We start from the raw sequence: 54945 nt of genomic DNA on the forward strand, positions 1-54945 counted from the left end.
CGGCGCATCCTCGATGGTGCGCAACAGGGCCGGGTATTCCGGCTCGCCCAGCGCAATGAAGCGCCCGCCCATCCGGGCCAGCGCCGCCATCTCGGCCTCGGCCTCGGCAATGGACGGCACGCGCGGGGCCAGCAGCCCGCCGCCGCGCCGCGCCAGAGCGGGCAGGGCGTCGAGAGCGGCGGCGGCGCCGCCGAAACGGTTGATGAGGCTGCGGAAGGCGCGGGGGCCGACATGCTCGGCGCGGATGAGGCGGAGCCAGTCGCGGCGCTGTTCGGGATCGAGATGAACGCCGCGCCCGCTCACGCGCTACCCCTTCTTGCCGATCCGCCCTTCGGTGCCGTCGATGAGGCGGCTTATATTGGCCCGGTGCATGAACCACAGCAGCGCGGCGAGAAGGCTCAGCAGCACGCCGACGGGGGTCGAGGCGAGAAAATACGCCGACAGCGCGGTGGCGACGCTCGCCACCAGCGCAGCGAGCGAGGAATAGCGGGTGAGAAACGCCACGGCGAGCCAGACGGCGGCGAAGACCAGCGCCGCCGGCCAGGCCAGCGCCAGCGTGACGCCGAGAAAGGTGGCGACGCCCTTGCCGCCCTTGAACCCCAGCCAGACCGGGAAGAGATGGCCGAGAAAGGCGCCCAGCGCCGCCGCCAGCGCGGCCTCCGGGCCGAGCCACGCCAGTGCCAGCAGCACGGCCACGGTGCCTTTCAGCGCGTCGCCCAGCAGGGTCGCCGCCGCGAGCCCCTTGCGGCCGGTGCGCAGCACATTGGTGGCGCCGATATTGCCGGAGCCGATGCTGCGAATGTCCTGCGTGCCGGCCATCCGGGTGAGCAGGAGGCCGAACGGGATCGAGCCGAGGGCGTAACCCAGCAGCAATGCGGCGAGGCTCGACAGAGCGGGCAGGGACGGGTTCATGCCTGCGACCTTACAGACTTCCGGGCGGTTGCACAGAGGGGCGCGGGCGCGCGGTGGCGCCCGTCACACATATTCATAGACGGTGCGGCCGGCGACCAGCGTGCGGACCACGCGGCCCTCGAAACGCGCCTCGTCGAAGGGCGTGTTGCGGCAGCGCGATTTGAGGGTCAGCGGGTCGAGAATCCAGGCGTCGTCCAGTGCGATGAGCGCGATATCCGCCCGCGCGCCGGGGCGCAGCGTGCCGGCGGGCAGGCCGAGGCGTTCCGCCGGCTTGGTCGACATGGCGCGGATCAGCGTCATCAGATCGAGCGCGCCCGAGGTGACGAGGCGCAGGCCGGCGGCGAGCATGGTTTCCAGCCCCACCGCGCCGAAGGCGGCCTCCGAGAAGGGCAGGCGCTTCACCTCCACATCCTGCGGGTTGTGGTCGGAGACGATGATGTCGATCAGCCCCTCGGCGACGCCCTGCACCAGCGCGAGGCGGTCGTCCTCGGCGCGCAGCGGCGGGGTGAGCTTGAAGAAGGTGCGGTAGCCGACCACGTCGCGCTCATTGAGCGTGAGGTGGTTGATGGAGGCCGAGGCGGTCACGTCGATGCCGGCGTCCTTGGCCCGGCGCAGCACCTCCAGCGAATCCGCGCAGGTGAGCGAGGCGGCGTGGTAGCGCCCGCCGGTGATGGCGGCGAGGCGCACATCGCGCTCGAACACGATGGTCTCCGCCGCCTTGGAGAGGCCGGCGAGGCCGAGGCGCGAGGCGAGTTCGCCTTCATTCATAACGCCTTCGCCGGCGAGGCTCGCATCCTGGGTGTGGTGGACGATCAGCGCGCCGAAGTCACGGCCATAGGTCAGCGCGCGGCGCAGCACCTGCGCCGAGCCGATGGAGCGGGTGCCGTCGGTGAAGGCCACCGCGCCGGCGGCGCCGAGCAGGCCGATCTCCGTCATCTCCCGCCCTTCCAGCCCCTTGGTGAGGGCGGCCATAGGGTGGACATGGACGATGGCGGTGTCGCGCGCCCGGCGCAGGATGAAGTCGACGATGGCGGGATCGTCGATGACAGGATCGGTGTCGGGCTGGCAGATGATGGTGGTGACGCCGCCCGCCGCCGCCGCCTGGCTGGCGGAGGCGAGCGTCTCGCGGTGCTCGGCGCCGGGCTCGCCGATGAAGGCGCGCATGTCGACAAGGCCCGGCACGGCGACGAGCCGGCGGCAGTCGACGATTTCCGTTTCCGGCGGCAGGCCGTCGGCAAGGTTCGGGGCGATGTCCTTGATGACGCCATCGGCGATGAGGATGTCGCCGCGCGTGTCGAGGTCGCGCGAGGGGTCGATCAGGCGCGCCTTGGCGAGCAGAATGGGGCGGGGCTCATGCATTGGGGAGATTCCGCGACAGCGCGTCCAGCACGGCCATGCGGACGGCGACGCCCATCTCGACCTGCTCGCGGATGAGGGACTGGGCGCCGTCGGCCACCGCCGAATCGATCTCGACGCCGCGATTCATCGGGCCGGGATGCATCACCAAAGCGTCGGGCTTCGCAAAGCGCAGCTTGGCCTCGTCCAGCCCCCAGAAGTGGAAATACTCTTTGACCGAAGGCACATAGGAGCCGTTCATGCGTTCGCGCTGCAGCCGCAGCATCATCACGATGTCCACATCCGCCAGCCCCTCGCGCATGTCGCCATAGACGGTGACGCCGAAGCGCTCGATGCCCTTGGGCAGCAGGGTCGGCGGGGCGATGACCCGCACCTGCGCGCCGAGCGCCTGCAGCAGCAGCATGTTGGAGCGGGCGACGCGCGAATGGGTGATGTCGCCGCAGATGGCGACGGTCAGTCCTTCGATCCGGCCCTTGTTGCGGCGGATGGTGAGCGCGTCGAGCAGCGCCTGGGTGGGGTGCTCATGGGCGCCATCGCCGGCATTGACCACGGCGCAGTCGACCTTGCGGGCGAGCAGCTCCACCGCGCCGGAGGCGCTGTGGCGGACGATCAGCACGTCCGGGTGCATGGCGTTGAGCGTCGCGGCAGTGTCGATGAGCGTCTCGCCCTTCTTCACCGAGGAGGTGGAGACCGACATGTTCATCACATCGGCGCCGAGGCGCTTGCCGGCGATCTCGAACGAGGCCTGCGTGCGGGTCGAGGCCTCGAAGAACAGGTTGATCTGGGTACGCCCGCGCAGGGTGGCCCGTTTCTTCTCCACCTGGCGGTTGAGAAGCACGAACTCTTCGGCAAGGTCGAGCAGGCCGACGATCTCCTGAGGAGACAGGCCCTCGATGCCGAGCAGGTGGCGGCGCGGAAGGGTGAAGCTGGCAGTCGGGTTCGATGTCATATCGAAGTCGGCTGGATAGAGGCGGCGGGGGGCGACGGCAAGCGCTTTAGCGCCGCATGGCGCATTTCTCCGCGCCTTTCCCTTAGAGATAAGCGACGGCGGCGATCACCAGCGGCATGGTGATAGCGGCGAGCAGCGTCTGCACGGTGAGGATTTCCGCCAGCAGCGGCGCGTCGCCGCCCATCTGCCGGGCCAGCACATAGCCGTTCGGCGCCGAGGGAACGGCGGTGCTCACCGCGACAACGAGCAGATCGATTTCGCGCAGGCCGAGCATGAGGCCGATGGCCACGCCGAGGGCGGGCAGCACGGCCAGCTTGACGAGACAGGTGAAGCCGGTGGCAAGGCGCGGGCGGCGCAGATTCTCCAGCCGCAGCCCGGCGCCCACGACCAAAAGGCCGAGCGCCAGCGAGGAACGGCCGAGAATGTCGCCGAAGGTCATCAGCACCGCCGGAACCGGCAGGTGCAGCGCGTTGATCAGCGCGCCGATGCCGCAGGACCAGATGAACGGGTTGCGCAGGATTTGCAGAATCAGCGCGCGGTTGCTGGCGGCGCCGTTCTCGCCATGGCGCGCCAGCACGATGACGCTGAGCGTGTTGAGCACGGGAATCATCACCGCCAGCCCGACGGCGGCCACCGCCAGCCCGCGCGGGCCGGCAATCGAGCCGGAAATGGCGAGGACGATATAGGTGTTCCAGCGCAGCGCGCCCTGGAACACCGAGGTGTAGCTGGGCCCGGCGAGGCCGAGCGCCCGGCACAGGGTGGGGCGGGCCAGCGACAGCACCACCCCGACGATGGCGATGGCGCCGAGCAGGGCGGTGGACACTTCCAGCACCGCCACCTCGCCAAGGTCGGCCCGGGCGATGCTGACCACGAGCAGGGCGGGGAACAGGATGAAATAGGTCAGCCGTTCCAGCGCGATCCAGTGCGAATCCTCGGGTAGCAGCCCGCGCTTCAGCACGGCGCCCAGCGCGATGATGAGGAACACCGGCACCAGCGCGCCGAGCACAGCGGACATGTCGGCCCGGCTCCCCTAACCAGCTCAGCCCGGACCGGCGAGGAAGCGCAGCCGGTCCAGCGCGCCCTGCAGGATGAAGGCGGCGGCCTGCTGGTCCACCACCTCGGCGCGGCGGGCGCGGCTCATATCCATGGCGATCATGTCGCGCTCGACGGCGGCGGTGGACAGCCGCTCGTCCCACAGGATGATCGGCAATTCGGTCAGCCGGGCGAGATTGCGGGCGAAGGCGCGGGAGGATTGCGCGCGCGGGCCCTCGCTGCCGTCCATGTTCACCGGCAGGCCGAGCACGATGCCCACCGCGCCCCGTGCGGCGCCGAGGGAAAGAATGCGCGCGGCATCGGGGGTGAACTGCTTGCGGGCGATGGTTTCCACCGGGGCGGCGAGGCGCCGGTCGGGATCGGACGAGGCGACGCCGATGGTCTTGGTGCCGAGGTCGAGCCCGATCAGCCCGCCGCGAGGCGGCAGGAGCGGGGCGGCATCGGTGATGGTGAGGATCGGGGCGGCCATGGCGGCATCGCCTAGCATGGCCGCGCGCGCCGCGCCATCGCGGCGGGCGGCCCGGGCTTGTGCCGGCGGGAGCACACCCTATCTTCCCCGCGCTCCCTGCAATGAAAGAGGCACGGCGATGAAGATCACCTGGTTCGGCCACGCGGCGTTTCGGCTCGATTTCGCCGGCACCTCGGTTCTGATCGACCCCTTCCTTACCGGCAACCCCGCCTTTTCAGGCGATTTCGGCGCCGCCATTGCCGGTGTGTCGCATGTGCTGCTGACCCACGGCCATGGCGACCATGTCGGCGACACGGTGGCGATCGCCCGCACCAATGAGGCGACCGTGGTGGCCAATGCCGATCTCGCCAGCTGGCTCGGCCATCAGGGCGTCGCCAAGCTGGAGCCGATGAACACCGGGGGCACGATCCATCAGGACGGCTTCACCGTCTCCATGGTGCGCGCCGACCATTCCTCGGGAATGATGGAAGAGGGGCGCACGGTCTATCTCGGCAATGCCAATGGTCTCATCGTCAAGGCGCCGGGCGAACCCACCGTCTGGCATATGGGCGATACCGACATCTTCTCGGACATGGGCCTCATCGCCGAATTGCACAAGCCGGATGTGGTGATCGTGCCGATCGGCGACCGCTTCACCATGGGGCCGGAACTCGCCGCCGTCGCGGTCTCGCGCTATCTCGGCGGCCTCACCATCATTCCTGCGCATTACGCGACGTTCGGCCTGCTGGAACCGGGCGCCGAGCGCTTCGTGTCGCTGGTCGGCGAGGAGGCGACGGTGGTGGTGCCGGACAAGGGCGTGCCGGTGGCCCTCTCGCGCGGCTGAGCCGGCGTCAGGCGGCTTCGCGGCCGTCGAGGGCGGCGATGCCGGCGCGCACCGCCACCATCTGCCGCACCAGCGCGACAGCGATGAAATGCTCGAGCGCGTCCATCAATTTGGGTTCGGGCAGCACGCCCGGACCGCGCGCGCCCTGATCCTCCACCCGCCGCACCAGACCCAGCGCGGTGGCCTCCTGCACGATGCCGACGACATGCGAGCGGGAGATGCGGAAGGAGCGCGCCAGCTGCGAGATGGACAGCGGCGGGCCGTTGAGCCCGGTGCCGAACAACGCCAGCGCGATCAGCAGCCCGCCATCGCGCTCGGCGAAATGGCCGATGGCGGGAATGTCGAGCGCCGGGCGCCAGCCCGCGCGCAGCGGCTGCAACAGGGTGCGCACGAACGGCACGAGGAAGACCGGGTCGTCGATATGGCGCAGCCCGCGCTCGCCTTCCTCGGGCATCACGAGGGCGAGCGTCTTGAGCATGGTGCGCCAGCGCTCGCGGTGAATGGCCATCAGCTTCTCGGTGACGACGAGCCGGCGCCGGCGTCCGTCCGCATCCGGGGCGGGGGCGATCATGCCGAACACCCGGAAGGCGGCCAGGATGGCGCTGACCCGGCCGGGGCTGCACAGTTCGAGCGCCACCGCCTCGTTCTTCAGCCGGCCGGTAGTGAGGCCGGGTGCGCCGGGTTCCTCGAAATGCATGTCGAGAATCAGCAGCGCCAGAACGAATCGGCCGCGGTCATTCAGCAGCCGGGTCAGCAGCACATTGCCGCGATAGGCATCGCTGAGCGAGACCGCCGCCTGGCGCGCGATCCAGGGAAAATCCGGGCGGGCCCTCAGCCGGGCGCGTTCCTGAACCTCGCCGGGCATCAGCGTCGCCCAACGGCAAACGGGGTGATCGACGGAGCGGGTCGTGGCCGAAGTGCGCGCAACCATTCTTCTCCTCGTGGGCATTCGGTTCGACCAATAATCGACATTGCGGCAGGGCTCAAATGGACCAATGTACGGTTCGGGTCTCCCGGCGAGATCCTGAACAGGATGTGATCATATGAGCCTCCCCTCTCGCTTCGTTCCGCTCGCGCGGCGCCTTGTGCCGGCTGCCTTCTGCGGCGGGTTTCTGGTCGCTCTCGCCGTGGGCGGTGCCGCCCCGGCCGAGGCTGCCGTCGTCTATTGCACGGGACCGGGCATTCCGGTCGGGTGCGTGGTTCGTCCGACTCCCTATGCCGCGCCCGCGGCCCGCGCCGCCGTCGCCTGCACGCGCCCGGGCTATCCCGTCGGCTGCACCGCCGGGCCGAATGTCAATGCGCGCGCTGTCGCCCGGCCGGGTCCGGGCGTCAACGTGAACGGCGGTGTCAACCGCGCGGGCGTGCGCTGATCATTAGTGTACCATGGAGACTGTCATGAAGCTTGCGACCTTTGCCCGCGTGAGCGGGCTTTCCACGGCTGCCTGCACCGCCCTCGTGCTGCTGGCCGGCGGCGTGGCCCAGGCCGACCAGGCCGCCGGCAATGCCTGCGCCGCCTCGCTGACCGCCGATGGCAAGGCGATCTATTCCGCCGTGATGGCGGCCGGCGACAGCGGTGACCTGCGCACCATCGTCACCGACACCACCAAGTCGCTCGCCATGTCCGGCCAGATCGACCGCGGCAATGCCCGCTCCAACGCGCAGGCGGCGGCGCAGTGCCTGGAGCAGGCGCGCTCCTGACGCCCGGCGTCACAGGCGAGGGCCGGTCGCCGCGCGCGGCCGGCCCTTTGCTTATGGTGGCGGGCTCGCCCGGCATCCGAATCCCCGGCCGCTTGAGCGCGAGCGTAGTGCCGCGCGTTGCGGGGCGCGGTGCGTGCCTGCTATAGGGCGCGCATCGGTTTCAGCGGATTGGGAATTCGGATGTCGGTCGATCAGGCGACGGTCCGGCGGGTGGCGCATCTGGCGCGCATCGCCGTGACAGAGGACGAGGTGGCCCACCTCCAGGGCGAGCTCAACGCCATCCTCGCCTTCGTGGAACAGCTCGGCGAAGTCGACACGGACGGCGTCGAGCCGATGACCAGCGTCATTCCCATGACCCTGCCGCTGCGGGCCGACGTGGTGAGCGACGGATTCTACCCCGAACGCGTGCTCGCCAACGCCCCGGCGGCCGAAGACGGCTTCTTCGCCGTCCCGAAAGTGGTGGAGTGAGCCTCATGACCGATCTCACCCGCCTCTCCCTCACCGCCGCCCGCGAAGGGCTGGCCGAGGGCCATTTCACCGCCACCGAGCTGACGCAGGCCTATCTCGGCGCGATCGAGACCGCCGGCGCGCTCAACGCCTATGTGCTGGCGACGCCGGAAAAGGCGCTCGCCATGGCCAAGGCCAGCGATGCCCGCTACGCCAAGGGCGAGGCCGGGCCGCTCGACGGCCTGCCGCTCGGGGTGAAGGACAATTACGCGGTGGAGGGCGTGCGCACCACGGCCGGCTCCAACATCCTCAAGAACTTCGTGCCGCCCTACGAATCGACCGTCACCTCGCGCCTGTGGGGCGATGGCGCGGTGCTGCTGGGCAAGCTGAACCAGGACGAGTTCGCCATGGGCTCTTCCACCGAATCGAGCGCCTTCGGCCCGACGGTGAACCCGTGGCGGCGCGCCGGCTCGACCCAGCCCCTGGTGCCCGGTGGCTCTTCCGGCGGCTCGGCGGCGGCGGTGGCGGCGCATCTTTGCGCCGGCGCGGCGGGCACCGATACCGGCGGCTCGATCCGCCAGCCGGCGGCGTTCACCGGCACGGTGGGCATCAAGCCGACCTATGGCCGCTGCTCGCGCTGGGGCATCGTCGCCTATGCCTCCTCGCTCGACCAGGCCGGGCCGATCGCCCGCTCGGTCAACGACGCGGCGCTGCTGCTGCGCTCCATGGCCGGCCACGACCCGAAGGATTCGACCAGCGTCGACCGGGCGGTGCCGGATTATGAGGCGGCGGTCGGCGCCTCGGTAAAGGGCAAGCGCATCGGCATTCCGCGCGAATACCGCGTCGACGGCATGTCGCCGGAAATCGTCGCGCTGTGGGACAAGGGCGCCGACATGCTGCGCTCCGCCGGGGCCGAGATCGTCGACATCAGCCTGCCGCACACCAAATACGCGCTGCCGTCCTATTACATCGTGGCGCTGGCGGAGGCCTCCTCCAACCTCGCGCGCTATGACGGCGTGCGCTATGGCGAGCGCGTGCCCGGCCGCGACATCGTCGAGATGTATGAGAAGACCCGCGCCAGCGGCTTCGGCGCGGAAGTGCGCCGGCGCATCATGATCGGCACCTATGTGCTCTCGGCCGGCTATTACGACGCCTATTACCTCAAGGCGCAGAAGGTCCGCACGCTGATCAAGCGCGACTTCGAGACTGTCTTCGCGGATGGCATCGACGCCGTTCTGGCGCCCGCCACCCCGTCGCCGGCCTTCGGCATTGGCGAGAAATCCGGCGCCGACCCGGTGGCGATGTATCTGGAAGACGTGTTCACGGTGACGCTGAACATGGCCGGCCTGCCCGGCATCGCCGTGCCGGCGGGACGCTCGGCCGAGGGGTTGCCGCTCGGCCTGCAGCTGATCGGCCGGCCGTTCGGCGAGGAGGCGCTGTTCTCGCTCGGCCAGGTGATCGAGGAGGCCGCCGGCCGCTTCGAGGTCTCCGACCGCTGGTGGGAGTGAGCCATGCCGCGCCTGCCCGCCAATGAGCGTTCGCTGGCGCCGTTCCGCGCCGAGATCGACGCCATCGATGCCGAGATCGTCGAGCTGCTGGCCCGGCGTCTGGAGGTGGTCAAGCACGTCATCGCGGTGAAGAAGGTGGAAGGCCTCGCGGCCTTCCTGCCCGAGCGGGTGGAAGACGTGATCGACAAGGTCAGCGCCCATGCCGAGACCAAGGGCGTGCCGCCCGAACTGGTGGAAAAGCTCTGGCGCCAGCTGATCGACTGGGTGATCGCCTATGAGAATGAGCGGCTGGGCTGAGGGCGCGCGTTGCTAAGAGATCCGCCGGTCGTGCGCCTTGGTTGACGTCACATTCGACCAAAGTTATGGGTCGGTATATTGTTACGGCAAATGGACGTTGCGGTGAGTACGGGATCTACCGGCAAAACTGGGCTACGGATCGCTTTGTGCGGCATCGTCAAGAACGAGGCGCCTTATCTTATTGACTGGATTTCATGGCATCGTGCGCTGGGGTTCACAGATTTTATTATTGCCGATAATGACAGCACAGATGGTACCGAAGAAATATTAGCGCAATTGCAGCAAAGGCATATTTTGCGCACCTTCAGGGTGCCGACGCGCTTTCATTGGAATCCGCAACGAGATGCCTATGTGCATGCTGCTGGGCTGGCGTCGCGGCTGGGACTCGATTGGATTGCCTTCTTTGATGCCGATGAGTTTCTTATGCCCTCTGGGCAAAACGAAAGTCTTCCGGCTTTCCTGGGCGATCTTCCAAATGACTGTGGGTCTATTTCGGTTAACTGGGCTGTTTATGGCTCGTCTGGCCATATCAACGCTTCAAGCGAGCCTGTTCCGTACCGCTTTACGCGACGCTCGCCAATGTCCAGTGATCCCACCTCAGATGCTGGCATCAATCTTCAATATAAATCAATCATTCGGCCTACGGCCTTTGCAGGCAAGATGCCGAACTCCCATCACATGCATCTAAAGAGCGGCTTCAGCCATTGGGCAGTCGATCGAGAGCCGCTTATAATAAAGAATAAAGTTGGAGGTGTATCAGATCGTATTGTATGGGCGCCATTTCGTTTGAATCATTATGTTGTACGCTCTTGGAGTGAATTTTATAAGAAAAAAATGACACGTGGCCTCGCGGATGATCAGAGTTTAACACGAAGCGTTCGTTTCTTTCAGTACCATGATTTGAATGATATAGAGGAGGTTGTTCCTCTCTGGCTAAAGGCTGAATTTGACAGAAAACGTAAGTCGTTGATTAAAATTCTTGATAATGAAAAATTAATCGATGGCGCAAATCGAGAGATCGTTGAGTTTATCCCGCCACCAATATCTGATTTGAAATACGGTCTAAATGAACTTAATTTATTGAATGCGAACATTCCAAAACGATACCCAAAACTGATTAGATCGATACATAATATGAAGTCGACTTTCAGGAGATTTTTCCCCGAAAAGATAGAGTATTTGAATTGGTGATGGGAAGGCGCAGGTGCGATCTTTTTCAGTTTATTGTGTGAGTCTTTTTCTATAATTTTGGGCAGAATCTAATCGCGCTCTGCGGAAAGTTCATGTTGATTGTTATCTGTCCAGTCGGCAAATTGCGCGGCGTTGCGGCAGAAGCCGGGAACCGGCGCGGGCGCGTCGTCCGATGCCGCCGCCTGCGTCTCGAACCAGCGGTGGCACTCCTCCGCATCGCGGCAGCCGAGGCAGCGCTGGGCGGCGGCCCGCACCTCCTGCGGCACCTCGGCGGACAGGACCGCGAGGTCCACGCCGGCATGGCCGGCCATGGCGCGGAACAGCGCCAGGCGCTCGTCAATCGTATCGACATCCATGGCGTCTCTCCCTGTTGGCGCAGAGAGGGTGCCGGCGCGCGGGCGCGCCGGCCTTGATTTCGCGCAAAGCGCGGCGCCGGAGCCGTGGAGCGGCCCCGGCCCGGGCCATCAGCGCCCGACCAGCGGATCGGTGAGCCCGACGACATAGAAGCCGAGCAGCAGCAGCGTGCCGGCGACGGCGAGATAATACAGCGTCGGCAGGATGGTGATGCGCAGCGTCGCCCCTTCGCGGCCGAGCAGGCCGACCGTGGCCGAGGCGGCGACGACATTGTGGATGGCGATCATGTTGCCGGCGGCGGCGCCGACCGACTGGCCCGCTACCATCAGCACCGAAGAGATGCCGAGGCCCTGCGCCACCGAGAACTGGAACTGGCTCAGCATCAGGTTGCTGACCGTGTTCGAGCCGGCGAGAAAGGCGCCGAGCGCGCCGATGGTGGGTGCGAAGAACGGGTAGACCCCGCCGACCTGTTCCGACACCCATTCGGCCACCAGCACCGGCATGCTGTCGAGATCATTGGCGTTGACGCCGGAATTGATCATCACCCGCACCATCGGCACGGTGAAGATCAGCACGAAACCGGCGCCGATCAGCGTGCCGCTGCTCTCGCGCACGGCCGCGCCGAAGCCGGACAGCGACATGCGGTGCAGCACGACGGTGATCAGGCAGATGATGACCAGCAGCCCGCCGGGAGAGAACAGCAGCGGGAAATCGCCATTGATGCCCTGTTCGCCGAGAATGCCGGAGAACGCCACCGTCGCGGATTTCAGCGCGTTGCCGACCGCCGGCACCATGCGGCTCACCACCAGCACCAGCGCCAGCAGCACATAGGGCGCCCAGGCGAGCGCGAGCGGGATGGTGCGCTTGGCGAGGCTGTCGAGGGTGATGTCGAGCTGGCCGAACCATTCCTTCGGCCATTCCGACGCCGGGGCAAAGTCCCAGGAGGTCTTCGGCACCAGGAAGCCGGCGCGCGCCGCCAGCGTCATGATGGCGAGGCCGATGAGCCCGCCGAGCAGCGAGGGGAATTCCGCGCCGAGGAAGGTCGCCGCCAGCACATAGGGCACCGTCATGGCGAAGGCGCCGAGCAGGGCGAAGGGCAGGGCGGAGAGGCCCTCCGTCCAGGATTTGTTGCGGCCGAAGAAGCGCGTCATCACCATGATGAGGAACAGCGGCATCAGCGTGCCGCAGATGGCGTGAATGACCGCGACTTCCGTGGTGATGAGGTGGAAGAAGGTCGCCCAGGTCGAGCCGGCCTGCGTCAGCTGGGCGGTGATCGCCGCCTGGTCGAGCCCGGTTTGCACGCCGACGATGAGCGGCGTGCCGACGGCGCCGAAGGACACCGGCGTCGACTGGATCATCATCCCGAACACCACCGCCGCCATGGCGGGGAAGCCGACCGCGACCATCAGCGGCGCCGCGACCGCCGCCGGGGTTCCGAAGCCCGAGGCGCCCTCGATGAAGGAACCGAACAGCCAGGCGATGAGGATGACCTGCACCCGCCGGTCCGGGCTGATCGAGGTGAAACCGGCGCGGATGGTGGAGATGGCGCCGGAGTGCTTCAGCGTATTGAGCAGCAGAATGGCGCCGAAGATGATCCAGAGCAGCCCGGCGGTCTGCAGCAATCCCTGCAGCGTGGACGCCATGACGCGGTTGGCGCTGACGCCCCAGAACAGCAGCGCGATGACCACGGCCATGGCATAGGTGATCGGCATGACGATGCGGGCGGCGATGCGGAACCCGATGAGCAGGACGCCTGCCGAGAGAATCGGCAGAAAGGCTAGGAAGGCGAGCAGACCTGTCGACATCCCGGTGTTTCCTCCTGTGTCTCCCGTCTTTGCCGCCGGGAGTACGGGCGGAACGGGGACGTTGTTTGCTGGCGTTGCTCCTCCCGAGAGCCTGGAACTGGTAAAATATTCTTACCAGTGTCGCATTGCGGCCATGAATATGCGAGACACATCGACGTGTCCTCTTGGTCATTGGTCTAGGAAGGGCGCGCGAACGCTCCGTCAGCTTCAGGCCGGCCGACGTGTTCCAGCCCCGGAGGGAGGCCGAGGGCACGCTGCCAAGGGCGTCAGCGGCGCCGCTGGGTCGCGTCATTGGCCGGGCTCGGCGGGGCGCTGTGCGCGAAACGGTTGTCAGGACCGGCAGGGGCGGGGTAGGGAACGCACACTCCCGCGCTTTCGTGCTTGCGCACGCCAGAACAGGTCCGTCCGATGAACATGCATTCCCGCCCCGCCGACCCGAAGAAGCTGATCAAGGGTGCCACCGGCGACTGGGAGGTGGTGATCGGCATGGAGATCCATGCGCAGGTCACCTCCAATTCCAAGCTGTTCTCCGGTTCCTCCACCGAGTTCGGCGGCGAGCCTAACAGCCATGTGTCGCTGGTCGACGCGGCGATGCCGGGCATGCTGCCGGTCATCAACGCCGAATGCGTGAAGCAGGCGGTGCGCACCGGGCTCGGCCTGAAGGCGCAGATCAACAACCGCTCGGTGTTCGACCGCAAGAACTACTTCTACCCGGACCTGCCGCAGGGCTACCAGATCAGCCAGTACAAGAGCCCCATCGTCGGTGAGGGCGTGGTGCTGGTCGACACCGCCGACGGGCAGATCGAGGTCGGGATCGAGCGCCTGCATCTCGAACAGGACGCGGGCAAGTCGATCCATGACCAGCACCCGACGCTGTCGCTGGTCGACCTCAACCGTTCGGGCGTCGCTTTGATGGAGATCGTCTCCAAGCCGGACCTGCGCTCCTCGGAAGAGGCGAAGGCCTATGTGACCAAGCTGCGCACCATCCTGCGCTATCTCGGCACCTGCGACGGCGACATGGAAAAGGGCTCGCTGCGCGCCGACGTGAACGTGTCCGTGCGCAAGCCGGGCGATGATTTCGGCACGCGCTGCGAGATCAAGAACGTCAACTCCATCCGTTTCATCGGCCAGGCCATCGAGACCGAGGCGCGCCGGCAGATCGGCATTCTGGAGGATGGCGGCCGCATCGACCAGGAAACCCGGCTGTTTGACCCAAACCGGGGCGAGACGCGCTCCATGCGCTCCAAGGAGGAGGCGCATGACTACCGCTACTTCCCCGATCCGGACCTGCTGCCGCTGGAATTCGACGACGCCTTCGTCGCCGAGCTGAAGGCGCATCTGCCGGAACTCCCCGACGAGAAGAAGGCGCGCTTCGTCGCCGACTATGGCCTCTCCGCCTATGATGCCGACGTGCTCGTCGCCGAGAAGGAGACGGCGGCCTATTACGAGGAGGTCGCCAAGGGGCGCGACGCCAAGGCGGCGGCGAATTTCGTCATCAACGAGCTGTTCGGCCGGCTGAACAAGGAAGGCAAGGACATCGGCTCCTCGCCGGTTTCCGCCGCGCAGATCGGCGCCATTGTCGACCTGATCGCCGACGGCACCATCTCCGGCAAGATCGCCAAGGACCTGTTCGAGATCGTCTTCACCGAAGGTGGCGACCCGCGCGTCCTCGTCGAAGAGCGCGGCATGCGCCAAGTGACCGACACCGGCGCCATCGAGGCGGCGGTGGACGCCATCATCGCCGCCAACCCCGACAAGGTGGCGCAGGTGCAGGCCAAGCCCACCATGCTCGGCTGGTTCGTCGGCCAGGTGATGAAGCAGACCGGCGGCAAGGCCAACCCGCAGGCGGTGAACGACCTCCTGAAGGGCAAGCTCGGGATATGAGCGGCGCGGCGCCCGAGGCTCCCGAAGCGGGCGCCGTCCGCATCGACGAGGCGACGCGCGCCGACCTGCCGGCCATCGTCGGCATTCTCGCCCGCGAGACGATGTTCGGCGTGCGCGACAGCGCCGACCCGGCGGACCTGCCGGATTATGAGCGCGCCTTCGACGCCATTGCCGCCGATCCGCGTGCCACGCTCTATGTGGCGCGGCTCGACGGGCGGGTGGTCGGCACCTTCCAGCTGGTATTCTTCCGCGCGCTGCTGCGCCACGGCACGCTGCTCGCCCATGCCGAGGCGGTGCAGGTGGACCCGGAGATGCGTGGCCGGGGCGTCGGGCGGGCGATGATGGACTTCGCCATCGCCGAGGCCCGGCGCCGGGGCGCCGGTTCGCTTCAGCTCGCCTCCAACAAGCAGCGCCTCGACGCGCACCGCTTCTATGAGCGCGCCGGCTTCGAGAAGCGGCTCGACGGCTTCAAGATCGACCTTTCCGGCCACTGAGCCCGCCGCGCCTCACGGCAGGCAGCGGGCCATGAAGACGTGCCAGGCCTTGGCGCCGGTGAGGTTGTGCCGGGCCTTGTAGGCCTGCCATTCGCCATTGCAGCGGTTCACCGCCTCGCGGTCGCTCTCCTGCGGCGGCCGGGTGAGGGCGGGGGCGGGATCGGGCGCCGGTGTCGCCGCCGGGCGCGGAACGGAAGGCACCGAGGTTTTCGGCGGCGCAGTCTGCGGCGCGGGCGGCGCGCCAGGCGCGGCTTCCTTCGGCGCGGGCGGCGGTTCCGCCGGCTTGCCGTCCAGCACGCCGGTGCCAGCGAGGCATTCCTGCGCGAAGTCGCGATAGGTCTGCTTGCCGGTCTGGTTCTTCGCCTTCATCTCGTTCCACAGATCCGCGCACTGCTTGATCGAGGGCTGGGCGGCGGCGGCCGAGGCGCCGGTGGGCGTTGTATTGCGCCGGGGCGCCGGCGCGGGAGAGGGCTCGCCCGCCGGCTTGACCTCGGGCGCGGCCGGAGCCGGGCCGGCGGCGTCCTTCAGGCATTGGGCGGAGAAATCGCGAAAACTCTGCGCGCCGGTCTGGCCGGCTTCCTTCAGTGCGTTCCAGCGGTCGGCGCAGATTTTTGCCGGCGAAGGCGTTTCCGGTGCCTGCGCGCGTGCCGCGCCGGCGAGCGAGGCGGTCAGAACAAGAGCGCCGAGCAGGCGGAGCAGGACGGCTGGTTTCACGCGCACGGTCTCGCTGGCTGAGGGCGCTCGGCGCCGGGCGCGGCAAATCTAGCCGCATCCGCCTGATGAGGCGAGCACCCGCCGCCGCGCAAGACCGTGCGTTGAGGAAAGGGGCGCCCCGCCGCGCTTGCCAGCGGTTCGGGGCGGCACTAGTTCTGGTGTCCTGCGCCCCATGGAGGGCGAAGGGGGAGCGCCTCATGTCCCAGCTGCAGACCCGCCCGATCCAGCTCTATTACTGGCCGACGCCGAATGGCTGGAAAATCTCCATCATGCTGGAGGAATGCGGGCTTCCCTATGAGGTGATCCCGGTCAATATCGGCCGTGGCGACCAGTTCAAAGCCGATTTCCTCGCTCTGTCGCCCAACAACAAGATACCGGCGATTCTCGACCCCGAAGGGCCGGGCGGCGCGCCGCTCTCGGTGTTCGAATCGGGGGCGATTCTGCAATATCTCGGCCGCAAGACCGGGATGTTCTACCCCGCTGACGAGCGCGGCCGGGTGGAGGTGGACCAGTGGCTGTTCTGGCAGATGGCCGGGCTGGGGCCGATGGCGGGTCAGGCGCATCATTTCCGCATCTACGCGCCGGAGAAGATTCCCTACGCCATCGAGCGCTACACCAGGGAAGTGCACCGGCTCTATGGGGTGATGAATGCGCGCCTGGCCGACCGCCCCTTCCTCGCCGGCGACTTTTCCATCGCCGACATCGCCTGCATCGGCTGGGCCAAGCTGTGGGAACGGCAGGGGCAGGACATCAAGGAATTTCCGCATTTCGCCGGCTGGCTGGAGCGCGTGCTGGCGCGGCCGGCGGTGAAGCGGGGCCTTGCGCTGAACGCCGAGGACCGCACCAAGACCGACTTCGCCACCGACAAGCAGGCGCAGAGCGTGCTGTTCGGCCAGCGCCCGCCCGGCTGAGCGGCGCGGCCGCGTGCCCGCGCGCGCCGTCGCCGCGCGCCGTCGCCGCGCGCCAAGTCAGTGGACCGGATGCGTATTCGGCCTCGGGGGGTGCGCGAGCCCCCGCCTGGCATCGCCGCGCGCCAAGTCGGTGGATCGGATGCGTATTCGGCCTTGACCGGGGGGCGGTGGAAACCTAGACAGGTCGCCGCTGGAACCCGCGCCGCCGCAAGGCGCCCCGCGAGGCCGGCTGGAGACGTGGCCGAGAGGCTGAAGGCACTCGTTTGCTAAATGAGCAGGCCCCCAAAAGGGCCTCGAGGGTTCGAATCCCTCCGTCTCCGCCATTTGCCGCCGCTGGATCCCCGAAATCCAAGGCAACTGCGGCCGTTGGCCGGGCCACACGGGTTCACCGAACGCTGATCGCCGCTCAATCCCCGGCTTCCTGCGCCGGCGTGGCGGTCGTCTCGCTGTCTGGCTCAAAGCGGAGGATATCGCCCGGCTGACAGTCCAGAGCGCGGCAGATCGCTTCCAGCGTGTCGAAGCGTATGCCTTTGACCTTGCCCTGCCGCAACAGGCTGAGATTGGCTTCGGTGATGCCGATGGAGGCGGCCAGTTCCTTGGACTTCACATTGCGCCGGGCTAGCACCGCTGCGAGGCTCACTTTGATCGGCATGGCGGCTCAGACGAACTGGCTGTTTTCGTCGGCGATCACAGCGGCTTTCTCCATCGCCCAGGCCAGCGAGGCGATGACGCCGGCGAACAGCGCCAGGATCATGGCATCGGAGCTGATGTCGATCGCGATCTGCTTGCGGCCACCGTGCCACCCCAGCGCAAGTGTGAACAGCATGCCCGCCACCGGCTTGGCCAGCGCGCTCGCCCCAGCGCCCAGTGCGAAATCGCGCAGCCCGGCAATGCCCCCGGGCGCGAAGGGGTGGCCGGCGGCGAATTGCGCGAGACAGGCGCGCAGCCGGATCAGGCCCCAGCTCAAGGGCAGGAGATGCAGCAGCGCGGTCGCGATCCCCACCAGCCGCATGGTCGCACCGGAAGCCGCTTGAGGGGAGCCGGCCAGCCAGTAGAAGACCGCCAGCGCCGGGAGGAGCGCCGCCAGCCCCAACGCCAGAATATTCAAGGCGCGGAAGGCGAGACGCGCGGCGGGCGACAGGCCGATGACGCCGGCCAAACTCACCTCACCCGCGCCGACCAGGCTGCTCCGGCTTTTCATGCTTTCCCCCTGAGTTGAAAGCCACTATGCGCTTAAAATTATTGTTTGACAATAATTTTCGAGAGTGGATAGGCTCAGATTATCGTTTAACGATAACGGAGCTTGCACATGAACGCCATACCCATCGCGCTGCTGACGCTCGCTGTCGGCGCCGCTTTTCCGGCTCATGCCACCCCTTCCACGCCCAGCGGAGCGATCTCGGTCGCTCAGGTCGTCGAGCTTCTTCAGCGCGCGCCGAAGGACAATGCCGCGCGCAACGCGGCGATGGCCTATCTCGCGGGGGTCGGGGAAACCACCGGCCTGCTGGTGGCCGAGGCCGGGAGGCGGGCCGGCGTCACTCTCACCTGTGCGCGGCCGCTCGGCATTTCCAGCGCGGCGGCGCTCGCCGCGCTTTCCAGCGTTGACCAGGGAAGGCGTGACAAAACCGCCGCGACGCCAATCCTCGTCGACGATATGCTGAGCCGCGCGGGCTGCCGCTAGCGGGCACAGGCGGGCGGCCGCCGCGCTCTCACCCCTCGCGCAGCCGGTAGCCCACGCCCGGCTCGGTGAGGATGAAGCGCGGATTGGCGGCGTCGTCGCCCAGCTTGTCGCGGATATGGCCGATGGCGATGCGTAGATAATGCGTGTCGTCGGCATGGGCCGGGCCCCACACCGTGGTGAGGAACTGGCTGTGGGCGATCAGCCGCCCGGGATGGCGGGCGAGCAGGGCGAGCACGTCGAATTCCTTGCGGGTCAGCTTCACCTCGCGCCCGTCGACCCGCACGGTGCGGCTGGCGAGGTTGACGGCGAGGGAACCCAGCACCTGTTCGGCCGGTTCCGCGCCCCGGTCCCGGCGGGCGCGCAGCAGCGCCCGCAACCGCGCCAGCACTTCGCCGACGGAGAAGGGCTTGGTGACATAGTCGTCCGCCCCCGCATCGAGCGCGGCGATCTTCTCGGTTTCCTGATCGCGCACCGACAGCACCAGAATCGGCACGCGCGACCATTCGCGGATGGCGGCGATCACCGCCTTGCCGTCCATATCCGGCAGGCCGAGATCGAGCACCACGCAATCGGGCGCCGAGGTGGCGGCAAGTTCGATGCCCTGCCGCCCGCGCTCCGCCTCGGTGATGTCATAGCCGCCGCTGCCGAGCGCGATGCGCAGGAAACGGCGGATCGGCGCGTCGTCTTCCACCACGAGAATGCGGGCGGGGGGCGTGTCAGGCTCGGTCATGTGCCGTCGTCGGTGGGCGCCGTGGCGAGGGGCAGGCGCAGAACGATGGTCGTGCCGCGTCCGTTCGGCCCGGGCAGCGCGCGGGCCGTGCCGCCGTGAGCCTCCACCAGACCGCGTACGATGGCAAGTCCGAGCCCGGTGCCGGCGGGGCGCCCGTCGCCCTCCGTGACGCGGTGGAACAGGTCGAACACTTTTTCCCGCTCGCTGTCGGGAATGCCGGGGCCTTCATCGCTGATCGCGACCAGCGCCTCCGGCCCTTCGGCATGGGCCGACACGGTGATGGCGGTGCCGGGCGGGGCGTATTTGGCGGCGTTCTCGATCACATTGGTCAGCGCCTGGCCGATCAGCACGGGGTCGACATCCAGCATGGGCAGATCGCGCGGCAGGGCGATGTCGAGATGATGGCCGGCAAGCGAGCGGGCGAGGTCGGTGCGCACCCGGCCGACGATTTCCGCCAGTTCCACCGGCGCGCGGCGGGGCGTGAGCGCGCCATGGCCGAGGCGGGTCATGTCGAGCAGGTTCTGCACATAGCGGTCGAGCCGGCGCGCCTCGTCGAGCGCGGTGCCGGCGAGTTCCCGCCGGTCGGCGCGGGAAAGCCCGTCCGGGTCCTCGGCCAGCGCCGAGACCGTGCCGATGACGGTGGCGAGCGGGGTGCGCAGATCATGGCTCACCGAGTTGAGCAGCGCCCCGCGCAGCCTTTCGCTCTCGCCGGAGACGCGGGCATCCGCCAGCTCCTCGGCGAGCCGCACCCGCTCCACCGCGACCGCGACCTGGTCTTCCACCGCCAGCAGCAGACGGCGGGTCTCGGGATCGAGGCTGCGGCTGCGGTCCCTGAAGCGCACGCCGATGACGCCGAGCGTCTTCTCGCCCGCCGCCAGCGGCACGAACAGCCATTCGCTCATCGGCAGGGTGGCGGTGCCGGAACCGGCGGGCTCGTTGCGCTCGAACGCCCAGCGCGCCGCGCCTTCCGCGCGCGGGTCCAGTTCCTCGATGGAGGGATGGCCCTGCACCTGTTCCAGCGCACCGGAGGGGCCGGGCATGAGGATGAGCGAGCGGCAGTCCAGCGTCGCCGCGATGTGATAGGCGCCGGCCCACAGCACATCGTCGGCATTGCCGGCAGAGGCAATCTTGCGGGCGAAGTCGTACAGCGTCTCGGTGCGCCGCTGTGCCACCCGCAGCCCCTCCACCTGCGCCTTCAGCCGTCCCGCCAGCGAGCCGGTGAACACGGCGCCGACGAGGAAGACGAGAATGGAGACGATATCCTCGGGGTTGTTCACCGCCAGCGTGTAATAGGGCTCGGTGTAGAGCAGATTATAGGCGAGCGAGCCGAGCAGCGTCGCCACCATGGAGGGGCCAAGGCCGTAATTGGCCCCCACCACGAGCACGGCGGTGAGATAGATCGCGGAAATGGCGCCGCCGGGGATCGCGTCCCAGGCGCCGACCGGCCAGGCGACCGCGCTGGCCACGGCAGTCGCCGCCACTGCGGCCGCATAGCCGCGCCAGTCGGGATCGAGCCTCGGCCAGGCGAAGCCGCCGCGCCGTGCCGGCGGCTTCGGGTCGCTGACGATGGTCACCTCGAAATCCGTCGCCGCGTCGAGCAGCCGCTCGGCCACCGGCTCGCGCAGCAGCCGCGCCAGCCGTCGCCAGCCCGCGCCATGGGTACGCGGCCGGCCGAGGACGACGCGCGAGACGTTGCGGCTGCGGGCGAAGCGGAGCAGCTCGGCCACCGCGTCGGATTCGGCGTGGAGGGTGACGGTCTCCGCCCCCAGCGTCTCGGCGAGGCGCAGCGCGTCCAGCGTGGCGGCGCGCGCTTCCGCCGGCAGCGTCTCATGGCGCGGGGTGACGACGGTGGCGACGATCCAGGGCAGGCGCGCACGGTCGGCCATGCGCCGCCCCGCCCGTACCAAGGCCTTGGCCACCGGCGCCTCATTGACGCAGACCAGCAGCCGCTCCTGCGTCGGCCATGGGCCCTTGACGGCGTTCGCCCGCATATAGGCGAGCATTTCCGCGTCCACCCGGCTCGCGGCGGTGCGGAGCGCGAGTTCGCGCAGGGCGGTGAGGTTGCCGCGCGAGAAGAAATTCTCCAGCGCCCGCCCGACCTGCTGTGGGACATAGACCTTGCCGTCCTTCAGCCGCTTGATCAGCTCGTCCGGCGGCAGGTCGATCAGCTCGATGCCATCGGCACGCTGCAGCACATGGTCGGGCACGGTCTCGGAGACGCGCACCCCGGTGATGCGGGAGACGATGTCGTTGAGGCTTTCCATGTGCTGGATGTTGAGCGTGGTGGTGACATCGATGCCGGCATCGAGAACCTCCAGCACATCTTGCCAGCGCTTGGGATGGCGCGAGCCGGGGGCGTTGCTGTGGGCGAGTTCGTCGATGAGCGCGAGACCGGGACGGCGCGCGAGCAGGGCGTCGAGATCGAGCTCGCTAAGGCTCTGGCCGCGATACTCGACGACGCGGCGCGGCAACTGCTCCAGCGTGCGCAGCAGGGCGGCGGTTTCCGCCCTGCCATGGGTTTCCACCAGCGCGACCACCACATCGACGCCGGCCAGCTGGCGGGCGCGCGCTTCCTCCAGCATGGCGAAAGTCTTGCCGACGCCGGGGGAGGCGCCGAGGAAGATTTTCAGCCGCCCCGGCGCGCCCCGCCCGCGCGCCTCGATGCGGGCTTCGTCGAGAAAGGCTTCGGGGGCGGGGCGTTCCTCGGCTTGGGTGGGCATCGCAGCACGCAGGTCCGTTAGCGCTTCAGATCGTCGAGGGCGAGGTTCAGCGCCAGAACATTGACGCGCGGCTCGCCGAGTACGCCGAAGCTGCGGCCGAGGATAGAGCGGTTGACCAGCGCGCGCACCTCGTCTTCCGGCAGGCCGCGCGCCTTGGCGACGCGGGCGACCTGAAGCGCCGCCGCGGCCGGCGAGATGTCGGGATCGAGGCCCGAGGCCGAGGCGGTGACAAGATCGGCCGGCACCGGCCCGCCGCCCAGCGCGGCGACCCGCACCTTTACCGCCTCGGCGAGGACGGCCGAGCTTGGCCCGAAATTGGAGCCGGTGGAGCTGGCCGCATTATAGGGGTCCTCCACGCTTTTCGCCGGGTCCGCCGGATCGGCGCCCGTCGTGGCGGAGGGGCGGCCGTGGAAATAGCGCTCCGAGGTGAAGGACTGGCCGATGAGCGCGGAACCGACCACGCGGCCGCCGACCGTGACCGGCGAGCCATTGGCCGCCGTGGGGAAGGACAGCTGGGCGATGCCGGTGACGGCGAGGGGATAGGCGATGCCGGTGAGCGCGGTGAACAGGCCCAGCAGCACTAGGGCGGGACGGAGAGCGGTGTTCATGGAAAGGCCTCCTCTCAGGCCAGATGCAGCAGGTCGACGACAAGGTCGATTGCCTTGATGCCGAGGAAGGGAACGATGAGCCCGCCGAGCCCATAGACCAGCAGGTTGCGGCCGAGCAGGGCGGAGGCGGAGGCGGGCGTGTAGGCGACCCCCTTCAGCGCGATGGGGATCAGCGCGACGATGACCAGCGCGTTGAAGATGACGGCGGACAGGATGGCCGATTGCGGGCTTCCCAGCCCCATCACGTCGAGCACGCCGAGGCCGGGATAGGCAGCCACGAACAGGGCCGGCAGGATGGCGAAATATTTCGCGACGTCATTGGCGACCGAGAAGGTGGTGAGCGCCCCGCGCGAGATGAGCAGCTGCTTGCCCACCAGCACGATCTCGATGAGCTTGGTCGGGTCGCTGTCGAGGTCGATGAGGTTGCCCGCCTCCTTCGCCGCCGGGGTGCCGGTGTTCATGGCGACGCCGACATCGGCCTGCGCCAGCGCCGGCGCGTCATTGGAGCCGTCGCCGCACATGGCGACCAGCCGGCCTTCCGCCTGCTCGCGGCGGATCAGTTCCAGCTTCTTCTCCGGGGTCGCCTCGGCGAGGAAATCGTCCACGCCCGCCTCGGCGGCGATGGCGGCGGCGGTGAGCGGGTTGTCGCCGGTGATCATCACCGTGCGGATGCCCATGCGGCGCAGCTCGGCGAAGCGCTCGCGAATGGCGGGCTTCACCACGTCCTTGAGATGGATGACGCCGAGCACGCGCCCGTCCTGCGCCACCACCAGCGGCGTGCCGCCGGAAGCGCCGATGCGCTTGACGATCTGGTCCACCGCCGGGCTGAGCGGCGCGCCGGACAGCGCCGCCATGGCATCGGACGCACCCTTGCGCAGCGCGCCGCCGCCGGGCAGGTCCACGCCCGACATGCGGGTATGGGCGCTGAACGGCACATAGGTGGCGCGCGCATCCAGCGTCGCGGCGAGGCCGAAGCGGCGCCGGGCGAGATCGACGATGGACTTGCCCTCCGGCGTGTCGTCGGCGAGCGAGGCGAGCAGGGCGGCTTCCGCCAGTTCCTGCTCGGTGACGCCCGGCGCCGGCTCGAACGCATCCGCCATGCGGTTGCCGAAGGTGATGGTGCCGGTCTTGTCCAGCAGCAGCACGTCGATATCGCCGGCGGCCTCCACCGCACGGCCGGATTTGGCCACCACATTCGCCTTCACCAGCCGTTCCATGCCGGCAATGCCGATGGCCGAGAGCAGGCCGCCAATGGTGGTGGGGATGAGGGTGACGAACAGCGCCACGAGATAGATCACCGGCAAGGTGGTGCCCGACCAGGAGGCGAAGACGGGCAGCGTCACCACGACCAGCAGGAAGACGAGGGTGAGCCCGGCCAGCAGGATGTCGAGGGCGATCTCGTTCGGCGTCTTCTGGCGCTTGGCGCCTTCCACCAGCGCGATCATCCGGTCGAGAAAAGTCTCGCCCGGCTTGGCGGTGACGCGCACCACCAGCCAGTCGGACACCAGCCGCGTGCCGCCGGTGACGGAGGAGCGGTCGCCGCCGGATTCGCGGATGACCGGCGCGCTCTCGCCGGTGATGGCGCTTTCATCCACCGAGGCGGCGCCTTCCACCACCTCGCCATCGGTGGGCAGCGTGTCGCCGGCCTCGACGAGGATGAGCTCGCCCACCTCCACCCGCTCCACGTCGCGGGCGCGGAAGGCGGTGCGGTCGCGCGCATCCGCCAGCACCTTGGCCTGGGCGGAGGATTTGGTGGCGCGGAACGCATCGGCCCGCGCCTTGCCGCGCCCTTCGGCGACGGCTTCGGCGAAATTGGCGAACAGCACGGTGAACCAGAGCCAGATGGCGATCTGGACGCCGATGGCGGCGTTGGGCCCGGCGGTGAGCGCCTCGCGCAGCGCCAGCACCGTGGCGACGAGGCTCACCAGCGCAGTGGAGAAGATCACCGGGTTGCGGGCGAGGCTGCGCGGGTCGAGCTTGCGGAAGGCATGGAGGACCGCCGGGCCGAGAATGGCCGGGGCGAACAGGCCGAAAGCGGGGGAAGAGTGCTTGCTCATGGCAATTCTCAGAAGGTCCGGCCGGCCAGCAGGGAGACATGCTCCGCCAGCGGACCAAGGGCGAGGACGGGGAGGAAGGTCAGCGCACCGACGATGAGGATGGTGGCGAGCAGCAGCGCGACGAACAGCGCGCCATGGGTGGGGAAGGTGCCGGCGGTGGGCGGCGCGGCCTTCTTGGCCGCGAGGCTACCGGCGATGGCGAGGATGGGGATGATGTAGCCGAAGCGGCCGAGCATCATCGCGAGGCCGAGAAACGTATTGTGCCAGACCGTGTTGGCGGAGAAGCCGGCAAAGGCCGAGCCGTTGTTTCCGGTGGCGGAGGAATAGGCGTAGAGCAGCTCGGAAAGGCCATGCGGGCCGGCATCCTGCACCGAGCTCTGCGCCGTGCCGGCGGCGATGGCGAGGGCGGGCAGGATCAGCGCGCCGAGCGGCATCACCAGCAGGGTGAGCGCCGCCAGCTTCACCTCCCGCGCCTCGATCTTCTTGCCGAGATATTCCGGCGTGCGGCCGACCATCAGCCCGGCGAGGAAGACGGCGAGGATGACGAAGAGCAGCATGCCGGTGAGCCCGACGCCGACCCCGCCGAACACGACTTCGCCGAGCTGGATGTTGAGCATGGCGACCAGCCCGCCGAGCGGCGTGAAGCTGTCATGCATGGCATTGACCGAGCCATTGGAGGCGGCGGTGGTCGCGGCGGCCCAGAGGGTGGAGCCGAGAATGCCGAAGCGGACCTCCTTGCCTTCCATATTGCCGGCGCCCGCGTCCACCAGCCCCGCCTGCAGCGGGTTGCCGGCCTGCTCGCTGGCATAGAGCGCGGCGAATCCGGCGAGGAACAGCAGCGCCATGGCGGCGAACAGCGCGCGGCCCTGCCGGCGGTCGCCGACCATGCGGCCATAGGTGAAGCAGAAGCCGGCGGGCAGGGCGAGGATGGCCAGCGTCGAGAGCAGGTTGGTGATCGCCGTCGGATTCTCGAACGGGTGGGCGGAGTTTACATTGAAGAAGCCGCCGCCATTGGTGCCGAGCTGCTTGATGGCGATCTGGCTCGCCACCGGGCCGAGGGCGAGGGTCTGGCGCGCGCCTTCCAGCGTCGTGGCGTCGAAGGCACCGGCCAGGGTCTGCGGCAGGCCGCAATAGGCGAAGACCAGCGCCAGCCCGAGCGCGGCGGGCAGCAGGATGTAGAGCGTGGCGCGGGTGAGATCGACCCAGAAATTGCCGAGCGTCTTGCCCTGCCGGGTGGCGAAGCCCCGCGCCACGGCGGCGGCGACCGCCATGCCGGAGGCGGCGGAAACGAAATTCTGCGTCGTCAGCCCCACCATCTGGCTGAAATTGGAAAGCGTCGTCTCGCCGCCATAGGACTGCCAGTTGGTGTTGGTGACGAAAGACATCGCCGTGTTGAAGGCGAGATGCGGCGACAGGCCGGGAAAGCCTTGAGGGTTCAGCGGCAGCCGGTCCTGGAACAGCAGGATGAGGTAGAGCAGCGCGAAACCGGCGGCGTTGAAGGCGAGCAGCGCCAGCGCATAGCCGGTCCAGCGCTGCGGCTTTTCCGCTGCCGGGCCGGCGGCGGAGAGCAGCGCCCGTTCCACCGGGGCGAGAAAGCGGACATCGCCGGCGAAGGTCGCCGCCATATAGGCGCCGAGCGGCACGGCGAGGGCAACGAGCAGGCCGGCGAACAGGACGAATTGCAGGAGATCGGCGTCCATGCCGTCCTCCTCTAGAACAGCTCGGGGCGCAGCAGCGCCACGAGCAGATAGGCGAAGAGGACGACGGCCGTCGCGAGGCCGAGGGTGAGATCGAGTGTCATGGCGCGCCTCCTCACACCCTGTCGGCGGCGAGGACGGCGAGGGAGGCGAGCGCGAACAGCGCGAGGCCTCCGGCCAGGAAGGATAGATCGGCGATCATGATGAGCTCCGGTTCAGACTGACCCGGAGCTACGCCTCACCGGCATAAAGCCGATAGGTGGAACCGGCCGACATGCGTAAAGCCGGCGTAAAGTCCGCGCGCGCCCCGACCTGCCGCCCGGGCGCGCGCGGTTGTCAGGCGAGGTCGATGAGGATCTTCAGCTCGGTGCCGGCGGGGCTCAGCAGCTGCTCGAAGCCTTCCGCCACCACATCGTCCAGCTTGATGCGCCTTGTGACGACCTTCTCGGCCGGCAGCAGGCCGGAGCCGATGAGCGCGGCGACGCGGGGCCACATCAGCGTCGAGTAACACCACGAGCCGCGCAGATCGATGTCCTTGAAGGTGAGGGTGAACCCGTCCACCGCCGGCTTGCCGACATGCAGGCCCACCTGCACCACCACGCCCTGCCGGCGCACCGCCTCGATGCAGGTGGCGGTGGCGGCTTCGGCGCCGACGCATTCCAGCGCCACATCCACCCCGACATGGCCCTCGGTCTGGTCGCGGATCGCCTCGACCACATTGTCGGTCTTCGGGTTGAGAGTGATCACGTCGGGCAGAACCGCGCGGGCCATGGCCAGCCGGTTGTCGTTGGTGTCGGACAGGAAGATCGTCGTTGCGCCCGCCGCCCGCGCGGCGAGAATCTGCAGCTGGCCGATGGGACCGGCCCCGGTGACCAGCACGGAGGAGCCGGGCCGCACCCCGCCGCGCTCGGCGGCATAGACGACGACGGCGGTAGGCTCGATGAGTGCCGCCTGTTCGTCCGTTACATGATCTGGCATGGCGAAGACGTTGTAATCATTGACAACGGAATATTCCGCCATGCCGCCCCAGGGCCACATCAGCCCGACAATGCCGAGCTTGTCGGAGAGCTGGTAGAGGCCGCGCTTGCCGTAATGATCGTCGCGCGGGGAGATCAGAGGCTGGATGGAGACGCGGTCGCCGGGCTTCACATGCGTCACCTCGGCGCCGATGGCGACGACGGTGCCGCCATATTCGTGACCCAGCGTCTGCGGCAGCTGGGCGCCGGTGTAGGGATGCGGTGCGGTGGGGATGAAGATCGGGCCGGCGGCATATTCGTGCAGGTCCGTGCCGCAGATGCCGCAGAAGCGGTTCTTGACCAGCACGTCGCGCGGGCCAAGCCGGGCGCGGTCCGGCTCCGGCACGTTCTCGATGCGCACATCGCGCTTGCCGTGGAAGCGGGCGGCTTTCATGGGAATGTCCTCGAAACAGGGGATGGGCGTCAGGCTTTGGCCGCGAGCGCGTCGAAGGCCTCCAGCGCGCGGCTGGCATAGACGGCGGAAGGACCGCCGCCCATTTCCAGCGCGACGGCGAGCACCTCGATGAGTTCCTCGCGGCGGGCGCCGTGGCTGGCGGCATTGGCGACGTGGAACAGGATGCAGTCGGCGCAGCCCTGATGCACGGCGAGGGCGACGGCGATCAGTTCCTTGGTCGCCGCGCTGAGCGCGCCGGGGCGGGAGGCCTCGCCCATCAGTGAGCGGAAGGCGCCCATCGGGCCGGGCGCCGCCTTGGCCAGCGCGGAAAAACGCCGGTTCATGTCCTTGAGCTGGTCGTGGACGGTGTCATTGCTCGCCATGGCCGTTCCTCAGATGAAGACCATGCCGCCATCCACCATCAGGGACTGGCCGGTCATGAAATCGGAATCGGAGGAGGCGAGGTAGCGGGCGACACCCACGAGGTCGGCCGGCTGCGAGGCGCGCCCGAGCACGGCGGTGGCGGCGAAGGTGTCGAAGGCCTCGTTTTCCTTCGTGGTCAGCTTGTTGTCGCGAAAGCCCTTGTCGATCACGTCCCACATCGGCGTGGCGACGACGCCGGGGCAGAAGCAGTTGGCGGTGATTCCCTCCTTGCCGAAGGCGCGCGCCGCCGCCTGCGTCATCGCCACCACGGCGAATTTCGAGGCGCAGTAATGGGCGAGCGGCTCATAGCCCTGCTTGGCGGCGATGGAGGCGGTGTTGATGATCTTGCCGCCGCCCCCCTGTTGGCGGAACGTCTTCACCGCCTCCTGCATGCCGATGAGCACGCCGAGCGCGTTCACATCGGTGACGAGGCGCCAGTCCTCCTCGGTGATGTCGAGGAACGGCCGCGTCTGGGCGATGCCGGCATTGTTGAACAGCACGTCGACGCGGCCGAAGGCGTCCGCTGCCTTGTCCAGCATGGCGCGGACCTGCGCGCGCTCGCGCACATCCACCGCCACGCCGATGGCCTTGCCGCCGGCCGCCGCGATCTCGCCCGCCAGATTGTCGGCGGCTTCCTGCGACAGGTCGGCGACGGTGATGGCGGCGCCGTCGGCGGCGAGCGCCCGGGCAATGGCGGCGCCGATGCCGCCGGTGGCGCCCGTGATGACGATGCTCTTATCCGTGAGTTTGGGCATGAGTCCTCCTTCGCCGTCCGCGTCCGCGCGGCGGCGGTGTAGTGTCAGGGGGGATGGGTCAGGCGATGTGGGCGAGGATCAGCTCATTGACCCGTGCGGCCTTCTCCATCTGCACCATGTGGCCGGCGTCTTCGATCACCTCCACCGTCGCGCGGGTCCCGATCGCCTGCGCATGGTCGGGCGGAATCACCTTGTCACTGGCGCCGAAGATCACCAGCGCCGGCACGTCGGTGGCGGCGAGCGCCTGCGCCACCTGATCGGCCTGCCGGCCGCCGGCGAAGAGCGCGCCGGAGAGGGCGGTGAGCGCTTCCGTCACGCCGTCGAGCCGCTTGTATTTCAACAGGTCGTCGACCAGTTGGCGGGTGACGGTGTCGGGATCGTGGAACAGCTGTTCCAGCACGGGTTTCAGCTCGCGCCGGGAACTCGCCTGCACGAAGCCGTCGGTATAGCCGGCATTGATCTCGTCCCCGAGACCGGCCGAACCGATCAGCGTCACCGAGGCGACGCGGCCGGGCGCGTCGAGCGCGGTGCGGGCGGCGACGGCACCGCCCATGGAATGGCCGACGAGATGGGCGCGCGCGATGTCGAGCGCGTCCATGAAGCCGAGAAGCGCGGCGGACAGGCCCTTGAGCGAGGGATCGGCGAGCTTCTTGTCCGACTGGCCATGGCCGGGCAGGTCGAGCGCGTAGACGGTGGCGGCTTCCGCCAGCGCGTCGATGTTGAACAGCCAATTGTCGAGATCGCCGCCGAAGCCGTGGATGAGGATGACGTTTTCCGCCCCCTCACCGCGTTTGGCATAGCGCAGGCGCCCGGCCGGCGTGTCGATGAAGTGGGTGCGCGGCGCTTCCTCTTCCGCCGCCTCGGCCGCCGCCTGCGTCGCATATTCGGCGACATAGGCGTCGATCTCGGCGTCGGGCACTTCGTCATCGGCGATGACGCCGATCAGCGCCTTGACGGGATAGACCGTGTCCGGCTCGCCGATCACCCGGCGCAGCGTGCCGGTTTCATGCGCCTCGACCACGCCGGCGATCTTGTCGGTTTCCACCTCGACGATCTCGTCGCCCGGCGCGACCGGGGAACCGGCGGGCTTGAGCCAGCCGGTCACCTTGCCTTCCGACATCGACAGGCCCCATTTGGGCATGACGATCGGCTTGATGCGTTCATTCATCGAGAAGGCTCCTTACGCCGCCGACTTCACGGGGCCGGTGGTCTTGTGGACCGCCGCGACGATGGCGTCGGCCGAGGGGATGTAGAGGTCTTCCAGTACCGGCGAGAACGGCACCGGCGTGTGCGGGGCGGTGACCATCTGCGGCGCCGCTTTCAGCGCGCCGAAGGCGTTCTGCGCGACATAGGCGGCGACATCGGTGGCGATGGAGCAGCGCGGATTGGCCTCGTCGATCACCACGAGCCGGCCGGTGTTCTCCACGCTCTCGATCACCGTGTCCCAGTCGATGGGCGAGAGGGTGCGCAGGTCGATCACCTCCGCCGAGACGCCGGAGCGGGCGAGCGTGTCGGCCGCAGTGAGCGCGCGCGGCACGGTGAGGCCGTAGCCGACCAGCGTCACGTCCCGGCCGTCGCGCACGATGTTGGCTTCGCCGAAGGGGATGGCGTAGCTCTCTTCCGGCACGTCGGCCTCCGAGCCGTACAGCGCCTTGTGCTCGCAGAAGATCACCGGGTCATCGTCGCGGATCGCCTGGATCAGCAGGCCCTTGGCGTCATAGGCGTTGGACGGGCACACCACTTTCAGGCCCGGAATATGGGTGAACAGCGGGGTCAGCATCTGCGAGTGCTGGGCGGCGGCACGGAAGCCGGCGCCCACCATGGCGCGGATGACCACCGGGGTCTTGGCCTTGCCGCCGAACATGTATTTGAACTTGGCGGCCTGGTTGAAGATCTGGTCGAAGCACACGCCCATGAAGTCGAGGAACATCAGTTCCGCCACCGGGCGCATGCCGCAGGCCGCCGCGCCGATGGCGGCGCCGATATAGGCGCTCTCCGACAGCGGGGTGTCCATCAGCCGGTTGCCGTGCTTGGCGTGCAGCCCCTTGGTGACGCCGAGCACCCCGCCCCAGGCGTCCATCTCGCCGGGCGCGCCAGCGCCGCCGACAATATCCTCGCCGAGCAGGATGACGGTGGGATCGCGGCGCATTTCGAGGTCGAGCGCCTCGTTGATCGCCTGCTTGTAGCTGATCATGCGGGCCATGGGTTTTCCTCCGTTTATTGGTTGCTTGGCTCAGTAGGCGACATAGACATCGGTGGTGAGGTCGCGGGCGCCGGGCAGCGGCGCGCCCTTGGCGGTCTCCACCGCATCGTCGATCAGCGCCGCCACTTCGCGGTCGATCAAGGCGAGGTCCGCCTCGCTCACCACGCCGGCGGCGGTGACGCGGGCGCCGAACAGCTTCAGGCAGTCGCGGTGAGCGCGGTTGTGGTCGTTCTCGCCCTTGGCCTTGTAGGTCTGGGCGTCGCCTTCGAAATGGCCGAAGAAGCGCACGGTCTTGCATTCGAGCAGCGCCGGACCGCCGCCCTCGCGGGCGCGCTTGATGATCTCGCCCGCCGCCTCGTAGACGGCGAAGAAGTCGGTGCCGTCCACCGTCACGCCGGGCAGGCCGAAGCCGGCGGCGCGGTCGACATAGGAATCGACGGCGGTGGCGTATTCGACCGAGGTCGATTCCGCGTAGCCATTATTCTCGACCACGAAGATGACCGGCAGGTTCCAGATGGCGGCGAGGTTCATGCTCTCCAGCACCGTGCCCTGATTGGCCGCGCCGTCGCCGAAGAAGGTGAGCCCCACCCCGCCATCGCCGCGGAACTTGGCGGCGAGGCCGGCGCCGCAGATCAGCGGCGCGCCGGCGCCGAGAATGCCGTTCGCCCCCATCATGCCCTTGGACAGGTCGGCAATGTGCATGGAGCCGCCCTTGCCCCGGCAGCAGCCCGTCACCTTGCCGTAGATCTCGCCCATCATCTCGTGGACATCGACGCCCTTGGCGATGCAGTGGCCATGGCCGCGATGGGTGGAGGCGATGCGGTCAATATCGGTGAGGTGCATCATGATGCCGGTCGCGCAGGCTTCCTCGCCGGCATAGAGGTGGACGAAGCCGGGAATGTCGCCCTTGGCGAATTCCACGTGCAGCCGCTCCTCGAAATCGCGGATGGTGCGCATGGTGCGGTAGGCGGTCAGCAATTCGTCCCGGGAGAGGGGAAAGGGATTGTTGGTCATGGCGTTGTCGTTCCTCCTTGGGATGCCGGGCGTTGCCGGCGGTTATTGTCGGGGCGGGCACGGCTCAGGCGCCCGCCAGCAGCGCGGCCCTGGGCGGGGCAGGGTGCGTGGTGGGGGCGGCGTGGCGCAGCAGCAGCTTCTCGCGGGCGGCGAATGCCATCACGGCGGCGACATCGACGGTGCGGAAGGCGGCGTCCTGCAGGGTGATCGTCACTTCCTGATGGCCGTCGAAGAAGAGTTCGCGCTCGCCGTCGAGCGCGACCGAGCCGGCGGCGATATCGGGCGAGAACACGGTTCCCGAGGGCATGCGGCGCCAGCTCTCCACGCCGACGGGGGTGACGAGGCCGGGGGCGATGGGCGCGTGCACCACCATGGGGGCGGTGGCCGCCGGCGCGAGGGTGAGGGCGAGCCCGCCCGGCTCGCGCCGGGTCACCGGCTCGATCAACCCGGCAATCGCGGCCATGCCGATGACTTCCGGGTCGGCGAAAGCGACATAGAGCTCGCGAAACGTCTCCGCCCGCCACAAGGCACGGGCGCCGACGAAGCGGTCGGTGACGAGGGCGACATCGACCAGCGCGATGTCCGGCGGCCCGCCATCGATGCGCACCTCGATCAGCTTGTTGGCGGCGAAGGCGAGGGCGGCCGGCACCTGGCCCATGGCGGCAAGGCCGGTGGCGAGCCCGGTGATGGTGGGTTCGCGATGCTCGGGAAAGGCGTTGTTGGTGCCGGTGGAAATGCCGGCGATCGGCACCTGCCCGCACTCCGCCACCACGGCCCGATGGGTGCCGTCGCCGCCCAGCACGATGATGGCGGCGATGTCGCCGGCCTCGCGCATCATCCGCGCGGCGCGGCGGGTGTCGTCCACCGTGCCGGTGACCGGCATGGCGAGATGGGTCAGCCGGGGAAAGCGCGCCTCGCCCTGCGCATTGGAGCGCTCCATGCCGCGCAGCACATGGGTGGCGATGCCGCCGCGCTCGGGCATCATCACCACCTCCTCGATGCCGCAGGCGGCCAGCGCGGCCAGCGCGCGCAGCACGATATTGGCGCGGTCCGCCACCTGCACGCTGTTGGCGCTGGCGACGACGCGGCGAATGTCCCGCGCCGAGATCGGATTGGCGATGATGCCGACCTTCGGCGGCGTCGATGACGTCATCCGGCGTCCTTCCCGTGGCGTTCGTCCCTGCGGGCCGCGCCTTGCCGGGCGGCCTCGTTATGCCGCCTCTCTCCGCAAAGGCCGGGCCAAGTGGTGCTATGGCCCAAGCCTTTGAAATCGTTGAGGCGGGGAGATGTGGGCGCGGACAGGCGGGTGAGGCGGCGCCGCCGCACCTGTGGCGCCGGACGCCACAGCTGTGGCGCAGGCCTCACTTCGTGGCGAGGCGGCGGCGGCAGAGTCTTGCGCCTGCCCGCCAAGGGGACGACACTGCCGGCAAACGGGAGGTCACATCCCGATGCCGGCACCGTCCGGCACAAACATTCCGGGAGGACGCCGATGAGACGGGAACAGGCCGCTCATATCGACGAGCTCGTGCGTGCCGCCGGCGGGGCGGCGACCCGACGCGACGCGGTGATCCAGGATTCCTGGCGGCGCTGCGTGAGCGAGCACCGCCTCGACCCGGAAGTGCTGCGCGAACCCTGCATCCTCACGCCGTCGCGGCTGCGCGAGCACCAGGACGCGATGGAGGAGTTCACCCACACCGCGCGCTTCGGCGTGGAAACGCTGTACCGGCAGGTGGCCGGGCTCGGCTATGTGCTGCTGCTCACCGACGCCAAGGGCATTACGGTCGATTTCATCGGCGACCCCACCTTCGACAACAACCTGATGCGCGCCGGCCTCTATCTCGGTGCCGACTGGAACGAGCAGCATGCCGGCACCTGCGCGGTCGGTACCTGCATCCACACCGGCGAGGCGCTGGTGGTGCACCAGACCGACCATTTCGACGCCACCCATATTCCGCTCACCTGCACGGCGGCGCCGGTCTATGACCCCTCCGGCGCGCTGGCCGCCGTGCTCGACATTTCCGCCCTGCGCTCGCCGGAGCCGAAGGAGAGCCAGTTCCTGGCGCTGCAATTCGTGCGCGGATTTGCCAACAAGATCGAGACCGCCAATCTGGTGAACCGCTTCCGGCGGGAATGGATCATCAAGCTCGCCGCCTCGCCGGAATTCGTCGATGTCGAGCCGAGCTATGTGCTGGCGGTGGACGGTTCCGGGCGGGTGCTCGGCTTCAACAACGCTGCCCGCCAGCTGCTGCTGCGCGAGGACGGTGCTGAGGGGCAGGGGACGGCGGCCCGCTCTCTGGTGGGGCGACGGCTCGGCGATTTCTTCGAGCTCGACGTGAACGATCTGCCGCGCTTCTCGCACGCCTTGCCGGCGGGCCAGCGGCTGGTGCGGCTCGCCCGTTCCGGCACCCCGCTCTTCGCCGCGACGCTGGCCCCGCCGAGCCGGCCGGGGCGGCCGGTGGTGGAGCCGCCGGCGCCCGCTTTGCCGGCGCCGCTGGCCGGGCTTTTCCGCGACGACCCGGCCATGCGGCAGGTGGCGATGCGCGCGGCCAAGCTGGTCAACACCCAGATGAGCCTCTTGATCAGCGGCGAGACCGGGACCGGCAAGGAATATCTCGCCAAGGCGATCCATGCCGCCAGCGCCCGTGCCGCCCGCCCCTTCGTGCCGGTCAACTGCGCCGCGCTGCCGGAATCGCTGGTGGAGGGCGAACTGTTCGGTTACGAGGCCGGCGCCTTCACCGGCGCGGCGGCACGCGGCAAGAAGGGGCTGGTGCTGGAGGCCGATGGCGGCACGCTGTTCCTCGACGAGATCGGCGACATGCCGCTGCCGCTGCAGACAAGGCTGCTGCGCGTGCTGGCCGAGCGCGAGGTGACGCCGCTCGGCCGATCCCGGCCGGTGCCGGTGAATATCCGCGTCATCGCCGCCAGCCATCGCGACCTCGTGGCCGAGGTGAAGGCCGGGCGCTTCCGCGAAGATCTGTATTTCCGCCTGTCGGGCGCGGTGCTGGTGTTGCCGCCGCTGCGCGAACGGCGCGATTTCGACTGGCTGGTGGGGCGGCTCATCGCCGGCCGCAGCCATGCCGGCGGCGCGCGCGTCAGCCTCTGCGAGGAGGCGATGGCGGCACTGAAGGCGCATGACTGGCCGGGCAACATACGCGAACTCGCGAACGCGCTGGACTATGCCTGCGCGGTGGCGGAGAGCGGGATGATCGGCGTGGAGGATTTGCCCGACCGGCTGCAACCGCGCGCGCCGGCCCGCGCGGGCGGCGAGGCGGCGCTCGCGCGGGTCTGGGCCGCGCCGCCGGGCGGGGCGCTGTCCTGGCCGGCGGATCGCCCCTGCGCGGTGCCTGGCCCTGGCGGGCGCGAGGAACTGATCGCCGCGCTGGCCGCCCATGGTTGGAACGTCTCGGCGGCGGCGCGCGATCTCGGCCTCGACCGCACCACGGTTCACCGGCGCATGCGCCGCTTCGGGCTGGTGACTCTGCGGCAGGGGGCGAGCCAGTTTTCCTGATCGCGGACCGCTCAGCGCCCGCCTTCCTCCGCGCGCTTGCGGGCATAGAGCGCCGCCGATTCCGCCCATCAACGCGCTGTTGGCGTAGATCACCAGGAGCGCCATCAGAGAGAAAATATGAACACGTATGTCGTTGAAATGGCCTTCCATTAGACGAGTGGCGACCTGGTCTTCGGCGAAGGGATAATGGGGAGACGCCGGAGGCAGCCGTCTTGGAGTGGCCGGTTTGCGTCGCCGCTCTGATGACCGAGCACAGCGCACGCCCTCTCCTCGGAGCGACAGTTTGTCCGAGGAGTGATTTTCACCGACCTTTGAATGTCTGCTCGGCGATCCCCACGAAGCCCGTTTGCAAGGCGAAAAGCGAGCCGGAGAGCGGAGCCGCTTGCAGCAGCGGAGCCGTGAGGTCCAGCCGCGCACTGGTCGCGAAAAGAACAGCCAGCCCCTGCCGTCCAAAGGCAACACTCGTAAGGCGCGGGACCGGCAAAGGTATCACAAGCTCGCGCTCCCCCTCCGACGAGAAGCGGGTAACCCGCCAGCCATCCCAGTGCGCCACCCAGACACCCCCGTCGGCGTCAACGGTCAGTCCGTCTGGATATCCCTCGTCGATCGCCATTTCGGCGAAAACCCGGCGATTGCGGAGACCGACGACATCGGGCGCAAGATCATAGGCGAGGATCCGCCGTCCAACACTGTCGCTGAGATAGAGCACATCGCCACCCGGCGAGAAGGCCGGTCCGTTGACCACGGTGAAACCGCTGTCCGCCAGAACGGGAGGCGATCCCGGCACCCAGCACCACAGCGCCCCCCGTGGATCGCGCTCGGCAAGATCGCTCGTACCGATCCAGAGGCGTCCCCACCGGTCGACCTTGGCATCGTTGTAGCCGATGCCGCCGCGTCCGGCTTCGGGATGGCAGAGCGGTTCCATGCCGTCGCGCCCCCAGTCAAACAGCCACAGGCCGTCGGAGGCGCTCAGGATGAGACGACCGGGCCCGTCGCCGGCGACGATGGCGCCTAGCGGCGGTGGACGATTGATCCGGCGGGTCTCCAGCCGCCCCTCGTCGTCCATGCGGTGGAGGCGGGCGAGGGCCAGGTCGAGCCAGTAGAGGTGGCCATCCACGGGATGCCAGAGCGGCGCCTCGCCGAGTGCGTCCCCGGTTTGAGCGACGACCCGGAAGGTCGGGCGCGAGGAGATCGGTCCACGGGTCATCGTCCGCCCTTCCCGAGGCCTCAGGACGCCACGTCCATCGCCGTCACACCGGCCGAGCCGGCATCGTCTCCGGCGCCCGAAGCAAACAGGACACGGCCCCCGACGGAGATTTCCACGTCGACACGGTATCGCTCCAGGGCGGCTGGGGCGATCTCAACACCCAAGCCCGGTGCCTCGGGTGCCGCGATCTCTCCATTGCTGTCGCGCTCGATGTGGTTGGCCGTCAGTTCCAGCGCGAGCGGCTGCAGCGCCACCGGAAATTCGCAGAGCGTCGCCTCGGCCACGCCGGCGAAGGGCTGGAGCGAGGCGCTCAGCGCGAGGTTCGAGGTGAAGGTGTGGTTCACATAGATGACCCCCCTGGCCCGCGCATAGTCGGCCACCCGCTTTGCCGGGCCGATGCCGCCGATGCGCCCGCAATCGATCTGCACATAGCCGATGCCGCCGAAATCGATGAGGTTGCGGGCCATATGGAAATTATGGGCGCCTTCGCCGCCGGCCATCTTCACCGTGCTGCGCGCGGCGAGCGCCGCGTATTCGCCATAGGCGCTGGCGGCGAACGGCTCTTCCAGCCACGTGGCGCGCGCCGCCTCGAGGGCCGGAAGGCGCTCCGCCGCCCGCTCGACATCCTCGCCGAAGACCTGGCCGACATCGACGAGGAGGATTCCATCGGCACCCACCCCCTCGCGAGCGGCGACGAAATGATCGACATCGACACCCAGCGCGCCGCGTCCGATCGGGCCCCAGCCAAACTTCACGGCCCGGAATCCCTGGGCGCGCGAGCGCCGGCCGCGCTCCAGCGTCTCCTGCGGCGTGTCGCCGAAAAGCTGCGAGGCATAAGGCGTCTTGCGGCAGGAACGGTCATAGCCGAGCAGCTTCCAGACCGGCTCGCCGCGCGCCTTGCCGAGCAGGTCCCACAGCGCCATCTCGATGCCCGACCATGTGTGCGCGGCCTGCAGCAAGTCCATGCTGTCATATTCGACCTGCGCGGCCATGCGGGCGATGTCCCGCGGCCCGTCCAGCCGCTGGCCAAGCACCGCGCTTTGTACCGGCTGGCAGGCGCCATGCGACATCGGGCAGACGAACGCGGCGATGGAGGGCAGCGGAGCCGCTTCGCACTCGCCCCAGCCGATATGGCCGCCGGCCGTGACGCGCACGACGAGGGCGTCCTGGCTGCCATCGGCCGCGGTAGTGATCTCGGGCATGGCCAGATAGAAAAAATCGACGGCTTCGATCTTCATGGGACGCGTCTTCTCTCAAAAGGCAGGTTTGGGTCGGGCGGCGTGGCGTGTCAGACACGCTCGCCGGCGCGTTGCATCAGTCCGATGGCGAAGGTGATGGCGGCGGTGCACAGAAAGATCAGCGTCGCCAGGGCGTTGATCTCCGGGACGAAGCCCACCCGCATCATCGCCCACAGGCGGATCGGCAGCGTGGTCTGCGATCCCGCGACGAAGAGGGTGATCAGCGTCTCGTCAAAGGAGATGGCAAAGGCCAGGAGGACGCCGGAAATCAGCGCTGGTCGCAGCTGGGGCAGGATCACGTAGCGCAGAGTCTGCACCCGCGACGCACCGAGGTCGAGTGAGGCCTCGGTAAGGCTGCTTCCCAGCAATTGCAGCCGCACCAGCACCGTGCGGTACACCACCGGCACGATGAAGACGACATGGGCGATGATGATCGTCACCAGCCCGCGGCCGAGATCGATCTCGCGAAAGGCGATCAGCAGCGAGAGGCCGGTGATGATCGGCGGCAGCAGGAACGGCAGGAACACCATGATCTGCATGGCGATACCGAGGCCCCGCCGTGCCGAGACGAAGTAGAAGGCGAACATCAGCGCCAGCACCAGCGCCAGAAGGCTCGATACCGTCGCCACGACGAGCGAGGTCGAAAGCGCCGCGAGGATCTCGCCATTGGCAAGCAGGGCGACATAGGGATCGAGCGAGAAGGGCGCGAATCCCAGTGTGCCGCGCACCCTCACGATCTGGAAGAAGGAGAGCGCCCCAGTCGCCAGCAGCGGGGCATAGAGGGCAATAAGGCCAAGCCCGGCGACGAGGCCGAGCAGCGCATCGAGACAGGGCGCCTTCTGCTTCATCGCACATGCTCCCGCCGGAGGCTCAGGCCGGCGAGCGCCACCGCAAGCAGCGTAGTGGCGAGCAGAATGACGGCGAGGGCGGAGCCGAGCGGCCAGTTGAGCGCGAGGCCAAACTGGCTGAACACGATGCGTCCGAAGGTGAAGCCCTGGGTGCCGCCCACCATTTGCGGCGTGACGAAATCGCCGAAGGTGAGAATGAAGGTGAACACCGCGCCCGCCGCGATGCCTGGCCGCGCGAGGGGCAGGACGACGTCGCGCAGCGCCTGCAGCGGCGTGGCGCCGAGGTCGGCGCAGGCGGCGAGGTAGTTCGCCGGGATGCGATCCAATGCCAGATAGATCGGCAGGATCGCATAGGGCAGATACAGCACCGCGAGAGCGATGAAGATGGCCGTGCGCGAGAACAGCAGCGCCTCGATCGGCTGATCGATCAGCCCGAGCCCCAGCATGGCTTCGTTCAGCAACCCGCGTTGCCCCAGAATGGAGCGGATCGAATAGACCTTGATGATGTAGCTCATGAACAGCGGCAGCATGAAGCTCATCAGGATCAGGAAGCGCATGCGCGGGGTACGCCGGAAGATGAACAGCGCGATGGCGGTGGAGAGCGCCACATTGACCAGCGTGACCTGCAGCGACAGCCCAACCGTCTGCAGATAGACGGACAGGTAGCTGCCCTCGGTGAAGAAGGCGCGGTAGTTGGCGAGCGTCGGGATGAGAAGGATCTGCCCATCCTGCAGCGTCCAGAAGCTCACCACTACGAAGGAGAGTATCGGGATCACCACGAAGAGCAGCGGCAGGCCGAGATTCAGCGCATGGCCAAGGCCGGCGCGCAGGAGGTCTTGGCGATCGCGTCGAAGGGGAGTGTTCATCACGCCCATGCTCACGGTGCCGCCTGCAGCAGAGCGGCGTCGTCGGCCGCCCAGCCGAGCCTGACGGATGCCCCCGGCCGAAGCCCGGCGACCGCCCCGTCGGCGAGGCGGCGAACCTTGATCACGGCACCCGGCAGGGCGGGAGTGAGCAGCTCGATCATCACATTGGCCCCCAGAAAGCGCACATCCGCCACGTCGGCCGGCAGCCCGTCCCGGGCGGCCGGATCGGCGTCCAGCCGGACGTGCTCGGGGCGCACCGCCAACAGCACGGCGCTTCCCGGCGCCGGTGCTGGCCCGTCGACGGTCGCGTCGAGGCGCCCGGCGGCGGTGTCGACCGTGCAGAGCCGGCCGTCGACCGCGGCCAGCCTTCCCGGAATCAGGTTGTTGTCGCCGAGAAAGGAGGCGGTGAAAGGCGTGCGGGGGCGGCGATAAAGCTCCTCGGGCGCGCCCTCCTGCTCGATGCGGCCGCGATTGACCACGATGATCCGGTCGGACAGTGCGATCGCCTCCTCCTGGTCGTGGGTGATGAAGACGAAGGCGATGCCGAGCCGGCGCTGCAACGATTTGAGGAAGCGCTGCATCTGCGCGCGCAATTCGACATCGAGCGCCGACAGCGGTTCGTCGAGAAGGATGAGCCGCGGCTCGCAGATGATGGCGCGGGCCAGCGCCACGCGCTGGCGCTGGCCGCCGGACATGAGCGCGGGATAGCGTCCGCCGAGGGTGCCCAGCCCCACCGTGTCCAGCACCTCGGCGACACGTTCGGCGATCTCCGCCTTCGGGCGCCCCCGCACCTTCAGGCCGTAGCCGACATTTTCGGCGACCGTCATGTGGTGGAACAAGGCGTAGTCCTGGAAGACCGTATTGAAGGGGCGTCGGTTGATCGGCACCGCGGAAAGGTCGCGCCCCTCGAACATCAGCCTTCCGCCGTCGATCCCCTCGAAGCCGCCGATGATGCGCAGGATGGTGGTCTTGCCTGAACCGGAAGGCCCGAGGATGGTGAGGAATTCGTTGTCGGCCACGGTGATGTCGATGCCGTCGAGCACGCGCACCGCGCCGTAGCGTTTCGAGACGTTGTCGAGATGGAGGAGAGGCTGCACGCGTGTCGCTCCGTCATCCGGTCGAGGAAGGCGGCATCCCGATGCCGCCCGAGGTCACGTCCGGCCCGTCGGGCCAGCCCTATCGGAGGTGGCGGCTACTCGGCCGCCTTGACCTCGTTCCAGATCGCCTGGCGGCGAGTGTAGTCCTCTGGATTGTCCGCCCAGATCAGGCGGCTCGCATAGTCCATCCCCTCCGGGGCATCGGTGGTCGAGCCGTAGCCGAACTTCTTCGCCATGTCGGCGCCGATCTTCTTCTGCAAGACGAAGTTCATCCAGGCATAGGCGGCGTCAGGATTGGACGTGCCCGCGCTGACCGAGAGATTGTCGAGCCAGCCGACCGCACCTTCCTTCGGGATGGCGTAGCCGACATCGAAGCCTTTTTTCTGCAGGTTGATGGCTGCGAGTTCACCCATGGAGAACATCAGCACCACATCGTTCTCGGTCCAGATGGTGGTGCCTTCGTCAAAGCCGGCGAAATAGGTGAGCAGGTTTCGCTTGAGGGCGATCAGCTTGTCCTTCACCTGCGCGAACTGCGCGTCGGTAAGATGGAACGGGTCCTTGATGCCGAGCACGATGGCACCGAAATTGATGGCGTTGTTGGCGTCGTCCAGCGAGATGACCTTGCCCTTGTATTTGGGGTCCCACAGCACCTCCCAGCTTTCCGGCGCGGTGGGAAAGGTCTTCTTGTCGTAGACCATGCCCAGCGAACCCCACGCCCACGGCACGCCATAAGTGGCGCCGTCGAAGGTGGCGTTCGCCATGCCCCGGAAGTCGGGGAGAAGATTGCCGGCGCTGGTGAGCTTGGCCTTGTCGATCGGGGCGATCAGCTTCTGGTCGGCATAGGCCTTGAGGCTGGCCGTATCGATGGTGACGACGTCATAGTCCTTGCCGTTCGATGCCTTCATCTTCGCGATCTGCTCGTCGACGCCGCCGACATAAGTCACCTTCACGGCGATGCCGGTTTCCTTCTCGAATTCCTCGACCCAGGCCGGATCGGCATAGCCCTCATAGGCAAGCAAGCGGACCTCGCCTTTCGGCTGGGCGACGGCCGCCGCCGAGGAGAGAAGGGTAAGCGTGGCGAGCGATGCAGCTACCGCCCTCGACATCCAATTCATCGTCCGTTCTCCATCTGGCGCCGTTTGGCTTTAGCGAAAAAAATCATATTTAATTTTCGCGGTCAATTCGACGCCTGAAGAAACCGGCCAAAAAGCGCTATGATCACGCGGTGACCTCCCCACGCCGCCGAACGACTCTCAATTGACGCCTCGAAATATCATATTTTATATCGACACCTTCCCGCCCACCATTCTGGAACCGCTCATGTCCACCGAGGCCCCGTCTGTTCCACCCGCCGCCCGCCGCCTGGAAGGACGGATCGCCGTCGTCACCGGCGGAGCACGCGGCATTGGTCGCTGCATTGCCCAGCGCTTCGCTGCCGAGGGCGCGCAGGTAGTGGTGGCCGATATCGACGAGGCGGAAGCGCTTCATGCCGCCACCGAGCTCGGCCCGCAGGCGCTGGGACTGCGCGTCGACATCGCCGATGCCGCCTCGATCGCGGCGCTGGCGCAGACCATCGAGCAGCGCTACGGCCGTTGCGAAATTCTCGTCAACAACGCGGCCATCCTCGACGCTGCTGGCGTGGACGCCATGAGCTTCGATCATTATCGCTCGGTGACAGACATCAACCAGGATGGCGCCGTCCGGGTGACGCTCGCCTTGCTGCCGCTCATGCGCAAGGCCGCCGCAGGCCGGCGCATCCTCAACATCGTCTCGATCCAGGGCCTGCGCGGAACCCGCAATTCCCTCGCCTATGCCACCGCCAAGGGTGCGCTGGTCAACTTCACCCGAGCCCTTGCCTGCGATCTCGGCGCGGAAGGCATCGTCGTCAACGCGCTGGCGCCCGGCTTCATCGATACGCGTATGGCGCAACTGCCGGATGGCAGCGGCCACGAGCACGAGACCGACTGGTTCCGCGACATCTATATCCGCCACGGACGCATCCCACTGCGACGACCCGGCACACCGGTGGACATCGCAGGCCCCGCCTTCTTCCTCTGCTCGGACGATGCGCGCTACGTGACCGGCCAGATACTGCTCGTCGACGGCGGCCTCTCCGCCACCTTCTAGAGCCTGATCCGATCAGGTTGAAACGACCTGATCGGTGAATCAGTCTCTAAGTTACGGATAGAGAACGTTTTACCGATCTGATTGCGGTGCAATCAGATCGGAACGTGCTCGAGGCGCCGGGAAGCGGACGCGCCGCGAGGCTGTAGCGAAGGAAGGTGGGCCGCTCCGGGCTCGCCGCCAGACAGGTCAGCGTGCCGGCGGCCGCAATCGGGTTTTCGGCCAGCGACACCGGTTCGGCGAAGTCGAAGCACGAGGCGATCGGCTCGATGCCGAGGCCACGATAGCGCCCATCCCAGGGCGCGCCGGCCAGGGTCCGGTCACTCATCCACAAAAGGCAAGAGGGCAGGAGCTCCTGGTCCCAGTCCAGGCTCAGCACCGCGCCGCGCTCCGCAAAAACGGCCTCCACCGCCCCTTCAACTCCGCAGAGCTGCAGCACGTCCTCCATGGGCGTCGCTTTCGGCAGGCGCGTCAGGTCGATAACGCCGCCCGCGCGCGCCGGCACGGCGGCGAGGGTCGCGAAATCGCGACCAATGGCTGCCCCCATCGCCCCGCCCGGCACCGAGGCCGGATAGGTGAAGCCACGTCGGAAATGGGCCTGAAGGCGCAGGCTCTCCGTGGGAACATCCAGCGACAGGATGGGATGCAGGCCGAGCGGAAAACGGGTGGCGCGCCGCACGTCTATCGCGAGCTCGAGGTCCAGCGCCGGAGCGTCGGGTCGCACCGCGAGCGTGCGGGTGAGCCGCCGCACCGCATGATCGGCCGGGTAGTCGAGCGTCAGCCGGATATGACCGGCGCCCCGCTCTTCCACGCGCCATATGGCATTGGCGGCAGGGCCGTGCGGAGGGTCATTGCAGAGCTCAAGACCGAACCCGCCCCAGCCCGGCGCGATCGCGTCAAGCGGCCCGCCGACGCCGAAGGGCAGGCAGACGAACTCCGCTCCCAGATGACGCAAATGAGCGGGCAGGGCGCCCAGCAAGGGATCGTCCGGCGACCAATGCGGCCGGGCGAAGGGCGCAAAGGGCCCATCCGGCAGATGGAAGACCAGCTCGGCGAGCATCGCGCCCACCGGCGACACCCGCAGGGCGCCATGCGGCCAGTCGAGCGCGAGGAGGTCGAGCGGCGCGCCGCTCACTTCAGCGCCGCGAGCAGCGAATCCTTGCCGTCGAGGATCACGTCGCGCATCGCCCTTGCCGCCCCCTCTCCCTCGCCGCCGGTAATCGCTTCGAACACCGCCCGATGCTGGCTGATATCGTCCTCGACGCTCTTGTCCGCCTTCAGCGCCTGCTGCTGGATGGAAAAGCTCAGATGCAGGAAGTCGGCGACCAGATGGGCGAAGCTGCCGAGCAGCACGTTGTGGCTCGCGGCGAACACCGCCATGTGGAAGGCGACGTCGGCATGGGCATAGGCCGTCAGATCGCCGCTCGTCGCCTCCATGGCGTGCAGGGCCGCCCGGATGCGGCGCAGATCTTCGATCGTCGCCCGGCCGGTGGCGAGTTGGGCGGCCGCGGGCTCGATCATCAGGCGTAACTCGATCAGGTCGCGCATCATGGTGTCGCGCAGCGCGGCGGAACCGTTCCCATCGCCGAAATGCCAGGCGAGCACGTCACTGTCGAAGGTGTTCCACAGGTCGCGCGGGCGCACCCGCGTGCCGACCTTCTGACGCATTTCGATCAACCCCTTGGCCGCCAGCACCTTCAGCGCCTCGCGCAAGGAGGGGCGGCTCGCCGCGAACTCCGCCATCAGGTCCGGCTCGCGTGGCAGCAATTCGCCGGGCGCGAAACGGCCGGAGACGATGGCGCGGCCGAGCTCGGTGATCACATGACCCTGCACGCCGCTGATGCGATAGCCGGACGGTCGCGCCGGACGGGCCGGGCGCCCCTCACCGGACGGGGCTTCGGCCTCGGGGCGCTGGCGTGGCGTCGATGGGCGCTCCGTCACTGGCGCTCTCCGTCTTCAGTCGTTGCACCGCCTGATGATGTGCGGGCTTGGGTCCATCCCTGCGGGACACGATAGCCTACGCCGGGCACGGCAGCTCCGCCGCCCGCCAGCCCGCGACCATGTCCACAGAAATCATTTAAATCATATTTTTAATCCAAACAAGCATGAGAAGCGCTGTGGTGTCTGGACAGGCCGTGTAGATTAAATAATATTTTTAAGTCGACACAGAACCACCCTTCCCGGACCAGGAGAATGGCATGTTCAGGACCGTATTGGCGGCCGTGCTCGCGGCTGTCGTCAGCGTCAGCGCGAGCGCGCAGGAATTCCAGTTCGAGGCGCCGCCTTTGTTCGAGAATTGCGGCGATCCTTCCCTCGCCCGAGCCAAGGCCGAAGGTGTGACCCTCGGCTTCTCGCCCTCGCCGCCCTATTCCTCTCTCGATCCAGTGACCAAGAAGGCGGGGGGGCTCGATATCGAACTGGTGGAGGCGGCGCTGAAATGGGCTGGCGTCTCCAAGTTCAGATATGAGGTGATGCCGTTCGGCCAGCTTATCCCGGCCCTGCTCGCCAAGCGTATCGATGTTGTCTCCGCGAACATCCACGTCACTCCGGATCGGCTCAAGGCGGTGTCCTTCTCCGGTCCGGCCTGGTGGTACGGGCCGGCGATCGTGGTGGCGAAGGTCAATCCGGCCGGCATCACCTCCTTCGAGGGCCTCAAGGGCAAGAAGGTCGGGGCCATCGCCGGTTCGGCGGCCGATGAATATCTGCGCAAGATCGGCGTCGCCGTGACGGCCTTCCAGACCGACGCCGAGGAATTCGCGGCGATCTCAACCGGCCGCGTCGACGCCATTCTCGACGACGACGTGAAGATCGTCGAGTTCATCAAGGCCAACGGTTCGGCGCCGATCGAGATCGTCGCCAACGTCGCGATCCCCGACGAGCTCATCTTCAAATATGGCTATGGCTATGCCCGCTACGCGCTCCGCAAGGACGATTGCTCGTTGCGAGCCGCCTTCACCCAGGGGCTCGCCGAAGTGCGCGGCAATGGTCAGGCCACGGCGATCTTGAAGACGTACGGGCTCACCAACCGCAACCTGTTCTTCTTCCCGCTCTGACAGCCGCCAGACCCGGCAAGCGGACGCGCGAGGCGGTTGCCCCCGCACGTCCCCCCCCGGCTTCCGCGGCAGGTTGCGTCATGAACCTTCTCGATCTCTCGGTCGTCGACGAATACGGCGCGGTCTTCTTGCAAGGTCTCGCCATGACGACGTTTCTCACCCTCGTCGTCATCCTTCTGGCAGGCGTGCTCGCTGTCCCGCTGGCGCTGGCGCGGATGTCCGCGCGGCGCTGGATCCGCTGGCCGGCGGATTTCTATGTTGAGTTCATCCGGGCCACGCCGCTGATCCTGCAACTCATCTACATCTATTACGTGCTGCCCAGCGCCGGCATCCGGCTGGAGCCGGTGACGGCGGCGATCATCGGCCTCACGGTGAACTACTCCGCCTTCATGAGCGAGGTTTATCGCTCGGGCATCCAGGCGGTGCCGAAAAGCCAGTATGAGGCGGCCCAGAGCCTGGGGCTCAGCCGCACCATCACCTTCGTCAAGATCATCTTCCCGCAAGCCTTCCGCACGGTTCTGCCGGCACTCGGCAACTATCTTATCGCCCTGTTCAAGGATACGGCGCTGGCGTCGGTGGTCACAGTGCAGGAGCTCATGTTTTCCGGACAAATCGTCGCCGCGCGCAACTACCAGTACTTCACCGTCTACACTGTCACGGCCATCCTCTATTTCTCCGTCGGCTTTCCCGCCGCCCTTCTCGTGCGCCGTCTGGAGCACTGGTCGCGGCGCGGCTGGGCGTCGGCTGAGCGAAAGTCCTGAGTCATCTCCATGCCCGACATCACCTTGCCAAAAGTGACCATCCGCTCCATCGCCGTCGCCCCGCTGTTCGGCGAAAGCCCGAAGGGCGGCTGGTCGGCGGAGATCAAACCGGAAGACTCCGTCCACGCACTCATCGCCGTGCATACGGAGGAGGGCATCACCGGCCATGGCAGCGTGTTCACCGACGGGCGGCTCGTCCAGGCCGCCGTCGACGTGCTCGAACCGCTCTGGCGCGGCGAGAACGCCCTCGAACCCGAGCGGGTCACTGAAAAGCTGCATCAGAACAGCTTCTGGATGGGGCGCGGCGGCAGCCTCACCCATGCGATCAGCGGCATCGACATCGCGCTGTGGGACATTTTGGGCAAAAGCCTTGGTCAGCCCGTGGGGAGACTGCTCGGCGGCACCTATCGCGACCGCGTGACGCCCTATTGCTCGCTGTTGATGGAGGAGCCCGAGCGCATGGCCGAGGTCATCGGCCCGCATCGCGCGCGCGGCTTCAAGGCCTTCAAGATCGGCTGGGGTCCCTTCGGTCGGCGCGGCAGCGCGACGCTCGACGAGGCGATCGTGCGGGCCGCGCGCGAGGCGGCGGGGCCAGATGCCCAACTCTTCGTCGACGCGGGGGCCTCCGACGCCTATTGGCCACAGGGGCTGAAATGGGCGCTCAACACCGCGCAAATGCTGCGCGACTACGATGTGGGCTGGTTCGAGGAGCCGCTGCGGCCGGATGCGCTGGAAGGGTTTCGCACGCTGCGCCGGGCGAGCCCGGTGCCGATCGCCGGCGGCGAGGTGCTCACCCGCCGTCAGAGTTTCGTTCCCTGGCTGTCCACCGGCGCCCTCGACATCGTGCAGCCGGACGTGACCAAGGTTGGCGGCCTCAGCGAGCAGCGACGCATCGCCTGGCTCGCCGACGATTTCGGCCTGCGCTATGTCGGCCACGGGTGGAACACCGCTCTGGGGCTGGCTGCCGATCTTCAGCTGGCCGCCGCGCTGCCGCACTGCGACCTCGTCGAGTTCATCGGCGGCAGCGCCTATGTCGACGGCATCGTCGCCGAGCCGTTCATTCTGGACGACGAGGGCAAGCTGCATATTCCCGACCGGCCGGGCCTCGGCGTCAGCCTCGATCCTGAGGCGCTGGCGCGATTCACGCACACGCCCGCGTCGCTCTTCGCCGCAGCGTGAGGTCTGCTGCGAGAAGTCCGCTGCCTGTTCAGTTGAGCGCCCCGTATCGATATCAAGGGAGAATGCGACGATGAAGCTTGTCCGTTACGGTCAACCGGGGGCGGAGCGTCCCGCCATCCTCGATGCGCAGGGCGTGCTGCGCGATCTGTCCGGCATCGTGCCCGATATCGCCGGGGCGACGTTGCTGCCGGAAGGCCTTGCCAAGATCGCCGCGCTCGATGTGTCGACGCTGCCGGTCGTGGAAGGCACTCCCCGCATCGGCGCCTGCGTTGGGCAGGTTGGCAAGTTCATCTGCGTCGGCCTGAACTACACCGACCACGCCGCCGAATCCGGGATGGCGATCCCCGATGAGCCGGTGCTGTTCATGAAGGCCACCAGTTGCATCGTCGGCCCCAATGACGACGTCGAAATTCCCCGCGGCTCGGAGAAGACCGACTGGGAGGTCGAGCTCGGCATCGTCATCGGCAAGGCCGCCAAATACGTGTCGAAGGAGGACGCCTACGACCACGTCGCCGGTTATTGCGTGATCAATGATGTCTCCGAACGGCATTTCCAGCTCGAGCGCGGCGGGCAGTGGGATAAAGGCAAGGGCTGCGACACCTTCGGCCCGATCGGTCCGTGGCTGGTCACCACCGACGAGATCACCGACCCGCACGTGCTCGACATGTGGCTCGAGGTCGACGGCAAGCGCTACCAGAACGGCTCGACCCGCACGATGATCTTCGATGTGCCGACCATCGTCTCCTATGTCAGCCAGTTCATGAGCCTGCAGCCGGGCGATATCATCTCCACCGGCACCCCGCCGGGCGTCGGCCTTGGCCAGAAGCCGCCGGTTTATCTGAAGCCCGGCCAGACCATGCGCCTCGCCATTTCGGGACTCGGCGAGCAGCGGCAGACCACCGTTCCGGCGGCGTGAAGGAATTAGCCAGATGAACAAGCTTGACCTCACCGGCCGCGTCGCCATCATCACCGGCGGCGCCCGCGGCATCGGCTATGCCGCCGCCGAGCGCATGCTGGCCTCCGGCGCCTCCGTCGCACTGTGGGACATCGACGCCGTCCGCCTCGAGGAGGCTGCCGCCGCGCTGGGCAAGCTCGGCAAGGTGTCCACCCATATCGTCGAACTGACCGACGAGGCCTCCGTCACCGCCGCCACCGCCGCGACGGCGGCGGCGCACGGCAAGATCGACATCCTGGTCAACAATGCCGGCATCACCGGCGGAAACGGCAAGCTCTGGGAACTCGACACCGAGACCTGGCGCCGCGTGGTTGACGTGAACCTGGTCGGGTCGTTCCTCACCTGCAAGGCGGTGGTGCCGGAACTGCTGAAGAATGGCTGGGGGCGCATCGTCAACGTCGCCTCGATCGCCGGCAAGGAAGGCAACCCGAACGCCTCGCATTATTCGGCGTCGAAGGCGGGGTTGATCGGGCTAACCAAGTCGCTGGCGAAGGAACTGGCGACCTCGAACATCCTGGTCAACGCCATCACCCCGGCTGCGGCGAAGACTGAGATCTTCAACCAGATGAAGCAGGAGCACATCGACTTCATGCTGTCGAAGATCCCGATGAACCGCTTCCTCGCCGTCGAAGAGGCTGCCGCCCTGATCGGCTGGCTGGCCTCCGAGGACTGCGCCTTCTCGACCGGCGCCGTCTTCGACATCTCCGGCGGACGCGCCGTTTATTGACGAGGCGCGCCGGCAAAAGGCGGCACTCGCTCCAGCCCAAGTCAACGCAGGACGCAATTGGCGGTCACGGCGTTACATGGCGTAGCTTTGGCGCGGTGTGAACGCGTCGAACAGGCCGAACCGCACCGCCGCCAGGGCCGCGATCACGGCAAGGAGGACGATGGCCGGCGCCGCCGGCACCAGCTGGCGCACGCGGAAGGCGATGAGGCGGAGGCGCCCAACAGGGCGACGCCGGAGATCAGGGCGAAAGGGTCGATCATCAAGGGCTCTCGCGCGGATGCCCTTGGGGAAGGGCGCGGTCCCCCTATAGAGGAGCGCAGGGGTCACTCCTGGTCACTCCACCGCAGGAGTGGCCGTCGGGGACCGCGTCAGCAGCCAGTAGGGGCCGCTGTCGCCCGTCCGGATGAAGCCCTTGCGTTCATAAAGCCGGCGGGCGGGATCGTTCTTCCCGACCTGGATGGAGGTGCTGCACCCGAGCGCCGCCGCCTCGGCACTGGCCCAGTCCAGCACGATGCCGCCATAGCCCCGGTTGCGCGCCTCCGGAATCAGGCTGAAGTCGATGATGCGGTGATCCTGCGGCCCGCGGTGGAGATAGAGACGCCCGATGGGCACGTCGTGCCGTTCGATGATGAGCAGGGCGGCGCCCGCATGGTTGCGGGTGTAATGCGCCACCTGCCTGCGGTACTGCTCGGCGAAGAAGGCACGCCGTTGCTCTTCCGGCCAGCCCTCGCCATCGAATGTCGGTCCGCGCGCGCCGGTGTAAAGCCCGGCGAGGAATGGCATGTCGGCGGGCGTCTCCTCGCGCAGAACGATGCCGTCCGCCAATGAATGGCTTTCCGGCGGCGCGCCATGGAGGGCGGGCTGGGTGGCGGGAGGCGGCGACGACGCGCTCCAGGCCATATAGGGATAGACGCCTTCCAGGGCGATGCAGAAGCGCAGGGCGAGATAGGGCTGGCGGTTGTCGCGGGCCTCGCCGCCACCGGTTTCGCTGATCGCTGCCTCGGCAAACAATATGTCCTGCTTTTGGTCGTCCTTGATGAAGGTTGCCACCACCGAGGTCGTGCCTTCGACGGTGTGCCGAGTGAGATAGGTCGCGGATGAAGGCTGATCCGTCGAACGGGTCAGTTCGGACGAGAAAGCTGTGGTCACCACGTGATTGTGCTGGGGCACCTGATCGAGCGTGATCACCGCCTTGGTGGTCCCCGTTTTTTTGCCAAGCGTTGCGGGCATCAGGCCAGCACCCGTTCCCTGTCCGAGAGGGACGCGGCCCGCAAGGTTGGGCAGGACGACATGGCCGTCCCTGGTTCCGTAGGTTGTGCCGAGGATCGAGTACAGCGCCTCATTTTGCGGTGTGGGTATCTCGGCGCCCGCACAATCGGCCCAGCCCTCGGGCGGGTAGGGGAACGCGAAGATCCTGATTTCACCCATATACGGATCCGCGACAAAATCCTGTTGATCTGACGGATGCTCGCCAAAGGTGGCGATGATGAACGTGATGGCGAGGCTTGGCATCATGTTGCTGTGTGGCGTGACACCGCCAAGCCCATTGCCGCCGGCCTCGGTAAGCACGTCGTTCCTCAGGGGGCGGATCGTGTTGTCGGCCCTGTGGGTAATGTAAGCGAGCCCGCGTGGCGCGGCCTGATTGGGGGACTGGGTCGCCGCATAGATCCGGCGGTCCGGCGATGCGTCGGCGGCTGGGTTCTTACTGGCTATCAGCGCGTGGCGGTGGGGCGGCAGGGTCTCCTTGGTGAATGTGATCTGGTCGATGCCGCCCGCGCTGCCGACCGCGCGTGGCGTCAGGCCAGGGCCGGGTCCATCGCCGACGGGAACGCGCCCCCGAAAATCCGGGAGTGCGAAGGTCGTTACGCCGTCACCGCCCCACACCTTGCCGAGAATGGCGAAAAGCGCGCGATATTGGGCCACAGGAAGCTTCCGCCCATCGCAGACCAGCCATCCGTCCGGTGCTTCGATACCGGCAAACATCCGGATTTCGCCAAGATACGGGTCCGACATTGTGGAACAGCCTCCCAGAGAAAGCGCTTGCCGGGCGCCTGCGCGCTCATTCCCGGCTTTGTTGCGGTGGAGTGGGGCCCGCGTGAGGGAGGGGCCGGCCCGTGCTAAATGCGTTGTGGAAAGATCCCCTCCACCGCGATGCAGAACCGGAGCACCGCGAAGGGCTGCATATTGTCATGATGTCGCGTCGCGTCTTCCGTGTTGTTTGCGGGAACTTTGCTCCCAAACCAGAGGATTGAGTCCGGGTGCAACACGGTCAGGTTGCCGGGGCCGCCAAACAGGTAGCGGTCGTTTTGCGGTTTCAGGTCGTCCCTGGCGGCGATGGCAATGCGCGCGTCGACGGCGTTGCCGGTCGTGCCAACGGTTTTGCGCGCCTGAAGCCTGTGCGTATGCTTCGGTAGATGCAATTTCGAGAGTTCGATAGCCTCGACACCGCCGGTCTCTCCGAGAGGATGCGACGTTTTGTTGTCGTCGAGGCCCTGACACAGGGGAACGCGGCCGCGCAGATCCGGCAGGGCGAAATTGGTCTTTCCATCACCGCCATAGGTGACCCCAAGCAGATTGAACAGCGCCTTGTTGGCGTCGACAGTGATCAGGGTGCCATCCGCGACCATCCATCCGGCGGGCAGGAGGGTGAAGGGAAACAGGCGAATCTCGCCGAGGAAGGTGACGCTCATGGCGCTCTCGCAATACGGAAGGGCCGGTTGTAATGGGTGTCAGTTGCAACCACAAAACCATACCCGTAACAAAAGGCAAGCAAAAGTTGTATTTGGCGGTCCGCCACTCTCTTAACGCGCTGTTCGGCTTGCCGTCGGAGGGTAAGTAGGTAAGCTCGTCCGCGTGCTGCGATTGACGGCCAACAGCGAAGGAGGGGGGAATGGGTAGTGACACTGGCGAACGACCTCCGGCCGAGGGCTCGTCACTGACGTCGCCCGCGACGGCAATGCCGGGGCGCAAGCTGTGGGAACGGCCGACAATGTCGGTCATGCCGGCCAGCTCTGCGCAGGACGGCGACGGAGAAAGAAATGACGGTGATTTTTCATCGTGATTTCCGGCGCGGTTGAATTCCTCGCCTCCGCCGCCGCTTGCTGCGCCGGCTTTCGTCCGCCGCACACCGTCGAGCGATGTGGGATCGTGGCGCGTGAAGGAGCAGAGTCGCAGCTGAATGGGCTTCTGTGGAACCGGCGATCCCGCGCCTGAACTAGCGGACCGCATGGCCCGGGCCCTGCAATATGCAGCGGGCCGGGTGAGTGGATGGCAGGGCGACGAGGTCGTTCTGCGTGCCGGCGACGGGGCGCTGTGCGCCAGCGATGTGCATGCCGCGATTGTGTTTGACGGCCGTCTCGACAACCAACCCGAGATCGAACGCCGGCTTGGCCGGCAGGCTGGCGATGTCGGCGCGCTCCTGCTTGCCGCCTATCATCGCTGGGGGAAGGACTGTTTCACCCATCTCATCGGCGACTATGCCTGCGCGATCTGGGACAGGGACGCGCGCGCCTTCTACCTCGCCACCGATCCCGGCGCCCTGCGCACCTTGTTCTTCCGCACCGATCGCGGGCGCCTGCTGTTCGCCACCGAGCAGCGCGGGCTTTTCGCCTGCCCTGACGTGCCGCGCGAAATCGATCCCGACCAGATGGCGGCCTGGCTGTGCATGCTGCCGCGCGAGCCGCTGCGGACATTCTTTCGCGGCATCAACCGCGTGCCGCCGGGGCATGTCGTGCGCTGGGCGGACGGCGCCTTTTCGCTGGAGCGCTGGTGGCGGCCGGAGGACGTGCCGACGCTCCACCTACCGCGCGACGAGGATTATGAGGAGGCGCTGCGCGCCGCGCTGGACGAGGCCGTGCGCGCCCGCATCCGTCCGGGCGAGCGCATCGGCAGCGATCTTTCGGGCGGTCTCGACAGTTCGGGCGTCTCGGCGCTGGCCGCAGGGCAGTTGGCGAAAGAGGGACGGGAACTGACCGCCTTCACCGCCGCGCCGCGCCATCCGCATCCCAGCCGCCGCAACCGCTTCACCGATGAATGGCCCTCCGCCGCCGAGATCGCCGCGCTCTATCCCAACATCACCCATGTGCGGATCGACAATGATGACGAGCCGCTGCTCGACGCGCTGGACCGGCGCGAAATGGCCAGCGACTGGCCGGTGCTGAACGCGACCAACACGGTGTGGATCGACGCGATCCACCGTGAGGCGAAGCGGCGGCGGCTCGATGTGCTGCTGCAAGGCGCGATGGGCAACATGACCATCAGCTATTCCGGCGGGGAGAGGCTGGCGGGCCGGCTCCGCGCCGCCGATGTCGCCGGCACGTGGCGCGCCATCGCCGATCTGCGGCGGGGAGGGGGGCGTTCCTGGCTCGGCATTGCCGGCGAGGCGGCCGACTTTCTCCTGCCGCTGGCCCTCAGCCGCGGGCTCCGCTCCCTGCTGGGGCGGGCACCGACGGGCGTGTTCGACTACTCTGCCATCCACCCGGATTTCCTGAAGCGTTCGGGGCTGACTGACCGTGCCCGGACGCTGGGAGGCCATCTGCGCAACCTTACGCGGGGAGACAGCCGGGCCCTGCGTCTCGCGGTTCTCGACCGCACGGATCATCGCGGCCACCATGCCATGGCGACACGCCGGCTGTTCGGCCTCGACGTGCGCGACCCCACCAGCGACCGGCGGGTGATCGAGCTATGCCTGTCCATTCCCGAGGAGCAGTTCGCTTTGGGCGGGGTGCCGCGCTCGCTCATTCGCCGTGCGATGCGGGGGCTTCTGCCGGAGGTCGTGCTGAACGAGCGGCGCAAGGGGTTGCAGGCGGCGGACTGGCGGGTCGGCTTCCAGCAGGCGATGCCCCGGCTGCGGGCGGAAGTGGGGCGGCTGCGCGCCAGCCCCTTCGCCAGCGAGTGCCTCGATCTCAACCGCATGGACGCGCTGCTCGACGCCTGGCCGGGCGTCGACGATGCCGGCGAACGGGCGAACATCGACTATCTCTGCGCCTTCAGCCGCGCGCTCACCGCCGGCCGCTTCATTCGCCGTGTCGAGGGCGGCAACGGCTAGCGCTGCCGAGGCTGCGGATACCGGGGGCTCAGCGATAGGCGAGGCGCGCCATGACCCGGCCCTGGTCCGCGGCGAGGCGCTCCGCCAGCTCCGGCGCCAGCCCGGAGCGCCACCCGCCGGCGCCCCCCGCGCGGAAGAATGGCGCGTTGGAGGCCCGGTGCCGCTCGCGGAA

The 54945-nt window shown here is 67.7% G+C and carries 56 protein-coding genes and 1 tRNA gene (2 of these 57 only partly in view); 20 read left to right on the forward strand and 37 right to left on the reverse strand.

The features are described from left to right. The 6 genes from dprA to ruvX all read right to left on the reverse strand — a co-directional run. Positions 1–303 carry the beginning of a DNA-processing protein DprA gene (dprA, locus tag J2S75_RS00345; protein WP_307017111.1) on the reverse strand. 810 nt of this gene lie to the left of the window's left edge, so 303 of the gene's 1113 nt are visible here — the first part of the coding sequence; the start codon lies at positions 301–303; its stop codon lies beyond the left edge, outside the window. A 3-nt stretch (positions 304–306) separates the two neighbouring features. Then, positions 307–912 carry a glycerol-3-phosphate 1-O-acyltransferase PlsY gene (gene plsY / locus J2S75_RS00350; protein WP_307017113.1) on the reverse strand — a complete coding sequence of 202 codons (606 nt, stop codon included), beginning with the start codon at positions 910–912 and terminating at the stop codon, positions 307–309. 63 nt (positions 913–975) lie between these two features. Continuing rightward, positions 976–2271, reverse strand: a complete 1296-nt coding sequence (locus J2S75_RS00355) for a dihydroorotase (protein WP_307017115.1) — start codon at positions 2269–2271, stop codon at positions 976–978. Next, complete coding sequence (locus tag J2S75_RS00360) at positions 2264–3217, reverse strand: aspartate carbamoyltransferase catalytic subunit (protein WP_307017117.1); 954 nt, start codon at positions 3215–3217, stop codon at positions 2264–2266. The genes J2S75_RS00355 and J2S75_RS00360 overlap by 8 nt, the downstream gene beginning before the upstream one ends. Positions 3218–3299: 82 nt before the next feature. Beyond that, positions 3300–4232: an AEC family transporter gene (locus tag J2S75_RS00365; protein WP_307017119.1), complete on the reverse strand. Its 933-nt coding sequence runs from the start codon at positions 4230–4232 to the stop codon at positions 3300–3302. 24 nt (positions 4233–4256) lie between these two features. After that, a complete protein-coding gene (gene ruvX, locus J2S75_RS00370; RefSeq protein WP_244376862.1) occupies positions 4257–4739 on the reverse strand; it encodes a Holliday junction resolvase RuvX in 483 nt (160 codons plus the stop codon). Positions 4740–4857: 118 nt separating this feature from the next. Here ruvX and J2S75_RS00375 point away from each other — a divergent pair, with 118 nt between their 5' ends. Next, entirely contained in the window at positions 4858–5562 is a 705-nt protein-coding gene (locus tag J2S75_RS00375) for a metal-dependent hydrolase (protein WP_307017121.1), read from the forward strand. Between the two features lie 7 nt (positions 5563–5569). Here the strand turns inward: J2S75_RS00375 and J2S75_RS00380 are convergent, their stop codons facing one another. After that, positions 5570–6493: a MarR family transcriptional regulator gene (locus J2S75_RS00380; RefSeq protein WP_307017123.1), complete on the reverse strand. Its 924-nt coding sequence runs from the start codon at positions 6491–6493 to the stop codon at positions 5570–5572. 112 nt (positions 6494–6605) lie between these two features. On the opposite strand from J2S75_RS00380, the gene J2S75_RS00385 reads away from it, so the two are divergent. The 6 genes from J2S75_RS00385 to J2S75_RS00410 all read left to right on the forward strand — a co-directional run bounded on the left by J2S75_RS00385 (position 6606) and on the right by J2S75_RS00410 (position 10703). After that, positions 6606–6932, forward strand: coding sequence for a hypothetical protein (locus J2S75_RS00385; protein WP_307017125.1), 327 nt, complete (start codon positions 6606–6608; stop codon positions 6930–6932). A gap of 25 nt (positions 6933–6957) precedes the next feature. Beyond that, entirely contained in the window at positions 6958–7260 is a 303-nt protein-coding gene (locus tag J2S75_RS00390) for a hypothetical protein (protein ID WP_307017127.1), read from the forward strand. 180 nt (positions 7261–7440) lie between these two features. Then, positions 7441–7728 (forward strand): Asp-tRNA(Asn)/Glu-tRNA(Gln) amidotransferase subunit GatC, encoded by a 288-nt coding sequence (gene gatC / locus J2S75_RS00395; protein WP_244376857.1) that lies wholly within the window; start codon positions 7441–7443, stop codon positions 7726–7728. 5 nt (positions 7729–7733) lie between these two features. Next, a complete protein-coding gene (gatA, locus tag J2S75_RS00400; protein ID WP_307017129.1) occupies positions 7734–9215 on the forward strand; it encodes an Asp-tRNA(Asn)/Glu-tRNA(Gln) amidotransferase subunit GatA in 1482 nt (493 codons plus the stop codon). Between the two features lie 3 nt (positions 9216–9218). Continuing rightward, positions 9219–9512 carry a chorismate mutase gene (locus J2S75_RS00405; RefSeq protein WP_307017131.1) on the forward strand — a complete coding sequence of 98 codons (294 nt, stop codon included), beginning with the start codon at positions 9219–9221 and terminating at the stop codon, positions 9510–9512. A gap of 90 nt (positions 9513–9602) precedes the next feature. Next, positions 9603–10703 (forward strand): glycosyltransferase family 2 protein, encoded by a 1101-nt coding sequence (locus tag J2S75_RS00410; protein WP_307017133.1) that lies wholly within the window; start codon positions 9603–9605, stop codon positions 10701–10703. A 68-nt stretch (positions 10704–10771) separates the two neighbouring features. On the opposite strand, the gene J2S75_RS00415 is transcribed toward J2S75_RS00410, so the two are convergent. After that, positions 10772–11059: a DUF6455 family protein gene (locus J2S75_RS00415; RefSeq protein WP_307017135.1), complete on the reverse strand. Its 288-nt coding sequence runs from the start codon at positions 11057–11059 to the stop codon at positions 10772–10774. A 108-nt stretch (positions 11060–11167) separates the two neighbouring features. Beyond that, positions 11168–12862, reverse strand: coding sequence for an L-lactate permease (locus J2S75_RS00420; RefSeq protein ID WP_307017137.1), 1695 nt, complete (start codon positions 12860–12862; stop codon positions 11168–11170). Between the two features lie 408 nt (positions 12863–13270). Here J2S75_RS00420 and gatB point away from each other — a divergent pair, with 408 nt between their 5' ends. Beyond that, positions 13271–14746: an Asp-tRNA(Asn)/Glu-tRNA(Gln) amidotransferase subunit GatB gene (gene gatB, locus J2S75_RS00425; RefSeq protein ID WP_307017139.1), complete on the forward strand. Its 1476-nt coding sequence runs from the start codon at positions 13271–13273 to the stop codon at positions 14744–14746. Beyond that, positions 14743–15240, forward strand: a complete 498-nt coding sequence (locus J2S75_RS00430; RefSeq protein ID WP_307017141.1) for a GNAT family N-acetyltransferase — start codon at positions 14743–14745, stop codon at positions 15238–15240. Before gatB ends, J2S75_RS00430 begins: the two co-directional genes overlap by 4 nt. 12 nt (positions 15241–15252) lie before the next feature. Here J2S75_RS00430 and J2S75_RS00435 read toward each other — a convergent pair whose 3' ends face one another. Beyond that, positions 15253–15954, reverse strand: coding sequence for a hypothetical protein (locus J2S75_RS00435; protein WP_307017143.1), 702 nt, complete (start codon positions 15952–15954; stop codon positions 15253–15255). 197 nt (positions 15955–16151) lie between these two features. On the opposite strand from J2S75_RS00435, the gene J2S75_RS00440 reads away from it, so the two are divergent. Continuing rightward, positions 16152–16865 (forward strand): glutathione S-transferase N-terminal domain-containing protein, encoded by a 714-nt coding sequence (locus tag J2S75_RS00440; RefSeq protein WP_307017145.1) that lies wholly within the window; start codon positions 16152–16154, stop codon positions 16863–16865. 231 nt (positions 16866–17096) lie between these two features. Then, positions 17097–17188 (forward strand) — tRNA-Ser (locus J2S75_RS00445). A gap of 83 nt (positions 17189–17271) precedes the next feature. Here the strand turns inward: J2S75_RS00445 and J2S75_RS00450 are convergent. Both J2S75_RS00450 and J2S75_RS00455 read right to left on the reverse strand, forming a co-directional pair. Beyond that, entirely contained in the window at positions 17272–17517 is a 246-nt protein-coding gene (locus tag J2S75_RS00450; RefSeq protein WP_307017147.1) for a helix-turn-helix domain-containing protein, read from the reverse strand. A gap of 6 nt (positions 17518–17523) precedes the next feature. After that, complete coding sequence (locus tag J2S75_RS00455; protein ID WP_307017149.1) at positions 17524–18024, reverse strand: hypothetical protein; 501 nt, start codon at positions 18022–18024, stop codon at positions 17524–17526. A 150-nt stretch (positions 18025–18174) separates the two neighbouring features. On the opposite strand from J2S75_RS00455, the gene J2S75_RS00460 reads away from it, so the two are divergent. Next, complete coding sequence (locus J2S75_RS00460; protein ID WP_307017152.1) at positions 18175–18546, forward strand: chlorophyllide reductase; 372 nt, start codon at positions 18175–18177, stop codon at positions 18544–18546. Positions 18547–18574: 28 nt separating this feature from the next. Here J2S75_RS00460 and J2S75_RS00465 read toward each other — a convergent pair whose 3' ends face one another. The 13 genes from J2S75_RS00465 to J2S75_RS00525 form a co-directional block, all read right to left on the reverse strand. Then, the gene (locus J2S75_RS00465) at positions 18575–19276 is read right to left on the reverse strand and encodes a response regulator (protein WP_307017154.1); all 702 of its coding nucleotides are present in this window, start codon (positions 19274–19276) and stop codon (positions 18575–18577) included. After that, on the reverse strand, positions 19273–21996 hold the full coding sequence (locus J2S75_RS00470; RefSeq protein ID WP_307017155.1) for an ATP-binding protein: 2724 nt from the start codon (positions 21994–21996) through the stop codon (positions 19273–19275). Before J2S75_RS00470 ends, J2S75_RS00465 begins: the two co-directional genes overlap by 4 nt. A 17-nt stretch (positions 21997–22013) precedes the next feature. Then, positions 22014–22604, reverse strand: coding sequence for a potassium-transporting ATPase subunit KdpC (gene kdpC, locus J2S75_RS00475; RefSeq protein ID WP_307017157.1), 591 nt, complete (start codon positions 22602–22604; stop codon positions 22014–22016). A 14-nt stretch (positions 22605–22618) separates the two neighbouring features. Beyond that, positions 22619–24661 (reverse strand): potassium-transporting ATPase subunit KdpB, encoded by a 2043-nt coding sequence (gene kdpB, locus J2S75_RS00480; protein ID WP_307017159.1) that lies wholly within the window; start codon positions 24659–24661, stop codon positions 22619–22621. Positions 24662–24669: 8 nt separating this feature from the next. Continuing rightward, on the reverse strand, positions 24670–26361 hold the full coding sequence (gene kdpA, locus J2S75_RS00485; RefSeq protein ID WP_307017161.1) for a potassium-transporting ATPase subunit KdpA: 1692 nt from the start codon (positions 26359–26361) through the stop codon (positions 24670–24672). An 11-nt stretch (positions 26362–26372) separates the two neighbouring features. Beyond that, a complete protein-coding gene (gene kdpF / locus J2S75_RS00490) occupies positions 26373–26462 on the reverse strand; it encodes a K(+)-transporting ATPase subunit F (protein ID WP_244376823.1) in 90 nt (29 codons plus the stop codon). 232 nt (positions 26463–26694) lie between these two features. Next, on the reverse strand, positions 26695–27768 hold the full coding sequence (locus tag J2S75_RS00495) for a 2,3-butanediol dehydrogenase (protein WP_307017163.1): 1074 nt from the start codon (positions 27766–27768) through the stop codon (positions 26695–26697). A 29-nt stretch (positions 27769–27797) separates the two neighbouring features. Continuing rightward, entirely contained in the window at positions 27798–28151 is a 354-nt protein-coding gene (locus J2S75_RS00500) for a carboxymuconolactone decarboxylase family protein (protein WP_307017165.1), read from the reverse strand. Positions 28152–28160: 9 nt separating this feature from the next. Further along, positions 28161–28946 (reverse strand): glucose 1-dehydrogenase, encoded by a 786-nt coding sequence (locus tag J2S75_RS00505; RefSeq protein ID WP_307017167.1) that lies wholly within the window; start codon positions 28944–28946, stop codon positions 28161–28163. A gap of 58 nt (positions 28947–29004) precedes the next feature. Beyond that, positions 29005–30114: an acetoin dehydrogenase dihydrolipoyllysine-residue acetyltransferase subunit gene (locus J2S75_RS00510; protein ID WP_307017169.1), complete on the reverse strand. Its 1110-nt coding sequence runs from the start codon at positions 30112–30114 to the stop codon at positions 29005–29007. Between the two features lie 12 nt (positions 30115–30126). Next, complete coding sequence (locus J2S75_RS00515) at positions 30127–31149, reverse strand: alpha-ketoacid dehydrogenase subunit beta (protein WP_307017173.1); 1023 nt, start codon at positions 31147–31149, stop codon at positions 30127–30129. A gap of 30 nt (positions 31150–31179) precedes the next feature. Beyond that, positions 31180–32163, reverse strand: coding sequence for a thiamine pyrophosphate-dependent dehydrogenase E1 component subunit alpha (locus tag J2S75_RS00520; protein WP_307017175.1), 984 nt, complete (start codon positions 32161–32163; stop codon positions 31180–31182). Positions 32164–32227: 64 nt separating this feature from the next. Next, positions 32228–33316 carry an ATP-NAD kinase family protein gene (locus J2S75_RS00525; RefSeq protein ID WP_307017177.1) on the reverse strand — a complete coding sequence of 363 codons (1089 nt, stop codon included), beginning with the start codon at positions 33314–33316 and terminating at the stop codon, positions 32228–32230. Between the two features lie 336 nt (positions 33317–33652). On the opposite strand from J2S75_RS00525, the gene J2S75_RS00530 reads away from it, so the two are divergent. After that, positions 33653–35671, forward strand: coding sequence for a sigma-54-dependent Fis family transcriptional regulator (locus J2S75_RS00530; RefSeq protein ID WP_307017179.1), 2019 nt, complete (start codon positions 33653–33655; stop codon positions 35669–35671). A 301-nt stretch (positions 35672–35972) separates the two neighbouring features. Here the strand turns inward: J2S75_RS00530 and J2S75_RS00535 are convergent, their stop codons facing one another. From J2S75_RS00535 to J2S75_RS00560, 6 genes are all read right to left on the reverse strand, one after another. Next, positions 35973–36878, reverse strand: coding sequence for an SMP-30/gluconolactonase/LRE family protein (locus J2S75_RS00535; RefSeq protein ID WP_307017181.1), 906 nt, complete (start codon positions 36876–36878; stop codon positions 35973–35975). 20 nt (positions 36879–36898) lie between these two features. After that, positions 36899–38116: a mandelate racemase/muconate lactonizing enzyme family protein gene (locus J2S75_RS00540; RefSeq protein WP_307017183.1), complete on the reverse strand. Its 1218-nt coding sequence runs from the start codon at positions 38114–38116 to the stop codon at positions 36899–36901. Positions 38117–38166: 50 nt separating this feature from the next. Beyond that, positions 38167–38964, reverse strand: a complete 798-nt coding sequence (locus J2S75_RS00545) for an ABC transporter permease (RefSeq protein WP_307017184.1) — start codon at positions 38962–38964, stop codon at positions 38167–38169. After that, the gene (locus J2S75_RS00550) at positions 38961–39830 is read right to left on the reverse strand and encodes an ABC transporter permease (RefSeq protein WP_307017187.1); all 870 of its coding nucleotides are present in this window, start codon (positions 39828–39830) and stop codon (positions 38961–38963) included. The genes J2S75_RS00545 and J2S75_RS00550 overlap by 4 nt, the downstream gene beginning before the upstream one ends. A gap of 11 nt (positions 39831–39841) precedes the next feature. Beyond that, positions 39842–40927: an ABC transporter ATP-binding protein gene (locus tag J2S75_RS00555; RefSeq protein ID WP_307017189.1), complete on the reverse strand. Its 1086-nt coding sequence runs from the start codon at positions 40925–40927 to the stop codon at positions 39842–39844. Between the two features lie 95 nt (positions 40928–41022). Then, a complete protein-coding gene (locus J2S75_RS00560) occupies positions 41023–42033 on the reverse strand; it encodes an ABC transporter substrate-binding protein (RefSeq protein WP_307017191.1) in 1011 nt (336 codons plus the stop codon). 214 nt (positions 42034–42247) lie between these two features. Here J2S75_RS00560 and J2S75_RS00565 point away from each other — a divergent pair, with 214 nt between their 5' ends. Then, a complete protein-coding gene (locus J2S75_RS00565) occupies positions 42248–43054 on the forward strand; it encodes an SDR family NAD(P)-dependent oxidoreductase (protein WP_307017193.1) in 807 nt (268 codons plus the stop codon). A gap of 46 nt (positions 43055–43100) precedes the next feature. Here the strand turns inward: J2S75_RS00565 and J2S75_RS00570 are convergent, their stop codons facing one another. Then, positions 43101–44186 carry a hypothetical protein gene (locus J2S75_RS00570; RefSeq protein WP_307017195.1) on the reverse strand — a complete coding sequence of 362 codons (1086 nt, stop codon included), beginning with the start codon at positions 44184–44186 and terminating at the stop codon, positions 43101–43103. Next, positions 44183–44992 carry a FadR/GntR family transcriptional regulator gene (locus J2S75_RS00575; protein WP_307017197.1) on the reverse strand — a complete coding sequence of 270 codons (810 nt, stop codon included), beginning with the start codon at positions 44990–44992 and terminating at the stop codon, positions 44183–44185. Before J2S75_RS00575 ends, J2S75_RS00570 begins: the two co-directional genes overlap by 4 nt. Positions 44993–45249: 257 nt before the next feature. Here J2S75_RS00575 and J2S75_RS00580 point away from each other — a divergent pair, with 257 nt between their 5' ends. The 5 genes from J2S75_RS00580 to J2S75_RS00600 all read left to right on the forward strand — a co-directional run bounded on the left by J2S75_RS00580 (position 45250) and on the right by J2S75_RS00600 (position 49726). Further along, complete coding sequence (locus J2S75_RS00580) at positions 45250–46104, forward strand: substrate-binding periplasmic protein (protein WP_307017199.1); 855 nt, start codon at positions 45250–45252, stop codon at positions 46102–46104. 80 nt (positions 46105–46184) lie between these two features. Beyond that, positions 46185–46865 (forward strand): amino acid ABC transporter permease, encoded by a 681-nt coding sequence (locus J2S75_RS00585; protein WP_307017201.1) that lies wholly within the window; start codon positions 46185–46187, stop codon positions 46863–46865. A gap of 9 nt (positions 46866–46874) precedes the next feature. Then, a complete protein-coding gene (locus tag J2S75_RS00590) occupies positions 46875–48044 on the forward strand; it encodes a mandelate racemase/muconate lactonizing enzyme family protein (RefSeq protein WP_307017204.1) in 1170 nt (389 codons plus the stop codon). A 70-nt stretch (positions 48045–48114) separates the two neighbouring features. Beyond that, complete coding sequence (locus tag J2S75_RS00595) at positions 48115–48960, forward strand: fumarylacetoacetate hydrolase family protein (RefSeq protein ID WP_307017206.1); 846 nt, start codon at positions 48115–48117, stop codon at positions 48958–48960. Between the two features lie 13 nt (positions 48961–48973). After that, a complete protein-coding gene (locus J2S75_RS00600; RefSeq protein ID WP_307017208.1) occupies positions 48974–49726 on the forward strand; it encodes an SDR family NAD(P)-dependent oxidoreductase in 753 nt (250 codons plus the stop codon). Between the two features lie 72 nt (positions 49727–49798). Here J2S75_RS00600 and J2S75_RS00605 read toward each other — a convergent pair whose 3' ends face one another. The 3 genes from J2S75_RS00605 to J2S75_RS00615 form a co-directional block, all read right to left on the reverse strand. Then, entirely contained in the window at positions 49799–50053 is a 255-nt protein-coding gene (locus J2S75_RS00605; RefSeq protein ID WP_307017210.1) for a hypothetical protein, read from the reverse strand. 6 nt (positions 50054–50059) lie between these two features. Then, positions 50060–51739 (reverse strand): GNAT family N-acetyltransferase, encoded by a 1680-nt coding sequence (locus J2S75_RS00610; protein ID WP_307017212.1) that lies wholly within the window; start codon positions 51737–51739, stop codon positions 50060–50062. Positions 51740–51843: 104 nt separating this feature from the next. Continuing rightward, positions 51844–52416 carry a phage tail protein gene (locus tag J2S75_RS00615; RefSeq protein ID WP_307017214.1) on the reverse strand — a complete coding sequence of 191 codons (573 nt, stop codon included), beginning with the start codon at positions 52414–52416 and terminating at the stop codon, positions 51844–51846. 536 nt (positions 52417–52952) lie between these two features. Between J2S75_RS00615 and J2S75_RS00620 the strand changes: the two genes are divergently transcribed. After that, positions 52953–54773, forward strand: a complete 1821-nt coding sequence (locus J2S75_RS00620) for an asparagine synthetase B family protein (RefSeq protein ID WP_307017216.1) — start codon at positions 52953–52955, stop codon at positions 54771–54773. Positions 54774–54801: 28 nt separating this feature from the next. On the opposite strand, the gene J2S75_RS00625 is transcribed toward J2S75_RS00620, so the two are convergent. Beyond that, positions 54802–54945, reverse strand: the 3' portion of a protein-coding gene (locus J2S75_RS00625) for a sulfotransferase domain-containing protein (RefSeq protein WP_307017218.1). 693 nt of this gene lie beyond the right edge of the window; the window shows 144 of its 837 coding nt (coding positions 694–837); its start codon lies off the right edge, out of view — the gene reads right to left on this strand; it ends in the stop codon at positions 54802–54804.

Source organism: Ancylobacter polymorphus (assembly GCF_030813495.1).
Classification (GTDB): Bacteria; Pseudomonadota; Alphaproteobacteria; order Rhizobiales; family Xanthobacteraceae; genus Ancylobacter; species Ancylobacter polymorphus.

Excerpts from the sequence above, each read along its gene's own strand:
- J2S75_RS00590 (WP_307017204.1), top strand. The coding sequence starts at position 46,875 with ATGCCCGACATCACCTTGCCAAAAGTGACCATCCGCTCCATCGCCGTC.
- J2S75_RS00460 (WP_307017152.1), top strand. The coding sequence starts at position 18,175 with ATGAACGCCATACCCATCGCGCTGCTGACGCTCGCTGTCGGCGCCGCT.
- J2S75_RS00495 (WP_307017163.1), bottom strand. The coding sequence starts at position 27,768 with ATGAAAGCCGCCCGCTTCCACGGCAAGCGCGATGTGCGCATCGAGAAC.
- J2S75_RS00430 (WP_307017141.1), top strand. The coding sequence starts at position 14,743 with ATGAGCGGCGCGGCGCCCGAGGCTCCCGAAGCGGGCGCCGTCCGCATC.
- J2S75_RS00405 (WP_307017131.1), top strand. The coding sequence starts at position 9,219 with ATGCCGCGCCTGCCCGCCAATGAGCGTTCGCTGGCGCCGTTCCGCGCC.
- J2S75_RS00355 (WP_307017115.1), bottom strand. The coding sequence starts at position 2,271 with ATGCATGAGCCCCGCCCCATTCTGCTCGCCAAGGCGCGCCTGATCGAC.
- J2S75_RS00505 (WP_307017167.1), bottom strand. The coding sequence starts at position 28,946 with ATGCCCAAACTCACGGATAAGAGCATCGTCATCACGGGCGCCACCGGC.
- J2S75_RS00420 (WP_307017137.1), bottom strand. The coding sequence starts at position 12,862 with ATGTCGACAGGTCTGCTCGCCTTCCTAGCCTTTCTGCCGATTCTCTCG.
- gatA (WP_307017129.1), top strand. The coding sequence starts at position 7,734 with ATGACCGATCTCACCCGCCTCTCCCTCACCGCCGCCCGCGAAGGGCTG.
- J2S75_RS00515 (WP_307017173.1), bottom strand. The coding sequence starts at position 31,149 with ATGGCCCGCATGATCAGCTACAAGCAGGCGATCAACGAGGCGCTCGAC.
- J2S75_RS00540 (WP_307017183.1), bottom strand. The coding sequence starts at position 38,116 with ATGAAGATCGAAGCCGTCGATTTTTTCTATCTGGCCATGCCCGAGATC.
- ruvX (WP_244376862.1), bottom strand. The coding sequence starts at position 4,739 with ATGGCCGCCCCGATCCTCACCATCACCGATGCCGCCCCGCTCCTGCCG.
- J2S75_RS00385 (WP_307017125.1), top strand. The coding sequence starts at position 6,606 with ATGAGCCTCCCCTCTCGCTTCGTTCCGCTCGCGCGGCGCCTTGTGCCG.
- J2S75_RS00470 (WP_307017155.1), bottom strand. The coding sequence starts at position 21,996 with ATGCCCACCCAAGCCGAGGAACGCCCCGCCCCCGAAGCCTTTCTCGAC.
- J2S75_RS00410 (WP_307017133.1), top strand. The coding sequence starts at position 9,603 with ATGGACGTTGCGGTGAGTACGGGATCTACCGGCAAAACTGGGCTACGG.
- J2S75_RS00610 (WP_307017212.1), bottom strand. The coding sequence starts at position 51,739 with ATGTCGGACCCGTATCTTGGCGAAATCCGGATGTTTGCCGGTATCGAA.
- J2S75_RS00375 (WP_307017121.1), top strand. The coding sequence starts at position 4,858 with ATGAAGATCACCTGGTTCGGCCACGCGGCGTTTCGGCTCGATTTCGCC.
- J2S75_RS00580 (WP_307017199.1), top strand. The coding sequence starts at position 45,250 with ATGTTCAGGACCGTATTGGCGGCCGTGCTCGCGGCTGTCGTCAGCGTC.
- J2S75_RS00600 (WP_307017208.1), top strand. The coding sequence starts at position 48,974 with ATGAACAAGCTTGACCTCACCGGCCGCGTCGCCATCATCACCGGCGGC.
- J2S75_RS00530 (WP_307017179.1), top strand. The coding sequence starts at position 33,653 with ATGAGACGGGAACAGGCCGCTCATATCGACGAGCTCGTGCGTGCCGCC.
- J2S75_RS00620 (WP_307017216.1), top strand. The coding sequence starts at position 52,953 with ATGGCCCGGGCCCTGCAATATGCAGCGGGCCGGGTGAGTGGATGGCAG.
- J2S75_RS00565 (WP_307017193.1), top strand. The coding sequence starts at position 42,248 with ATGTCCACCGAGGCCCCGTCTGTTCCACCCGCCGCCCGCCGCCTGGAA.
- plsY (WP_307017113.1), bottom strand. The coding sequence starts at position 912 with ATGAACCCGTCCCTGCCCGCTCTGTCGAGCCTCGCCGCATTGCTGCTG.
- J2S75_RS00365 (WP_307017119.1), bottom strand. The coding sequence starts at position 4,232 with ATGTCCGCTGTGCTCGGCGCGCTGGTGCCGGTGTTCCTCATCATCGCG.
- J2S75_RS00535 (WP_307017181.1), bottom strand. The coding sequence starts at position 36,878 with ATGACCCGTGGACCGATCTCCTCGCGCCCGACCTTCCGGGTCGTCGCT.
- J2S75_RS00560 (WP_307017191.1), bottom strand. The coding sequence starts at position 42,033 with ATGTCGAGGGCGGTAGCTGCATCGCTCGCCACGCTTACCCTTCTCTCC.
- kdpC (WP_307017157.1), bottom strand. The coding sequence starts at position 22,604 with ATGAACACCGCTCTCCGTCCCGCCCTAGTGCTGCTGGGCCTGTTCACC.
- J2S75_RS00585 (WP_307017201.1), top strand. The coding sequence starts at position 46,185 with ATGAACCTTCTCGATCTCTCGGTCGTCGACGAATACGGCGCGGTCTTC.
- J2S75_RS00415 (WP_307017135.1), bottom strand. The coding sequence starts at position 11,059 with ATGGATGTCGATACGATTGACGAGCGCCTGGCGCTGTTCCGCGCCATG.
- kdpA (WP_307017161.1), bottom strand. The coding sequence starts at position 26,361 with ATGGACGCCGATCTCCTGCAATTCGTCCTGTTCGCCGGCCTGCTCGTT.
- J2S75_RS00525 (WP_307017177.1), bottom strand. The coding sequence starts at position 33,316 with ATGACGTCATCGACGCCGCCGAAGGTCGGCATCATCGCCAATCCGATC.
- J2S75_RS00450 (WP_307017147.1), bottom strand. The coding sequence starts at position 17,517 with ATGCCGATCAAAGTGAGCCTCGCAGCGGTGCTAGCCCGGCGCAATGTG.
- J2S75_RS00380 (WP_307017123.1), bottom strand. The coding sequence starts at position 6,493 with ATGGTTGCGCGCACTTCGGCCACGACCCGCTCCGTCGATCACCCCGTT.
- J2S75_RS00615 (WP_307017214.1), bottom strand. The coding sequence starts at position 52,416 with ATGAGCGTCACCTTCCTCGGCGAGATTCGCCTGTTTCCCTTCACCCTC.
- J2S75_RS00390 (WP_307017127.1), top strand. The coding sequence starts at position 6,958 with ATGAAGCTTGCGACCTTTGCCCGCGTGAGCGGGCTTTCCACGGCTGCC.
- kdpF (WP_244376823.1), bottom strand. The coding sequence starts at position 26,462 with ATGACACTCGATCTCACCCTCGGCCTCGCGACGGCCGTCGTCCTCTTC.
- J2S75_RS00440 (WP_307017145.1), top strand. The coding sequence starts at position 16,152 with ATGTCCCAGCTGCAGACCCGCCCGATCCAGCTCTATTACTGGCCGACG.
- J2S75_RS00595 (WP_307017206.1), top strand. The coding sequence starts at position 48,115 with ATGAAGCTTGTCCGTTACGGTCAACCGGGGGCGGAGCGTCCCGCCATC.
- gatB (WP_307017139.1), top strand. The coding sequence starts at position 13,271 with ATGAACATGCATTCCCGCCCCGCCGACCCGAAGAAGCTGATCAAGGGT.
- J2S75_RS00550 (WP_307017187.1), bottom strand. The coding sequence starts at position 39,830 with ATGAACACTCCCCTTCGACGCGATCGCCAAGACCTCCTGCGCGCCGGC.
- J2S75_RS00510 (WP_307017169.1), bottom strand. The coding sequence starts at position 30,114 with ATGAATGAACGCATCAAGCCGATCGTCATGCCCAAATGGGGCCTGTCG.
- gatC (WP_244376857.1), top strand. The coding sequence starts at position 7,441 with ATGTCGGTCGATCAGGCGACGGTCCGGCGGGTGGCGCATCTGGCGCGC.
- J2S75_RS00520 (WP_307017175.1), bottom strand. The coding sequence starts at position 32,163 with ATGACCAACAATCCCTTTCCCCTCTCCCGGGACGAATTGCTGACCGCC.
- J2S75_RS00360 (WP_307017117.1), bottom strand. The coding sequence starts at position 3,217 with ATGACATCGAACCCGACTGCCAGCTTCACCCTTCCGCGCCGCCACCTG.
- kdpB (WP_307017159.1), bottom strand. The coding sequence starts at position 24,661 with ATGAGCAAGCACTCTTCCCCCGCTTTCGGCCTGTTCGCCCCGGCCATT.
- J2S75_RS00465 (WP_307017154.1), bottom strand. The coding sequence starts at position 19,276 with ATGACCGAGCCTGACACGCCCCCCGCCCGCATTCTCGTGGTGGAAGAC.
- J2S75_RS00545 (WP_307017184.1), bottom strand. The coding sequence starts at position 38,964 with ATGAAGCAGAAGGCGCCCTGTCTCGATGCGCTGCTCGGCCTCGTCGCC.
- J2S75_RS00500 (WP_307017165.1), bottom strand. The coding sequence starts at position 28,151 with ATGGCGAGCAATGACACCGTCCACGACCAGCTCAAGGACATGAACCGG.